This window comes from Brevibacillus centrosporus (assembly GCF_003710815.1).
Lineage (GTDB): Bacteria > Bacillota > Bacilli > Brevibacillales > Brevibacillaceae > Brevibacillus > Brevibacillus centrosporus.
Window position 1 is genome coordinate 1 of sequence record NZ_RHHP01000021.1, and the last position, 55,213, is coordinate 55,213.

Consider the following 55,213-nt stretch of genomic DNA (forward strand, 5'->3'; position numbering starts at 1 on the left):
ACTCTATAGGGTACATTTTACAGTTGGCCATTCCTTTTTCAACGTATAGGAGCGCATGACGAAGTGCCTTCGTCAATTAAATGACGGTTTCCAAAAACATTTTTAATTCTTCGGCTTCCTGCTCATTGAGATTGAAAGCAAACTCGAGATAGCCTTCTTCCTCCAGGTCGTCCTTGCCGATAATGGCAGAGCGGCCATTTTGAATGTTGATCACGAGCTTTTTGCCGTAAAAACGGTCTGTGGTGGTAATCGCCAAGTCAAAGCGAGTGGCCTCCGCCGTAAAGCTGACAAAGCGAGTCTTGGTATCTTCGGACTCGTCATACAGGTAAAACAAATCAGCCATGTGTTTCCCTCTACTTCCATAAGAGATTAGGTTTGTGTTCTACATTGTGCAAGGCACGGACGAAGCGGATCGTTTTGGTTTGGGCACGCATGACGAGTGAGTGAGTCTCGACCATGTCATCACCCAGATAGCGAACGCCTTGCAGCAGTTCCCCATCAGATACACCGGTTGCCGCAAAAATGGCATCCTCGCCTTTTACCATATCATTCAAAGTAAGCAGCTGCTCTGGATCGGCCAGCCCCATTTTGATGCAGCGTTCCCGTTCTGCATCGTTTTGCGGTTTGAGCTGTGCCTGCATGTCGCCACCCAGACATTTGATTGCCGCAGCGCTGATGACTCCCTCTGGTGCACCGCCGATGCCAAGAAACAGATCGATCCCGGTATGCGGCAAGCAAGCGGCGATGGCAGCCCCGACGTCTCCATCCCCAAAGAGCTTGACGCGGGCACCTTTGTCCCGGACAGCATCGATGATGTGCTGATGGCGCTCACGTTCCTGAACGATTACGGTCACGTCCGAAATCCGCTTGTTGTTTGCTTCAGCTACGACCTCAATCATTTTATCCACCGGATCAAAAAGGCTGATCTTGTCAGCCGCACGTTTTCCGACAGCCATTTTCAACATGTACATGTCTGGAGCGTGCAGCAGGGTACCCCGATCGCCGACAGCAATAACGGACATAGCGTTGTTATGGCCCTTGGCAACGATGGTGGTTCCCTCCAATGGATCGACAGCGATGTCTACTTCTGGCCCACCTGCGTCCGGATTTCCCAGCTTTTCTCCGATGTAGAGCATAGGGGCTTCGTCCAGCTCGCCTTCACCGATGACGACAGTTCCCCGCATGTTGATGGTGTCAAACATGGCGCGCATGGCGCTTGTTGCCGCTCCATCTGCCTCGTTCTTCTTTCCTCTTCCCATCCAGTGAGAGGAGGCGAGGGCAGCCATCTCCGTTACACGCACGATTTCCAGTGCTAGTTCGCGTTCCATTGTGTTGTGTTCCTCCCTTATGCCGGTAAAAATTCACCACACCATTGTAACATAAAGTACAAGCTGTCGCGTTCGCCCGTACAAATTTGGTATACTGTTGAAGGAAAAGAGGTGAAACCCGTGAACAATTCCTATTTGCAGGAAGGGGAATTGGTGCTTCTCGTCCTGGTGCTGACTTTTGTGTTTACGATATACTACGCAAAGCGCAAAGCAAAAAAGCGAAAGTAAGGAGAATTACTCATGTACGATGTGAATACGAAACGAATTGACCAAGTTTTAGCATATATGTCTTCGATGCTTGATTTGCTGGACAAGCTGAAGGAACGAGGAGCAGAAGCGGTTTTGGCGGACGAAGTGGCTGTAGCAGCGATGGAGCGGGCCCTGCACTTGTCCATCGAGGGAGTCGTTGACGTGGGAAATGCGTTGATTGACGGCTTTATCATGCGTGATCCAGGCAGCTATAGTGATATTGTAGAAATCTTGCGTGACGAGCAGGTCATTTCGCCAGAGCAGGCTAAGGTCCTGACGCAAGTGACCGAGTTCCGCAAGTATTTGGTCAATGAATATACAAACGTGCCTGCAGCAGAGATGTTTGCACTGGTTGCAGAGGCAAGTCCTGCGCTGCGTCAGTTTGATCCGGCTGTTCGTGCCTTTTTGGATAAAGAACTTTTTTAGAAAAATGGCATCAGCGGATTTTTTATACAAAACACTTTCATTAGTTTACTAAAGCGACCTGATCCGCTACAATAGGGAGAAAGGGCGGTGAATACGTATGACAAATGAAGGAACGTCCACCCGTGACCAAATTCTTCACATGCTCAAGGTAAAAGGCTCTTTGTCGGTTAGCGACATGGCGGTTGAGCTGGGAATTACGGAAATGGCAGTAAGACGCCATCTGAATACCCTCGAGAGGGACAACTTGATCAAGTCATCGCTTGTCCGTCAAGCGATGGGGCGTCCAACGAATGTATATTCCTTGTCGCAGGAGGCAGACGAACTGTTTCCGCGCAATTATTCTCATTTGACGTTAGACTTTTTGCAGGATCTGAAAGATATGGACGGCATCGGGAAAGTGGAAATGCTGTTTCGACGCCGGGAAAACCGTCTGGAGGAAAACTACCGCACTCATATGCAGGGAGACCTGGAGGAGCGCGTAGCGAAGCTTGCAGAGCTGCAGAACGACAAGGGCTACATGGTAGAGTGGGAAAAGGATGAGCAAGGACAGGGCTACCGGATTCAGGAGTTTAACTGTCCGATCTCGCAGGTTGCGCGTGAGTTCAATCAGGCCTGCAACTGTGAGCTTTCCTTGTTCCGGCGCGTGCTGAATGCCAACGTGGAGCAAACCTCCTGTATGGCAAAAGGCGGAGAGAAATGCGTGTTTGAAATCAAGGAAGGCCGCTGACGGTAAAATGGCCGATAGAAAATCCACTCCACGGCGAGTGGTTTTTTGTTTGAAAGAGAGGATGTAGAAAAAGGAGGCCGGGAAATCATGACAGCTTACAAAGGCTACTTGCTGGATCTGGACGGTACGATATTTCGAGGGAGAGAAGCCATCCCCGGTGCGGCAGCGTTTATTTCCTATCTGAAAGAGCAGGGCATTCCGTACCTGTATCTGACCAACAATTCTTCAGCGTCACCGGTCCATGTGGCGGAGCGGCTTTGCGGGATGGGGATTGAGGCAAAGCCTGAGGATGTTTATACCTCCAGCATGGCAGCCGCAACCTATTTACGGGAGCAGGCGCCTGCAGGTGCGAAGGTGTACATGATCGGGGAAGCCGGTCTGGAAGAGCAGCTGACAGAGGCAGGATTTATCCTGTCCGAAGAGGCACCGCAATATGTCGTAGTAGGGATTGATCGAGCCTTTACCTATGAAAAGCTGGCAATCGCGACTCGCGCGGTGCGCGCCGGTGCCGTTTTGCTTGCGACCAATGCGGATGCTGCTTTGCCAACGGACAAAGGGCTGTTCCCGGGAAACGGCTCACTCGTAGCGGCTGTATCGGTAGCATCCGCTACTGCACCGATCGTGATCGGAAAACCTCAGCCGATTATCGTGAAATACGCGTTGGAACGACTGGGCACCTGTGCCGAAGAAACATTGATCGTGGGGGACAACCTGTACACGGATATTGAAGCGGGAGAAAGCAGTGGGCTGGATAGCCTACTGGTACTCACGGGGTATTCGACGCGAGAGGAAGCAGACCGTCATCCCGCACGTCCCACCTATATCGCAAAAGACCTCGGCGAATGGCATAGAACGCTGATTCGCTAATCCTCTAATCATTCCTCCTGTTGCTTTTGGCGATGGGCGATCCGGCTGGAAGCAGCGGCAGCGATCGCCCCGACTAAATCATCCAAAAAAGTATGTACACCATTATTCTTATCGTTGAGATACGCCAGCTTACCGTGTTTCAGCTTGTCTACATAGCCAAAATTGGTAAAGCCGATGCTCCCGTACAGATTGACGATGGCAAGCGCCAGCACTTCATCCACGCCATACAGGGGCTCGTCCGTTTCGATAATCGATTGCAGCGGTGGAAGCAGCTTTTTTTGTTCGGCGAGCATATCCAGCTGAATTCCGGTTAGGAGGGCATTTTGCACCTCTCGCTTTTTCAAAACGGCTTTTACACTCTCGAGGCACATCTCCAGCGTCAGATTCGGGACGTAGTTGATCTGCAAAAAATGGACAATCTCTGCGATGTCATCCAGACTGACACCGCGTTTGGCCAACAAATCGATGACGACCTCCAGGCACGAGTTGCTATTCAGCGGATGATCACTCATACGTTTTCTCCTCCTCCTCCGTTAACCACGCGAATAGTATCTGCAAGGAAATAGGCACCTATCCCGATTCACCCACATACTATGCGCCATAAGGTTTTGCCGAAGTGATGCAAGGAGGGTGAAATCGTTGGAAGAAAAAGAGCTGCTGGAAGAAGAATACGGCTTTTCCCTGCAAGAAGCTCACGCCAAAGGCGCAAATACGGTGCTGAAAACGGATAAAGGCGTGTTTTACCTGTTTGAAGCACCTGCAGGCTACAAATACAAAAGCAAATTTATCGATCGCGTCCGCAAGCATTTGAACGAGCAGCAGCAGGACTTTGGCGTGCTCAAGCTGGTCAAGACAAAGGGCGGTCAAGGCCATATTGTCGCAGAAGATCAGCTGTACTACCTGTATCGGGGCGTACGGGAGCGGGCTCCAGAGGACATTTATTTTGCAAGCGGCGAGTCCCTGGCAAAATTTCATCTGGCTACCAGCACCTTTAAAGGTGACAAACTCTTTATTCCTTACAGCTCGCTAGGCAACTGGCCAAGCATGTGGAGAAGAAAGCTACGCCATTACAATGAATATCGCGATGAGCTAGACGAAGTGGATGGTGAGCTGACCTCCATGGATGAGCTCTTGTTGACGAGTTACACGTATGTGCACCAGCTCGGGGAAATCGCTGTTCAGTATCTACTCGCATCTGGCTACGATAAAGTGGTAAAAGAAACGGCTGCCTTTGGCAAAGTTGCCTACCAAAATTTTGATCAAGGGTATATGCTATGGAATGAGAAGGATGCGCGTCTGGTTGCCGGAGAGTGGAACTGGGTGCTCGACATGCGTGCTCGCGACATCGGTCAATGGATCAAAGCTGAAACGAAACGCAATGGATGGCAGGAAGACAAAATAGCCAGCTTCCTCGCAGGCTACAATCACGTTTCTCCCTTGCTGCCCGAAGAGTATGCGGTGATTTACGGACTCATGCTGTACCCGGGGAGATTTCTCAGATTGGTGGAGTCCTATCAGGAGCTTCCCTTTGAAGAGAAGGAGCAAGTAAACGGCGAACAGTGGCGATCGCAGCTGGAAGACGAGCTGGCGAGCATGGAAGAGGCACTCCGTCGGTATCCACATCTTGTCGCACAGCAGTATGGCGCGTCCATTCCACAAATTGATTGGTTGTGGAGGCCGGAAGATGAAGAAGCCCAAGGTGTTAGTGACGAGACAAGTAGCGAATGAAGCTGTTTCTTTGCTGGAAACCGCAGCGGATGTAGAGGTATGGAAGCAGGATGAGCCGATCCCGCGTGAGCTTTTTCTGGAAAAGGTCGAGAGCTCAGACGGGATTCTGGCCATGCTGACGGAGCGAATTGATGAGGAGCTGCTGGATCGGGCACAGCGTCTGCGCGTGGTGGCCAACATGGCAGTCGGCTATGACAACATCGACCTGGCTGCCTGCAAAAAGCGGGACATATGGGTGACAAACACACCGGATGTACTGACCGAAGCGACAGCGGATTTGGCGTTTGCTTTGATGATGGCGACCGGACGGAGGCTGATGGAAGCGAACCGTTTTCTTCTGAATGGGGAATGGAAGTCGTGGAGTCCGTCTCTTTTGGCTGGTCAAAATGTATATGGGGCGACTTTAGGGATCATTGGGATGGGCAGGATCGGGGAAGCCGTAGCTCGTCGGGCAAAAGGCTTTGGCATGCGCATCCTCTATTACAACCGGAGCCAAAAGCAGCAAGCAGAAGCAGAAACGGGCGCCGAGCTCGTCAGTCTGGAAGCGCTATTGCGCGAATCCGATTACGTCGTGCTGTTAACCCCTTTGACAGCGGAAACCCGTCTTCTGATGGGAGAAAAGCAATTTTCCTGGATGAAGCCTACGTCCGTATTCATCAATGTATCACGGGGTGGAACGGTGGATGAAACAGCCCTTTATCAGGCGTTGGTGAACAAGCAAATCTGGGCGGCAGGCCTGGATGTCTTCCAGCAGGAGCCGGTTCCTCTGGACCATCCGCTGCTCACTCTGCCCAATGTTGTCGCATTGCCGCATATCGGCAGTGCCACGGAGCAAACCCGCGCCGAAATGGCGAGGCTGGCAGCAGCGAATATCGTAGCCGTACTGGGTGGCCAAAGGCCGTTGACGCCGTTATGAGCACCATTCTTTATGTCGTAGCAGGACTTGTGCTGTTTGGAATCATCGGGATGGTAGCTGTGGCCTTCTACGTGACATGGAGGCTGACACATCCCGCACGAGGGCCGCTCGATATGCTGCCAGAGGACTTTGGCATTCAGGAAACGCAAGCGATTACCTTTCCCAGCAGGGAAACCGCCATCAATCTGGCAGGATGGTATTTTTCCGCGGAACGCAATGGGTATAAGTCGCGAAGCCGTACGCTGATTTTTGCCCATGGATACAGCCAAAACCGTCAGGAGCCGCATCTACCCGCGCTGTCTCTGGCAGCTAAGCTTCTGGCAGAGGGCTATGATGTCCTGATGTTTGATTTTCGCAATGCGGGCGAATCCAGTCCGTCTCTGACAACGATTGGGCTGCGGGAGCAAAAGGACTTGCTTGGAGCGATCGATTATGCGCGTGCGCGGTGCCCTAAGCATACTTTGGGAATCATCGGGTTTTCCATGGGGGCAGCGACTGCGCTTTTAGCAGGGGGAGCTGACGAGCGTATTTCGGTGATCGTTGCAGACTCGCCATTTTACTCGCTGCGAGAGTATTTGCAGGAAAATTTGCCGCAATGGACGGGCCTGCCTCGCTATCCCTTCAACTGGCTGATTCTGACCATTTGCCCGATCCTCTTGGGGGCAAACCCGCGGGAAGTCAAACCGTATAGGGCAGTGAAACAGGCGAAGAAGCCCATCTTTTTTATTCATGGGACGGGAGATTCCACTGTGCCCGCCGTCAATAGTGAAAAGCTTCGTGAGCTTGCGGTCCATCCCAAGTCTTCCCTCTGGCTCGTGCCGCGAGCAGGGCATGTGCGCAGCTACGCGATGGCCTCGGAGGAATACGCCAGTCGGGTGATCGGGTTTCTGGAGGATGCCATGAAGCCATGAAGAAGAGAAAGCCATGAAAAAAGCAGCTACGCCATTTCTTCCGTAGCTGCTTTCATGTCGGTACTCTGATTAGAATACTTGTTGTACTTCCTTGATGCCTGGAATTTCTTCTACCAGAGCACGCTCGATACCTGCTTTCAGGGTGATCGTAGACGAAGGGCAGCTACCGCATGCACCCATCAGACGCAGCTTCACAATACCGTCTTCTACATCAACGAGCTGTACGTCACCACCGTCGCGTTGCAGGTAAGGACGCAGTTTATCGAGAACTTCTTGCACTTGATCTAACAATTCCATCGTGTATCACTCCTTTCAGGCCTTCTTCTTTATTATAAACGCCAAGCGATGAGAAATCCATGGCTTACGTGCCCTGTTGACACTTTCCATCAGAAGGTGCAAGCGATGTGTAGCTTGCATGGACTTTTTGTATAAGCTGCATGTTATAATGAAACCGCAAGTACTTCAACATAAGGAGTAAGATTTACGTGAATGTATATGGCAACATTAAGGAATTGATTGGGAACACGCCCATCGTAGAAATTACACAGTTTGATCTTCCAGAGAAAGTCCGCTTGTTTGCCAAGCTGGAATACTTTAATCCAGGTGGCAGCGTCAAAGACCGATTGGGCATGGAGCTGATCCGCGCCGCAGAGGAAAACGGTCAGTTGAAGCCAGGTGGCACGATTATTGAACCAACGGCAGGGAATACAGGGATCGGTGTCGCATTGGCCGCTGTAGGAACAGGTTATAAAGTTATTTTTTGCGTACCTGCCAAGTTTTCCGAGGAAAAGCAGGAATTGATGCGTGCGCTCGGAGCGGAAGTCGTGAACACACCGACAGAGCAAGGAATCAAAGGGGCAATTGCCAAAGCACAAGAGCTTGCTGCATCCATCCCAGGTGCGTTTGTCCCTCAGCAGTTCGCCAACCCGGCAAACCCGGAAGCCCATTACAAGACGACAGGTCCGGAAATTTGGAAACAAATGGACGGGAATGTGAATATCTTCGTAGCGGGTGCTGGCTCTGGTGGTACATTCATGGGAGTTGCTCGCTATCTGAAGGAACAAGATTCCTCCATCAAAACGGTCATTGTCGAGCCAGAAGGTTCCATTCTGAATGGCGGAGAATCAGGACCGCATAAAACAGAAGGGATTGGCATGGAGTTCTTGCCTCCATTTATGGACACAAGCTATTTCGACGCCATCCATACCATCCTGGATGTCGAAGCTTTCGATCTGGTAAAGGAATTGGCAGCCAAAGAAGGAATGCTTGTAGGAAGCTCGGCTGGAGCAGCCATGGCAGCAGCATTGCGTGAAGCCAAGGAAGCGGCGCCAGGAACAAACATCGTCGTTCTGTTTGCAGACAGCAGTGAGCGTTATCTCAGCAAACAAATTTATCAGGGGGGTATCTAACATGCGTATCAAAACAAGATTGATCCACGGTGGTATTGAGGGAGATCCGGCAACAGGGGCCGTATCCGTTCCGATTTATCAAGTCAGCACCTATAAGCAGGAAGCCATCGGCAAACACAAAGGATACGAATACTCCCGTACAGGCAACCCAACTCGTCACGCGCTGGAAACGTACATCGCTGAGCTCGAGGGCGGCGCACGCGGTTTTGCATTTGGCTCGGGTATGGCAGCGTTGTCTACGATTCTATCCTTGTTCAATAAAGGGGATCATTTGGTTGTAGGTGACGATGTATACGGCGGTACGTATCGCGTCATTACTCGTGTATTTTCCCGTCTCGGACTAGAAGCCACGTATGTCGATACAAACGACCTCCAGGCTGTGGAGGCTGCCGTACGCCCCGAAACGAAGGCTATTATTATGGAAACTCCGACTAATCCGCTCTTAAAAGTTAATGATATTAGCGCGCTGTCCAGCATTGCCAAAGCAAAAGGATTGCTGCTGGTTGTTGATAATACCTTCATGACGCCATACTGGCAAAACCCGCTCGATCTGGGCGCAGACATCGTGTTCCACAGCGCAACGAAATACCTCGGTGGACATAGTGACGTGGTGGCAGGACTTGTGGTAGCGAAAGATGCGCAGCTTGGCGAAGATCTGCATTTCGTACAAAACGCTATTGGTGGCGTACTGGGTCCACAAGACTCGTGGCTGCTTCTGCGTGGGATGAAAACACTGGGCGTTCGTATGGAGGAGCATGAGCAAAATGCGCGTACGCTCGCCAAATGGCTGGCAGAACGCAGCGACATCGAACGTGTACTCTACCCTGGGCTTTCCAGCCATCCTGGTCATGAGCTCATTCAAAAACAGGCTCGTGGCTTCGGCGGTATGATTTCATTTGACGTAGGCAGTGCTGAACGTGCTGATCAAGTATTATCCAAAGTGAAGCTCTACACACTGGCAGAATCCTTGGGTGCAGTCGAGAGTCTGATCAGCGTGCCTGCAAGAATGACCCATGCTTCCATTCCAGTAGAGCGTCGTGCTGAGCTGGGCATAACCGAGGGCTTGATCCGTATTTCTGTCGGCATTGAGGATGTAGAAGACCTGATCGAGGATCTGGAACAAGCACTCTCTTAATTGCTGTAGAGCGTGCGTTGAGGGAGGCCGTGAGCATGAGTGTAGAAATCAAAGTGTTTGGGACGGAGCAATTGTGCGCGAGCTGCGTTAACCTTCCGTCCGCCAAAGAAACAGCTGACTGGTTGCAAGCAGCGCTCTCCCGTAAATATGGAGGCGAAAGCATTCGCATCACATATAGCGACTTTCAACAGCCTCAGACAGAGGATGACAATATCTGGGCAGGGCGGATTATTGAGGAAGATTTATGGTATCCGCTTGTCGTAATTTCCGGGGAAATTGTCGGGGAAGGCAATCCGAAGCTGAAGGACATTCATGCCAAGCTGGAAAGCATGGGCCTCAAGCCTTTGGCAACGGCAACGGAAAGCGAAGCCTAAGAAAAGATCAGAAGAGACGGTCTCAAGGGATACCTTGGACCGTCTTTTTGTTTTACCGTCGGAACGTGTACACGAGATTGGTCCCTTTGGGTGCATACACTTGGCAGATTTCATGAGAGGGCTTCTTACCAGTTCGTCATTTGTTCGTTTCTGTTTTGTAACGCTAAGTGGCCCGTTTCGTCCTATAGTTGTGAATGTAGCCACGATATAGAGGAGGAAGTTGAAATGAACAAAAAATGGATGAAGCCCGTTACATTCTTGCTGCTTGCTGGAGTGATTGGATGCTCTGGACTGGCAGCTTCTCATACAAAAATCGCGCATGCGGAAGCGAAAATAGGGGAGCCTTTCGCAGCAGCAGCAGAATTGCAGCTGGGTAAGAACGTATATGTCCTCGACCAACAGACAGCAGACGTAACAGGCGACCAGGCAGCAGATACAGTGTTTCTGGTAGGAACAAAAGAAAAACAGGACGATATCTACGCTTCCGCGATGACGCTGGTGGTTCAGGATGGGAAAACCAAAGCTTACAGCAAGGCCGATTTGGGCGATCTGGGAGGATACGAAGGGGAGCTGACACTCGTTGATTTCACAGGAGATCATGCAGCGGATGCTTTTGTTAAAACAGCGACAGGCGGTAGCGGAGGCATCTACAATCACGTTGTCGCCACGTTTGCGGGCAAGACCTCGCAGGTGCTCTTTGGAGAGGCGGAAAACGAAGGCATCCGTTATGAAGGGAAGTTCGTAGACGGCTTCAAGATCGAAGGTACCGGGACGCACCTGGACAAACCTCTTACTTTTGATGTCAGCGCCAATAAAGCGCTGTACACAGCAGCCAAGCTGTATGATCAAGCAGGCAAGCTCGTTGTGAAAGCAGACGAGGACCTGTCCGTCTATTCCTACCCGTTCAGCTCGCTTGCTCCTGTCGACATGGATGGGAATGGGACGTATGAGCTGGTAGGCGAGCAGCGTGTTGTCGGGATGAACAATGCAGATACGGTATCAAACATCCATTCCGTCTGGGGCCTCGGTAGCGATGGCAAATGGAATCCATGGGAAGTAGAGTATTCCACCTTCCTGATCAAGCATCCTGGTGAAGCGATTCAGACGTTTACCGGGCTATTCGTGTTGTCCAACACGAGAGTACAGCTAACAAATTTCACTTTGTGCGCTAAAGCTGGCCCCGCGCTTGCGGAAAGCGCCCAGCGCTATTACCAAAATCCCTTCCCTTCTTTTGAATATCAAACCCAATTATGGGCATTTTAAGACGAGAAAAAAGGGGGATTGAAACAATGTTAATCAGCAAAATTCTGCCCATTCTATTAAGTCTAAGTATCCTTCAACCCGTTGCCCCGAATCCAAAAGATCCATTAGACGTTGATTCCAATAAACCACTGGGCAATATTTCCACAATTGAATTATCAGAAACACAATTTAAAAATACATATAAGAAGGATATTTTACTTCCCCAATATGTTCCTTTTACCCCAACTCATACAGGTGGGCATTTTAATAAACTTTTACAGGAGTTAAGTATTGATTACCTAAACGAAAAAACAAATGAGCTTCTATCCATTTCTATTTATGTTCAAAACGGTGGCGATATAAAAATCCAACCGGAAATTGTCACCTTAGTCGACGGTACAAAAGCTGAATACCTTCATGCTGACAATTACATTGCTGATTTTATACGTTTCAAGAAAAATGGCTTAACCTATCTAGTGGGAATTTCCAAAAATGACAAGAAAGAAAAACGAGACGATCTACTTAAAGTCGCAAATTCCCTTCAATAACCAAACCCCGAATTTGCTTTAAATACGCCAAAAAGGAAAAGGCCCTCAATCGAGAGCCTTTCCTTTTTAATATTAGTATCGAATGAACCCAGAACCCACGCATCCTGTTTGTCCTGCGCCACCGCAGTTTGCTTTTAAAAAGTAATTACCTGTATATGGTGCCGTAAATAAAGCCCAGGCCCCACCGTTACCTGACCCAGCAGTTTTATTCGAAATTAACTTACTACTTCCGTCAAAGTAATAAACCCCGAATCCAACACCATGAATACTTCCATCGTTTAGCCATTCATAGTAAACGCTATCTCCTTTAGAGATCCATACAAAATCTCCTGTTACACTATGCTCATTTGGAAGCATGTAAAGATACTCCTCTGCTGCAAAAGCAGCTTGTACAGGGACAATTGCCAACATTAACGCAAGCGTCATAAGCACAAAATGGTTTTTTGGATTTTTAAACAATTTTCTCACCATAACCCCTCTGTTTTCCTTTATATACCAAATCTAGTACTATATTAACAGGATCCTCTACTTTTATATATAGAATATTATGACTCCTTTTGTCGAATGCTAGATTTATCAATTTTGCGGCCTGCAGCACAACCACAGGGCGACGTCCACTAAAAATGAAAAAGCCCTCCAAAATGGAGGGCCTGACAAACGGATCACAGCAGGGCGGCGTATCCTGATCTCTTTTAACCTGCCGAATGACAGGCGCGTGGGGAACCTTTCCCACCTCAGCGATCCCACTATTAGCTTACTATTTTCAACGCGTTTTCATTCCGAATCAAAACGACAGTAGGAACTATCTATCATGGATAGTTTAACACAATTTGCGTAATGAACGCAATATGGAGAGAAATGCACTGAATAGTGACTTTTACGAAATACAGAAAAAAGACCTATAAATAAGGCTTTATCCTACCTGACTGAAGGCGTTTTTCAATTTTAGCTTCAGCATTCTTCAAATCGTAGAATGAGGACACGTAGAAGTAACCATCGGGGTCAAGATTAATCGAAAGCAATATGGTATCGTTGATTTTTTTATACAATTCGATCCCTGGCTCCTTCGGATTCTGGCCAACGTAGTCAGGGTTTTCAACGATGTCAGGAACGTACTGATGGTACGCTTCAAAAATACCTGGATGCCTCTTTTGGACGTGTTTTTTCAAACCTGGATACATCCAGATTTCACGGGGGATTCCAGATTCGGGAAACACGGTCTTCCCAAGGGTACGGTTGATTTTAGCAATATCCAACATTCCGACGATTTGGCGTTGAGTTGCATCGGGATTTACGGTGTATAAGCTCATTTCGGTTCCTCCTCTCTTGCAGCAGCTGTCACTTATAGAATAGGCATGTCCGTTCCAATCGTGGCTGTGCTCTATGTTTTTTCGATCCTATGTAATAAAAGAGGAACCGATTTTTTTATAACACCGCTGGGTCCCGATAATGTGTTTTATGTAAAGCTTAACATTTCGACAGAAACAATCAACAAGATGCACAAGAGGCAACCATCAACTTGACATTTGTGTAATTTTTTGTAATAAATTGGTATATTCTAGCAATTAGGGGGGTTACTCTTGAAATTCGGAAAATTGTTTCTAGTATTCGCTATGTTATTGTCTTTTGCTTCATTTCTTCCTCATGATTCATTCGCTGCGACTACAAAATATTGTGACGATCAACAAAACGATAATGATTGTTCTGCTAAACCAGAATATTCTTCGTATTGGACTAAATTAGGTCCGGCTTCAAACTATTGGAGAGCAGGTTATACAACTGGTTACGCTATGTTTAATAGCAGTAGTAACATTTCGAAATCCAATTATGCTTGGGTTTTTTTAAAAATGGATTCCCCTGGTAACTACTATCCAGCCGTATGGCTCAATAGTTCAAAATTCGTTGACCTTGTTTACTATGAATGGAATGGAAATCAAACAGTTCTAGACCAAGAATATGCAACTGCAGGATGGAACTATCTGGAGGATTTGTCGTCTTATACAAATACAGGTACGTATTTAAGCATGGATCGTTCTAGTTACTATGGAGGCATGGGAGCAGACGGAGCGCAATTACAGAAAGAATTTTAATCAAGGGAGGACACATTAAAGATGAAAAAGGTTACTGCGATCGCAGCTACTGTTTTAACTGTAGCTGCTGCAACAACTTTCCTTTTCTATGGCACTATGGATTCAAATGCTAAACCGAAGAACACCAGCATCAAGGCTCAGCTTAAAACTGATAATCTGGATGATAACCAATTGATTAAAAGTAAAATGTTAAACGCAATTCATCTTTATAAAGATGTTCAGGGGAGTTTTAAGCATGTGACTCCGAACAGAAATATCCTAGTGGAATTTCAGGTTCAGGAAGGTGAAAACCCCTATAGTTACGTAAAAGTAAAAGATAAGAAAAACGAAGTAACCAAAGAAATATTGTCCGATGAAGAGACAATTTTAACCCTTTATCCTCAAGAGAGTGCTTACAAAGAAATCAAGAAATCAGCGATGAAACCTGAAAAAGTAAATCAATTTGCAAGCCCAAGCGATAAAGTGAAAGATGGAAAAACAATTAAGAAATTAAGACCAGATCCTGCTTCAACATTCGATGCTCAAATTGTTACTTATCCTCAACAAATAGCTTTTTGGTTGGATGACAATGAGCAAAACTATGAAGTCACTGGTAATGAGTCCTTTTTAGACCGTGAAGCAACTGTTATTGAAGGTAAACTCTTGGATGACCTTTCCCAAAAGTTCAGAGCTGAAAACTTCAAAATGTGGGTAGATACCGAAACCGGTGTACTACTCAAGTTGATAACAACTACAGAAAATGGTGAAGAAACAAGCCTTATTGAAGTACAAGAAATTGAGTTTGACAAAGGTATCAAGAAGAAAAAGGACGTCAGCGGTAATAAAAGTTACAAAAAGCTATAAAAGGGGTCCCGCCAACATTTTAACGAAAATATACGCTAAGCCCTCAATTATGTGCGGCTTGGCGTTTTTTCTTACTCTAAGCTGGTCCGGGACTGTCACCCGGACCCTTTCATTCAATGTCCTGTTCTTTAAGCGGACGCAATGAATTAAGAGAAGTATTCTGCCTTAAATTGAACTTGTATTCTCCTAAGAAATTGATATGCTCCCATCCAAGTGGTGAAATATGCTTTAGTAGATCTTCCTGAAGCTTACCTTGCTTTTTGCGATGTTCTGATGCTTGCTGGAGATAGACGGTATTCCAAACGCTAATAGCATTAATGATGATGTTCAATGCGCTGGCTCGCTGGAGCTGATCCTGTAGAGCGCGTTCTCGCAGTTCTCCATGTTTGCCGAAAAAGATCGCCCTGGCCAATGCATTCATGGCTTCCCCTTTGTTCAATCCCCGATGGATTCTTCGCCGTAGCGCTTCACTTGAAAGATAATCCAGGATGAAGATTGTTTTTTCGATTCTACCCATTTCCCGGAGTGCGGTAGCCAAGCTATTTTGTCTTGCATAGGAGCCGATTTTCCCCATAATGAGTGATGCCGAAACCGTTCCTTCCCGGATGGAGTGAGCCAGTCGGAGAACATCGTCATAGTTTTCCTGAATGATTTTTGTGTTGATCTGACCTCGCAGCAGCTTCTCCAGTTTAGGGAAGTCGGCAGGCTTCCCAATTGTGTACAGTTTGGAGTCAGCCAAGTCGCGTAAGCGCGGTGCAAAGCGAAATCCGAGCAAATGTGTTAAACCAAAGACTTGATCGGTGTAACCGGCTGTATCGGTATAATGCTCCTCAATGGTCAGATCCGTTTCATGATGCAGCAATCCATCAATGACATGTACGGCATCCCGAGCGTTCGTATTGATGACTTTCGTGTAGAACGTAGAAAATTGATCGCTCACGAACCGATAAATCGTAGCGCCTTTCCCGGTACCGTAGTGAGGATTCGAATCTGCATGAAGCGCCGAAACACCGATCTGGACGCGCATTCCATCGGATGATGAGGTGGTACCGTCTCCCCAGTATGAGGGCAGCGCCAGCTTATGATGGAAATTAACAAGAACGGCCTGCGCTTTATTCATCGCGTCTTCGTAAAGCCGCCATTGCGCTGCATTAGCCATCTGCCGATATGAAATGCTCGGCGTGGCTTCAGCCATTTTCGTAAGTCCAATGTTCGTTCCCATTGCCATAATGGTAGCCATAATAATTGTCGTTTCTTCCTCGTTCGGAGTGCGGTTACTGGAGGCGTGAATAAACTGTTCATGAAAATTCGTCCAGTTGGCTACTTCCATGAGCAGATCCGTTAGTTTGATTCGTGGAAGAAGCTCGTAAAGGGAAAGACTGAAATTCCGAGATTCGTCCGGAACATCTTTCTCCAATCTTTCAATGTGCAATTTCCCGTTCTCCAAATTCACGCCGTCCAGTTCGTCGATATGTTCGGAAACCCAGTGTAATCTTTGAAGAAGCGATTCAGTCCGTTCTTCAAGATAATTTTTTGCCGAAAGGCTGACGGCAAGCTTTGTAGCATTTGGATCGATGCCATTCCAGTCTTCTTTCGGCACAAGATATTCCTCGAAATCTTTATGCTGACGGCTCCCGACAATGGAAACGTCACCAGAACGAACGTAATTGCGCAGTTCTGTCAGAACGGCCATTTCGTAATAATGCCGGTTGATCGTTCCGTCATCATCGTAGACGTGCTTTTGCCAACGGTTTGAAACGAAATTTAGCGGTGCGCCTTCCGGAACTTTTCGCTTCCCGGTTTCATTCATATCCCGGATGATATCAACCGCCTTCATTAACGGTTCCGCCGACTTAGTTGAGTGAAATTCCAACGATTTTAACAGCGTTGGCGTATACTTCCGGAGCGCATAGAATTTCTTTTCCAATAAGTCTAAATAGTCATAATCTGGCCGCGCCAGCCACTTGGCTTCCTCCACGGATTCGATGAGCTGATCCCACGGCATAACGGCTTCAAGCGCAACAAATGGGTCAACACCTTCACTACGAGCTTTGATCAGAGCCGCCCCAAGATCGGCAAAGTGAACAACCTTTTCGTTGATCGATTTACCGTTTTGCTTTTGAAGTTCTTCTTGGGCTTTTCTCCCTTTCGAGAGCAGTATCATGATCTGCCGGTCATGAATCTCGAAAGCCAGGTCTGTCAAATCCTGAATCAGCTCCAGTAGGTACGCTACTAAAATCGCGTACTTTTTTGGATCATCAAAGCGACGGAAGGAGTGAGGTTCATAGCGTGAACCAATTTTAGAAAGTTGCCGCAGCCGGTTCGGATGAATGCCTCTTGTATCGACTTGTAGCTGCAAGTCACGTATGTATTCGAGTTTTTCAATAACCTTCAAAAAAGAATCCGGAGAGCTGGTACCGGGAATTTCCCTTAACCATGCCAAGTAGGTTTTGCTGCTTTCCGGCATTGTGGTCAAGATTCGATCCAGCTTAGCAATCTGTATTTCTGTAAGCGAGCTACTGAGCAGCCTGAATATTTTTTCTTCTGTTCGTTTGCGAGTCTCCCAAACTGCTCTTTCAATCGTGGCCATTGAAGGCAGTATGATTTTACGCTTGCGTAACTCTTCGAGTCGAGTTGAATCAAGTGTAGAGGATTACCGTTCGCCATTGCATGGTTAAAAAGATGCTTGCACAGGGAACGATACTCACTCAAGGTAAACGTCTGGAAGCCATATTCCTTCCTGATTTCCTCCAAATGCTCGTATTTCGTGGCTTCTCGTTCGCCGTAAGATGCAAAAGACTCCACATCGGCGTTGATTTGTTTAGCGATATAACAAAGGACTTGAATTGGTACTTCTTTTACGTCAGAGAGCGTCCAGCCGAGATAGCGAAGCACGCACAGCTGCACGGCAAAGCCGAGTCGATTATAATCTCTTCGCCGCTGCTGAATGATTTCAAGGTCATGCTGGGTAAATGTGAAATAGGTGCCCAATTCCCATTCGCCGAGATTAGGCGGTATTTGCAAATATTGCAGCCGTTCCTCCGGAGTTAGCAATTCCCTTACTCTCGCGTACATCGTTCTCATCCCCTCATTGCCATGCTATTTTTTCGACTTCAGATTGCAGATCCGCGCGAGTCGCCTTGACGTAAATCATCGTTGTATCCAGACTATCGTGTCCCATAATTTGCGCCAAGCGGTGCAATGGCGTGTTCTCTGCCATCACGTACCCGAACCGGTGCCGTAGATCGTGTGCGCTCAGTCCTTCGAGCCGCGCCACTTTCATGTATTTTTGAATCAAATGGCGTAAAGCTCGTTCGGTTAATCGATCGCCAGTTTTCTCCGAAGGAAACAGATAAGGACTATCCGGAGGAAGAACTGTCAGATATTTTTCCAAAGCAGATCTGCACGTTGCGTTCAAAGGTACTTCACGCTGTTTATTTCGTTTTCCGGACCGCACCGTAAGTTGACCGCTGCGTTTTCCGATTTGAATATCGCCGGGAGTCAAGTCGCAAACCTCCATCGTTCTGATGCCGGTATGAAGCATGACAATAAGGATCGTCTGATCCCGGAGAGAGCCGCTATGCTCGGCCGCAGCAATCAATGCAGCTTCTTCCTTGTCAGTCATCTGCCGAGGGCTTACCTTTTCTTCCGGAACCAATTTGACCGGCTTTGAAGGATCACGGCGAATCCTGGATTCCGAAGTGGCCCACTCAAAAAAACGTTTCAGAGTTATAAGTCGCCGGTTAATGGTCGCCGGTTTTAATTCCATCACTTTTTGCGCGGCTTCCCGGTATCGTGTTAATGTTGGAGTAGCCACATCTTCGATTCGAAATATAACTTCTTCCTCTTGGTGGTCGGCTGTTTCAAACCAACCAATAAAATGTTTCAGGTCGCTTGCGTATTCCTTTAGCGTTTTGGGATTCAAATCTTCGCGGGTGGTGAGAGCGTGAATGAAGTCATGAATAGTCTGCTCACCCTGTTCCGAAATCCCGGTCGTCTCTCTCATTAGCAAAGCCTCCAAATCTTGACTTACATTAGCGGACATGGTATTCTTATCTTAACTGATACATTAGCGGACATCAAGTGTGCGATCTGAAAATGCATAACGACCGCTAATCTTAATTAGCGGACATTGCTTGGAGGAGGGTTTTCATGGCCATTAGCAAACGTGAATTAATAAAGTTAATTGAACTTCTTCCAGACGAGGCTAACCAATCAGCATTTGACTATCTGAAATACCTTTCTATACGCCACCGACCAGACTGGGACGAGATTGCATTGATGGAACCAGATGATGTTCCTTTGAGCGAAGAAGAAGAACGACAATTGAAAGGCAGCGCCGAATTTATGTCATGGGAGGAAGCGATGAGTGAGCTCAACTTACCAACTGACATTAAGCCGTGATGCTGTAAAGTTTGTTGTAAAACAGGAAAGAGTAATACAAGAACGCATTAGAAAAGCGTTATCTGGACTAGCTATTCGTCCGCCAGTAGGCGATATAAAACCACTCAAGGGAAGAGGTAAGCTTATGCGCCTTCGAGTGGGTACATATAGGGTGAGTCAACCATACGGAACAAATGATTTACATATTGACTATCGATAATCGCGGTGATGTCTATTGATCAATATGATCTGAGAAAAAACGAAGCCAGTTAACCTTAGAGTAGAGAAAGCGACTTTTTCACAATTATGTGCTTAGCGTATAATATTGTTAAAATGTTAGCTGAACCCCAAGTAGTACGGAAATGTTTTCAATTCGACTCACCAACTGGGAAGGAACTACATAAATTGTTGTGGAGCAATCACCTTTGAGCTCTACAGCAGAAATTCCCCCAGTAATTTTTGGGGGGTTATTTATTTAGTAGTTCTCCAAACTAAAAAAGCAAGGAATGTGGATTCCTTGCTAAGTCACCTTTGTGTTTCGAGCTATGCAGTTATACATTATACGCAGCTAGCCGAGTTTTGGTGAAGGGTTTAAAGTGTTTCCAGTTCAATCATTCGTTTTATTAACAATTCAATCTTTTTGAAAATGGCCAATCGGGTATCCCAATCTAAACTCATGTCAAAAGTTTGGAATACGAATTGCTCCCTCATCTTCTCCAGGGAATTTATATCGTTGATGGATCGGAGCTCTTTGAGAAAATTCTTCATAACTCAAACACTCCTTTAACATTTTCATACATCATAGTCATTAGTTCGGCTAAACGAAACGCTTACATTAGCACATTCATTTTCATAATGGAATAAATAATAAATACACCTAATCGTTGTCGAAATGTGATATGCTGCAGCGTCTCAGATCATTTAGATTTGGGGTGGGAAGGTAAAGCACAACCTGAGAGATCAGGTGCAGTAACTATCGATGTTGGCAAAAAGCAATCCTGATCCCCAATTATTAATGCCGGTAATCCTTAGCGTACAGGATATACCGGCTTTTTTTGGTCCAACGGAGCTTAGCGTACAAAATCCGCGTTTTGTTGGTGGTACCCCTTAATCCAGGAATACAAAGAGAAAAACGATACATTGACCGGTCTCGTAAACGATTTTCGTTAAGGATACGAGGAAAGTAAATCCTATAAGGATCAAGTTGACCGGTTAACGCAGCAAATCGCCAAGCTCCAAGAGGAACTGAACAAAGAAAAAGAAACGATTCAAAGTATGGATGAGATCCAGAAGGAAGTCCTTCGTCAGGCCGAGGGACGCTATAAAGCTGAACTCGAGCGCACTGTCGAAAAGAAAGAGAGCTATTACATCTCCGAACCGAGTTCCAGGACAAACTCCAAAAATCAAACGAGGAATCGACGGCAAAAATTCAATCGTTGTATGAACGCATTGAACAGCTTCGCAAGGAACATGAGCAGGAATTGAAGAAACAATCCGAGGCGTATGAGAAGCAGATCGATCAAATCAAGAAACAGAAGTAACAAAAATGCCGGTATCCTTAGCGTACAGGATACCGGCATTTTTTCGGTCGATTAGGGCTTAGCGTATATTTTCGTTAAAATGTTGGCGGGACCCCTAAAAATTGTGAGCAATCCGTTGTTTAGGCGGATTGCTCAATTTATTGGTAGCCTAGTATCTTATTTTGAATCAAGCTAAAGGGGGGCCTATAATCTATTTTATGTAAACAAGCGTCCGGATGTCCAAATTCGAGCGTTTTTCGCCGTTTTCAGCGATTAGCACAAAACCAGCAACCATCATTTGTCCATGAGTGGTGGACAAAACCGGCTTTCAGGCTAAATTTTACGATCTCACTGTAGCTCCAGATTTCTCCTCTTTGCGTAAGTTGAAAGTCTGGCCATGCAACCGGCCTAGTTGATCACACAAGATGCAATGACGTGCATGCCGTAATGATACTCCTCCAGTTCATCCGTCTGAACCTTCTCTAGGGTCTCCGTGAGCGTAATAGTCTGAGGCTCGATCACCTCGTAGCGATCTCCAAGCAACGTCAACAGATACAACCAACCTGCCTCGTCTCTCCAAAGCGCACTAGTCAACACTTTAATTTGCATAAACAATCTCGCACCCTTTCTGGAATCAAAGATCAAAACATGATTAGCTCCCCCCAATTAAATGTAAAAGTTAAGGGAAGCCGGGACCAGGATCGGATAGTTGCCGCTGGACAGAAGCAGGCAAGCGATCCACGCTATAGCCGCGCTCGACAAGTTCAACCAGAGCAGAGGACATAGCAAGACGGACATAAGCGGTCAAGTGAGCGATACGAGAAAACGAATCAGCCCTCGCTCAAAGGAATCGGAGCGGGGGCTTCCTTTTGGTTTCGCGAGCACCGTTCTATCGTGGATCACAGGCTCATATACTGCATGGTGGTGCAAGCAATCCAAAAGGAGGACGAGCGGATGGAAGAGCATCTGGCCCGTTATTACGAGCTGAAAGAGATGCAGAAGCAGGTGGAGGAAGAACTAGGCAACTTGCGCAGCAAGCTGATGGAAAGCTGCAAAAACACGGATTCGTTGGAAGAAGGCGCCTATAAACTGACTATATCCTATCAGGACCGTCGGGATTATAGCGATGAGCGGTTGTTCAATTCTTTACCTGACCCATCCCTTTGGCGCTTAATGTCGAGAGCCGACAGCGGGAAAATCAACAGCTTGCTGAAGCTGGGCGTCATTCACGAAGGGGTGCTTGCGGGTACGTATGAGCTGAAAAAGGTGCCGGTGCTGCGAGTGCAAAAGCGCTGATTGCATGCCACGAAAGGAAAAAGACAAAAAAGAAAACCTGTTGGACTTTGGGTCAACAGGTTTTTTGGCGTTATCGCAGCTGCATGGAGAAGTGCTTTGGGCAGCTTCCGTATGCGGCGGATGAAAACGCGTTTTTTATCCCATATGCTTTTTGTACATCCACAGTTGACCGCTTTTGATGACGCGAGCCATTTGTCCCACGAGCGAAACTTTCCCCATGCTTGCAAAGCCTTCTTTTTTCCCGAGGGAACCGAGGAAGCCCTTGTGTTTGAGCGCAGGGAGAGAAGCCGGATACTCTTCACCCTTGATGTCTTTTTTCAGCATCAGGGCGATCTGTTCGCCTTGCAATTCAGCTGTCTGAGCGCTCGGTGCGATGATGGTGCTCGCACAGTCGCCCACTACATACACATTTGGATGGGATGGAATTTGATGATACTGATTCAATTTGGCGCGTCCAATGTTGTCTGTTTCGATCGGGAGTGAGCGCACGATTCGGTTTGCTTGGATACCAGCGGTCCATACGATGACGTCGCTCTCGACTGGTTGGTTGTGGTTGTAAACAACGCCAGGCTCGACGCCAGTCACGCTGGCCATGGAGACGAGCTGTACCTCATGCTCGATGAACCATTGGGAAGCATATTCCTGCAGCTTTTTCGGGAATGGACTGAGAATGCTTTGTCCACGGTCGATGATACGTACATTCAGGTCAGGACGGCTTTCGCGCAGCTCTGCCGCCATTTCAACACCGCTCAATCCTCCACCTACGACAGTAACCGTACCATATGGATTGACGTTATTAATCGCGGAATAAGTGCTGCGTGTTGCTCCCATGGATTGAATGGAGCACGTATACTGTTCTGCACCAGGGATATCGTGGTAACGGTCCTCACAGCCCAAACCAATTACGAGCCAGTCGTAGGAAATGGTGTCCCCGTTAGTAAAATTCACTACCTGCTCGTCCATATCCAAGTCGGATATTTCCCCATATTTGATCGTCAGGCGAGGATCATTGGGAAAAGTGACGCGCAAGTGAGATTCCGGTGTTGTCCCTGCAGCCAGAGCGTAGTACTCTGTCTTTAGACCGTGGAAAGGCATACGGTCCACGAGGGTAATAAACACGTCATCTGGTAAATCAGGGGACAGGACTCGCTCGATAATACGAAGACCCCCGTATCCTCCACCAAGGATCACAAGTCGTTTCATAGAAGGTCTAGTCCTTTCTTCTGTCCGTTTTAATACAGCACCCATTCTATTTTTAGTCTCTTTCGCTAAAAATGCAAGCAGAATCTTTTTCCCGTTTTCTCCGCTGGATTTTTACAGCAGACGCGGTACAATAAAGGACGTGACGATGTCGATTGATTGTATCGGTAGGTGAAGTAAGATGAAGCCTTTAGTAGAATTTTGTGCCAGCAACGTTTCTTCCTATACCCAATCCGTTCTGGATGCACTCGAGAACGATCCTGATCTGGATGTAGATGTTTTGGAATACGGCTGTCTGGGTTATTGCGGAGAGTGCTATATGTTGCCCTTTGCCCTTGTCAATGGAAAACTTGTGCAGGCCGAAACAGCAGATGAACTTTTGACCAAGATAAAGAACAAGATACGCGAGGATGAAGAAGACTTTCCTTATTAAGATGTCTTAATAGAAAGAAGCTGATGCCGCAGAATCGAGCATCAGCTTCTTTATTTTCATCCGATTAGTGTTCTTTGACGACGTTGTAGAAGGTATCGCGTTCCAGTGCGCGTTTGCCAGCACCTTTTACCAGCCAGACCAGCTCATCAACAGTCAGGGCTTGTTGTGTCAGTGCACCTGCAGCGTGGCTGATGCGCTCTTCAACGAGGGTACCGTGTACGTCGGACATCCCCATGGTGAGAGACAGCTGGGTCAGCTGCGTACCGATGTTGATGAAGTACGCTTTGATGTGCGGGAAGTTATCCAGCATCAAACGGCTGATCGCCATCGTTTTCAGGTCGTCAATCGCAGAGTTGCGGCGTTTGATGCCCGCGCTTGCTTTGATCGGCTGTACAGCGAGTGGGATAAATACCATGAATCCGTTGGTTTCGTCCTGCAGCTCGCGCAGACGCAGCATGTGAATGACGCGCTCCTCCAAAGTCTCGATAGAGCCATAGAGCATGGTAGAGTGTGTTTTCAGTCCAAGCTGGTGAGCCGTCCGGTGAACCTGCAGGTACATGTCGGTGCTCGCTTTTTCTGGGCTCATTTTCATACGATAGCGTTCAGTCAGGATCTCAGCACCGCCGCCAGTCAAGCTTTCCAGACCAGCGTTCATCAGCTCTTTCAAAACGCCTTCGATGGACAGGCCGGATATGCGGGAGAAGAACTCGATTTCAGCGCCTGTATACGATTTGAGCGTAACATTCGGGTACGCTTTTTTCAGCGTGCGCAGCGTGTCGATGTAGTATTCGAAAGGCATGTGCTGATTGTGCCCACCTACGATGTGGAACTCACGAATGCCTGGGTGGAAGCGTGTTTCGACGTAGTGCAGGAGCTCCTCCGTATTCATGGTGTACGCGCCGTCTTGATCCTTGTCGCGGCGGAAACCACAGAATTTGCAGTGCGCTTCACAGACGTTAGTCGGATTAATGTACATATTTTGTACAAAATACACATTGTCGCCATTCTTACGTTGATTCACCAGATTGGCAAGCTGTCCAATCGTCAGCAAATCGTGGGAATTGAAGAGGGTAACACCGTCTTCCAAGGTAAGGCGTTCGCCATGCTGTACTTTTTCAGCGATGCCTGCGAGCGATTTGTCTTGGATGGCAATGGTTTCAAGCGCCATTCCAAACACGTCCTTTCATGATTCGTAATATGGGAATTTTAAAGAGGTTCGTCCAGCTTCTCCCAATCTTGTACGTTCATGGGGAAGAGAGAAATCTCTGATGTAGGAGGATGTCTAACCCTTTGTAGCAGTAGGCGAGCCATCCGCTTCGAGTGTTGCATATCGGACAACAAGGCATCTATATTATAAACCTCTTGAAGAGAGGGAACAATAACATAAGTTCACCAAGTGTTGGCTGTAAAAATCTAACAATTATCGGCAAAATATTGCCCCGAAATAGGAGATAGTGGGAAATTTTGTTTGCGAATTCCTAGGTAATCTTGTAAAATATAGGTAGATAGCCTGATCTACTATTAGGAGGAGCTTCAAATGCGGGACGTTTTGCTCGAAAAAATCGAACTCCTTCGACAGCGTATGGTAAGTATGGGGTTAGAGTTTGGGTTGGATCATCCAGAAGTCCTAGAATACAGTATACAAATTGATCAACTACACAACGAACTGAACCAAATAGATCATAGTCTGTCTAAGGTAGGCACAAGTAAAAAACCGTATCGATTTTATCTTCTGGAAAACAAAGCATTTTTCGCATAAGAAGGGGAAACCCTTCTTTTCTTCATTAATAAGTGGGTTTCTCAGAATGGGCTCTCGAAGTGCAGGGGAACCTTGTAGAGGAAGCTCCTTTTTATGTATACTATAGATACGCAAGAATATTGCCATTGCCTGTAGAAGGAGGAAAGAGGCATGATTACATTGACAGAGCAAGCCAGCCTGAAGGTAAAAGAAATGCTGGCAGCAGAAAATAACCCGGATCTGTTCCTACGCGTGGGAGTCAGACCAGGTGGTTGCAGTGGCTTCACCTACGGCATGGGCTGGGATCAGGAAATGAAAGAAGGCGACGAGACCTTCGAGCAGCACGGCGTGAAAATTGTTGTCGATAAAGACAGCTATCTATACATTAAAGGCACCGAAATTGACTACAAGGAATCCATGATGGGCGGCGGTTTTTCCATCGTGAATCCGAATGCGGTGGCTTCCTGTGGCTGTGGGTCGTCCTTCAAGACGGCACTGGCCGAAGGAAAAGCGGAGAAGTGCGACGACTAAGGAAATAACGAAGTATAATCAAACCTTTGTGGCTTACATCAGCTGCAAAGGTTTTTTCTTTTGGAGGTTAATTTCCATCTCTTGTATCTGTCTGTCGTGTTTCCACGTATTTACATCTGGCTGGATCTGGGACGGCCGCCCGGATGGCGAATACGCATCAAGGAGTGAAAGACTGTGGAAGCACAGCAGTTACAAATACATAGAGGGTTGCGTTGGCTGTGGCTTGGTTCCATGGCAATCGGTGTTCTCAGTGACTACCTGTTCTATGGAAAGGCGTTTGGCATCTCCTATCCATTGTTTGTGTTTGGGTTGTACGCCTTGTTTTTTTTGCAAGCTAAACAGCAAAGCCAATTGACCTTTTCTCGAGATCAGCTGTTTGCATGGCTGCTCACAGTACCAATCGTTCTTCTCGCGCTGACTTTTTTCTATACGACAATACGCTATTCCGACTATTGAATTTCCTGGCTGTCCCATTTTTGTTCGTGGCGCAAACGATGCTGCTCCTCAAACGGCACAGACAGAGCTGGTACTCACTGGGCTTTGCAGGTGAGATGATGGAGACCGTGCTGCTGTATACCCTCAAGTACACCATGATTCCCTTTGCCTTTCTCCGCCACTGGCTTAAAAGCCGGATGGACCGAAGGAAATACGGAATAGCAGTGAAGATACTGGCTGGAATCGGCATCTCGCTTCCCATTCTACTAGTCGTTCTCACACTACTCACACAGGCAGACGGTGTTTTCGGACACCTTCTAGCAAAAATACCGAGCCTCTTGTTTGACTGGGATTCTGCAGAGGCGTTATACCGCCTGTTCAGGATTGGTCTGGTCGCCCTTCTGATTTTTGGTTACTTCTATGCCGTCATTGGTCCAAAGCCGCAAGAAGTAGCCGACAAGCTACTGGAGAGATCGGAAGAAAAAAGGATTGCGTGGGACGGGGTTATCCTCGTCACGATCCTGACGATCATCAACTTCATTCTGCTGGTCAGCTTCATGCATCTCGTATCGAGAGCGCAGCCCGTTATCTATAAATTCGTGCAGGCCATGCTTAGCCTGTTGACTATCTGTACGAGCTTTATGCTGTTTTCGGCTTACTTCCGGTTGTCGCTTTATGAAGAGGCCTATGGTTACACGCAGACGCGATTTTTGGCGCATGCCTTCATGATCTTTATGTTTGTGCTGTTCGTGATCGCTTTCCTGAAAATCTGGCGAAACGATTTTTCGTTGCTCAAATATTACGGGATCGCGGGAATTGCTGCATATGTCGTACTGAATTACATCCAGGTAGATGCGGTGATAGCCCAAAACAACATCCAACGCTACTACGAGACAGGGAGAATCGATGTCGCGTATTTGATGGAGCTGTCCGATGACGCGATTCCGCTCATCGCCACACTGCGAGAGGATAAAGGGATAGGGGATAGAATCCAGCACTACCTTCAGGAAAAGAGGGACCATTTGCAGAAAGAGCGCAGCTGGCAGTCCTTTACAATCGCCAGATATGTCGCGAAAACGCATTTGCAGAAGGAATAGAGAGGACATTCCAGATGCATACGCGAATAGGACAAGGATGGCGAGCATAAAAGGAAAGAGCAGCATGATCTCTCCCCAACCATCAAGCAATAGAAGGGAGCAGGACTACCGATATGACTGGAGCTGCCATCGTGCTTCTTCTCAGTATTGCGGCAGGGGGGATGGTGTTTGTTTACCATACCCTGTATGTCCAGACGACGCCTGTCCATCTCTCTCATCCACGTATGCCACCATCCATTTTTATTCACATTACTGACCTGCACGGGCGTACCCGCTTTCTGAATGGTACCTTGCATCGCTTGGTCAATCGCTGGCGGCCCGACATGATTTTCGTCACCGGAGACTTGACGCAAAACCGCGATCAGCTCGCGAACGTGATGAGGGAAATCGCAAAGCTTGTGGCGAAGGATGGAATTTTCTTCGTTCCAGGCAATTACGAGCGTGAAGAGATGCGTGGGTTTCAAAAGAGGAATTACACCGGAGCGGATTACGCGGCCAGCAAAAAGCAATGGCAGACGTGCATGAAGGTCTTGGAAAATCAGGATAGCATCGTGAGAATCGGAGACACGCGGATGCGGATATATGGCTTCGATAACTCAACCTACGGCTTTGAGCAATACCATACAGAAGTCTCGGATGAGCACGCGGATTGCACGGTGCTGCTCGCTCATTCTCCCAGCATTATTTCGTATATTCGGGCGAATGGCGTCCAAGGGGATTTGCTGCTCACAGGGCACACGCATGGGGGGCAAATCAGACTGCTCGGGAAAACGCTGGGGCCGTACAGGCACTTTCATGTTGGGATCAAGAAGGATGATCGGGTCGGATTGTTTGCGATTAGCCGAGGGCTGGGCACGTCCCGCATTCCTTTGCGTTTCTGCTGCTTTCCGGAAATCATGGTGTATTTGATCAATCATCCGCCCCGCAAAAAATAGCCCTCCTCGCTGCCGTAAATAGCTTCGAAGGCGTTCTTCTTTTTGGATGGGGAACTAGATCAAAATTTGGTGAGGAGGCTACTGCCTGTGGTGGAACGCTATGATGCCAATGAAGGAGCCGAGCGCGAACAAGGCGCGAATCGAGAAACCTTCTCTGGCTCTGACTGCCTAATAACGGTCACCAGGCGACCGACTATGAACAAAATTTGAAGCGATAACGATATGGATAGGCATTCCAATTTCTGGTATTATAAAATCTACTACATAAGGCATGGACTACACTAAGCTAACTTTTTTCCAATTTGAAGAAAAATAAAAAAGGATGGTATAAAGAATGGACTATGAAATACAAGTAGCAACCTTGGAAGATAAAGAAACACTCCGCAATCTGTTGCAATTCTACATCTATGATTTTTCAGAATTTATGGATTTGCACTTTGAAGAAAATGGTAAGTATGGTGATTATCCAATAGATGAATATTGGACAACAGACCCCAATTATCCGTATTTAATTCGGTTAAATGGAAAGATTGTTGGGGTTGCCTTGGTCAAATTGAAAAATAGGAACAGTGATGTTTATTTTTCAATTGCTGAATTTTTTATTGCTAAAAAGTATCGCAGGGTAGGATTAGGGAAACTGGTTGCTAAAGATATTTTTGATTTGCATAAGGGGCAATGGGAAGTTTATCAAATTGATAACAATAAGCCTGCTCAACACTTTTGGAAAAAGGTAATAGAGGAATATACAGACGGAAAATTTACCGAACGAATAGAAGAAGGAAGAAGAACGCAAGTATTCGCAAGTCATGACGCAAGTTTATAAAAAGTGATTGTCGGGAGTGGCCAAAACAGGGCTGATTTTTGTACTCGCGGCAATTTTAGGTTGATTTTTTGGGCACGAATTCTGTACAAGAAGCAGGAAAAATTGCGAGGCAGACCTAAAAAATCTATCAGATTCAGCTGGGCAGCGAGGGGTAAAAAGAGGAGAAGGAAGTGGGAAGAGAAGTTAGCCAATTCGTCACGATTCAGTCACGATTCGGTCACAGACTCCCAGATTTTGGACGACTTTCTTTCAGTAAAATGGAAGTGTAGAACAAGAAGAAAGAAGGGGTCATGATGACGAAGAAGTGGGGATTGCTAGTTTCCGCTGTTGCCTTTTCAGCGATGCTGTTGACAGCTTGTGGCGGCGAGAGCAAGGATCAGGCGGCGAGCGGTACACCAAGCGCTGCGGCTCCAGCTGCGACGACAGGTACGGCGATCAATATTGAAGCGAGCAACTGGAAATTCAATCAGGATACATTTGAAGTGAAAGCGGGAGAGGAATTCACCGTGAACTTCAAGTCTGCTGAAGGCTTCCACGGGATCGGCATCGAAGGCACAGATTTTGAGCTTCAAAAAGAAGGCAGCAAGACACTGAAAATCGATAAAGCTGGCGAGTACACCATTTTCTGCAACGTGATTTGCGGTCCAGACCATGGCAAAATGGTAGCCAAACTTGTCGTAAAATAAACCAGCCCACCAAACACTTTGGCCTGCTTCGCGGGTCAGAGTGTTTTCTCATTTTCCACAGGGGCATACTATCTTGCGTACCATTCAAACATCAGGAGGTGTCGCAAGAGAGATGGCAAAGCACAACAACAAGCGACCGACAGAGGCATCAGCAGGCTCCCGCAGCACGCCGCCGAAAACGGGAGAAAATACGGGCCACAACCTGCGCAAGGAAAACAAGTAGCAGGGGAAAAAAAGAAAAGCGCGGAACCAAGATCATCTCTTGATTCTGCGCTTTTTGCATGGAAGTCAAGCCCGTTTGTTGCGCATGGCATAAACCAGCTTGGGTGTGCCCGATGTACCTTCCACGAACTTGCGGTACTGCTCGGTTTCCATACCGTAGATCGCGAGCTTTCCTGCGGGATCGTAGTGAACGCCCCAGCCGTACTTTTTGGGAAGCATGGAAGCGCGCATGCAAGGATGGCTTTTCGAAAACAGCTCGGCCCAAATTCGGTCTGCGTCCTTGGCGATCGTCTCTTCGGGGTATTCCTTATGGCGGATATGTACCTCATAGATCAGATCATCTATGGTGTAGCGATAGGGATCGATAGACAAAAGCTCGTACTGCAGGACGTGAATGGACGGCTTTGCATTCGGCTTTGTGGTCGGTACGACTCCAGTCGTTACGGGACAATCCTGTGCCACTTGCACGAAAGTATCTATAATCAATCGCATCTTCATCACCTACTTACTAGCATAGCGAGAGGTGAAGTGGTATGCAAGATTTGGAAAAAGGATAATGGATTAATAGCCAGTGGATTGCAGGAATGCTGCCACAGCGACGTTGTACGCATAGGCGGACTCGATGGTTTTCGTAGTGCTTTTCAGCCATTCCTCTTTCTCGTCAGCGAGCTAAAGCCAACGTTTTTTGTCCACCGAGGTAAGAGCGGTAAGCTTCGCGATATTGCTCCTCAGCGGATGGATGGCTCGATTTCATTTTCTCCCATGCTTCTTTGGCCTCGTTTACTTTTCCATTCGAGGCTTTGACCTCTTGCTCCGCTTTCTTTTGAGCCAGTGTGTAGAGAAGTTCGGCTTTTTGTGCCACTTTTATAAAAAAACTTTGCATAACGAAATACATATTTTGCCTTTGTATGGGAATGGTAAAGGAGTAAGGCAGGAATGCTAAGACGCAGCTTCCACAGGCTCCGCTCCCAACAGCAGGGCCGAGTTCGATGGATAGGAGATGGTGGCCCTGGATAAAAATCGATATTACATCACTTTGCAAAGCGGTACGACTGTTGCAGAGATTCGGAGTGAAAAAGGCTCTTCGACGTATGACTTTGAGATTGAGGCAACCGATGTGGAAGTCGGGATGCTGCGTGATCTGATGAATAACTGCGTGCATGGGGACTTCATGATGTGGATGCACGGGCATACGCTCTGGTCTGACATGCCGGACCGCGACAACGATGAATACGATGACAACCTGCGAGCGATTTACCAAATCATTTATCAGCATGGAACGTCGAAAACAAAGCAGGATTTGGAGCAGATGGGGTTGGTCAAGCTTTTGGGCCTAAATCGAAACGAATTGCGCCCTTTTTAACGGCAGTCACGGAAAAATTACAACATTTTTCCATATTTCTTCAACAATCGTGCCACAATCGATGGACAAACTTTCGGAGGAAAGCGGAGATGGATTAGACCCGTTTTCCTCTCAGGTCGAGCGACGATTGTACAGACTGGAAAAGGAGTGGACAGCATGAAGCAATGGAAAACAGGATGGATGGCTACGGCTCTGGTCGTGGGCTTGGCAATGCCGGGAAGTGTCCTGGCGGTGCAGCAGCCGCTTGTCCAGGCAAACAATGTGACTTTGGCGCATGGTGATCATGGAAAAGGCCAGGTCAAAATGCGATACGGCATGCATATGGGTGCCCATCAAAGGATGTACATGACGCTACTGGCGGAGAAGTACACGCCAAACAGTGTAGGGGAATGGCAGTCCGTGATGAAAGAACGGGAGCGACTGCTAGAGCAGCTCCGGTCAGCTCGTGAAACTGCAAGCGAGGAAAAAAGCAAAATGAAAGACCAGCTGAGAGAGAAGGTCAAAAGCGGGGAGATTAGCAGCGAACAGATGGAGCAGCAGTACAAGGAGTGGAAGGAAAAAAATCGCGGTACCGTGCCGTCTGGTGAAAAGGAAAACAGAGAGGCGCAGCGCGAGAAATTCAAGCAGGTCCACGAGGAATTCGATGCTGCCATTGCTTCGGGTGATGCGGCAAAAATCAAAGCCGCTTTGCCCAAGCTGCTAGAGCAAATGAAGGCGAAAAACGACCGTCTCGCAAAACGGCTGGCAGAAAAACAAAAATAACGCAGCAAAAACAAGGACGTGTCACTGGTGCGCGTCCTTTTGTGCGTTTAGCCGATCTGGTGTCCACTCTTGCACAATCACCATTTCACTCGCATGGCATTGTGGACACCAGCCGGTATGCAGGCATTGATTTTTTTGGCGGTCGGGGTAGCCATTATCCATCTTTGCGTCATCGATTTCCCGATAAGGACTGTAGTCACCGTAAAAGTCGTATAGCCGTCCTGCATCATCCAAGCGATTTCCACACCGGGAGCACGCTTGCTTCAAGGCAACCAAACCATTGCAAACCGGGCAGAGATGGTCCATGAGATCCTCCTCGAAAAGAAGATTGGGCTCTTCCTACTGTGCGCGGGAAGCAGGGGGAGTATGCAAGCGTTCCAATCCCATACAGCAAAAAAGCGCGGAGGCTTACTCCCGCGCTCGTTCTAGGCAAGACCTAGGATTTAAAATTGTCCATGCTGGAGGAATGACCAGGCTGCAGCTTTGCATCTGGGAAAATGTAGCCGACAGCGTTGTTGACAGCAGTGGGCGCTTCGCCAAAACCAACAGCGATCAGCTTGACCTTGCCTGGATAGGTGGCGATGTCGCCTGCGGCATAAACGCCGGGAATGTTCGATTCCATGCGGCTGTTGACCACAATGGACCCTTTTTCCAGTGCCAAGCCCCAGTTTTTGATCGGACCGAGTGAAGAGCTAAAACCAAAGTTGACAATGACAGCATCAACCTCGATGTCCAGCTCTTGCTTGGTCGTGCAGTTGGTCAGGGTGAGACGCTCGATGGCTTCTTCGCCGTGCAGCGCGGTCACTTCGTAGGGGGTTGTGACGTTGACACTCGAGGACATCAAGATGTCAACGCTATGCTCGTGCGCTCGAAACTTGTCTCTCCGATGAATGAGGTGCACTTCTTTTGCGATGGGTTCGAGCATCAAAGACCAATCCAGGGCGGAATCGCCCCCGCCGATGACGGCAACGCGCTGGCCTTTGAAGGAGTTCAGGTCGGTAACAAAATAGTGCAGGTTTGATTTCTCGTATTTGCTGGCATCCGGATGCTCCAGCTTGCGAGGTTCGAAGGCTCCTACACCGGCTGTGATGATCACGGCCCGAGAGTAGTGCATGCCTTTATCGGTGGTAATCACAAAGATTTCGTCTGCATTTTTCGCAACATTCTCGACCTTTTCTTCCAAACATATCTTTTGCTGGAAACGAGCAATCTGATCCTTCAGATTATTGATCAGATCCTGAGCCAACACTTTGGGTATACCAGCCACATCGTATATGTGTTTTTCAGGATAAAGGGCAGCTAATTGACCGCCAAGCTGCGGCATGCTCTCAATGAGCTTTACGCTTACCTGGCGCATACCACCGTAAAAAGCTGTGAACAATCCGGCCGGGCCGCCTCCAATGATCGTGATGTCGTAGATATGCTCATCCCTTTGCAGAAAATTCAATCCCAAGCACCTCCGGAATTAATCAAAATCCAGCGCATCCATCATTATAGAAATACTTCTTTTATACGAAAATAATGTTCCTGGAGGGAAAAATAAAAAGGAGGAGCGCGTTAGAGCTAGTCCAAAGATGGAATTGGGAAAGATGGGTAAAAAAACCTTGCCAAACCAAGCATCACTGGATATGATGAGGGTAACTGTAAAGAAATTGACACATTTTTTCTAGCTTTGTGCAATTTTTCACAGGTTGGAATTGAAGGCTACCCAGAGCAACCATTCCGAGCCGACAACACATCCGAGATTGGGGCATCCTATTTCGTAACAAATCACGTGAAATTTGGCACAAACATCCTTTAGTTACCATTATCCTGATGAATGGAAGGGATATTCATGAGTACACCTAAAATCCTCATTCTCGGCGCCGGATACGGAGGCCTGCTCACCACGCTGCAGCTGCAGAAAAAGCTGAACTATAACGAAGCGGAAGTCACCTTGGTCAACAAGCACAACTACCATTACATCACGACCTGGCTCCATGAGCCTGCCGCTGGTACCGCCTCTGCTGATCATGCCCGCGTCGATTTGGATAGGATCATCAACAAAGAGAAAGTGAATTTTGTTAAAGGAACCGTAAAATCGATTCAGTCTGAGGAGCAGACCGTCACACTGGAGAGCGGCGAGATCCTCGATTATGACTACCTCGTCATCGGGCTGGGCAGTGAGCCGGAAACGTTCGGCATCGAGGGGCTGAAGGAGTACGCTTTCAGCATTCGCAGCATCAACGCGGTCCGCAACATTCGGGAGCATATTCAGTACATGTTCTCAAAATTCAAGCAGGAGCCTGACCGCACGGATTACGTCACGTTCGTAGTGGGCGGCGCTGGCTTTACCGGAATCGAGTTTTGCGGAGAGCTGGGGGATCGTCTGCCTGAGCTGTGCGAGGAATTCGACGTTGACCCGAGTAAAGTGAAGGTATATTGCATCGAAGCGGCACCGACCGCTCTGCCTGGCTTTGACCCCGAGCTGGTCAACTACGCGCTGGACGTTTTGGGCAAAAAAGGAATCGAATTCAAAATCGCCACGCCGATCAAGCAATGTACGCCAGATGGTGTTCTGCTGGCAACGGGAGAAGAGATCAAAGCGAAAACGGTCGTCTGGGCCGCTGGCGTGAGAGGAAACAGCATCGTCGAACAGGCTGGCTTTGAAGTGATGCGTGGACGCGTAAAAGTAGATGAATACTTGCGTGCGCCTGGCCATGAAAACGTATTTGTCGTAGGTGACTGCGCGCTGATCTTTAACGAGGAAGGACGCCCGTATCCGCCGACAGCCCAAATCGCGGTTCAAGAAGGCGAAACGCTCGGAGAGAACCTCGTCGCAATCATTCGAGGAGAAGTAACACACAAGTTTACCCCGCACCTGCAAGGAACGCTGGCTTCTCTTGGCAAAGGGGAAGGCATCGGTCAGGTCGGATCAAAAAAATTATTCGGCAGCACGGCAGCCATGATGAAAAAGGCAAGCGATTTGCGCTACCTGTACAAAATCGGTGGCGTCGGTCTCGCCCTGAAAAAGGTGAAGCTGTAGCATGCGTCATGCAAGTATTCAGGTCAGAGGCTTGATGACCAAAGAAGAGATGGACCGTTACAATGCCATGATGGAAGTGGGGGCTTACCTGGAGGAACAGGGGCGCCATGATCTCGCTTGGCATGTACAGCACGAGGTAGACATACTGATCCTGCCCGCCATTGAGCGCCTAAAGGAAAAAGGACGAGAGCGGGATCGGGAAAACCTTCGCTATATGATCGACAACGGACTGCTGGACGACGATGACGAGTAAGAGAGAGTGCCCTCCGGTATGCGCCGGGGGGCTTTTCCTTTGCCAGAAATGGTATACTCAAAGCACAGCATCGGACGAGAAGGGAAGCGATACACGTGCGTGAAGGAAAAGTGTGGCTGGGGGCCTGCGGGATCGTCATTCGCGGGGAAGAAGCCCTCGTTGTCAAAAAGGACTACAGTGGTTTGAAAGGGCAGTGGTCCTTTCCTGCAGGATTTGTACAAGAAGGAGAGACGGTAGACGAGGCAGCCGTTCGCGAAGTCTTGGAGGAGACAGGTGTGGAAGCCGTCGTGCGACAGGTGGCAGGGATTCGCTCTGGTGTCATTAAAGGCTCGATCAGTGATAATATGGTCGTCTTCTGGATGGACTATGTAAGCGGCGAGCCGCGTCCACAGGAGGGGGAAATCGCCGAGACTTGCTTTACGCCCATCCGTGAACTCTTGACGGATCCGCTGTCATCTACCTACTTAAAAATCATTCTACCTGGCTATGCAAAAAGAGAGAGCGGGATGCCAGGGCAGACATACGATATCGATCCAGTCTTTCAGTACACATCCTATAAAATATTCAAGTAATGGTGCGATTGAAGAAGCTAGACCGTGATGTTTCCGCTTACATCACGGTTTTTTCTGTTTTTTCACACAATAACTGAATTGTGCAGACGGCGTTTTTTCTGTTAAAGTTAGATACATCAAAATTATCAGAAAATACATGCAATTATTTCCAACGCATGTAAGATAGGAAAGGGGAGCTCACCATGAGACATAAACAAGAACAATGCCCGTACTGCAATGGACAAGGGTATTTCCAACTGCTCCTGGGCGGATCGGAAAATTGTCCGAACTGTGAAGGGTCTGGAACCCATCATCAAGAGGAACCTGTTTCTGCAGCGAATAAGTAAACGAGCATACGTACAAAAGCCGGGCGCGAGAGCGTGCCGGCTTTTTTTGCGAGTCCGCCTTGTTGTCAAATATTGACCAGTCCATCTGGTTTAGGCTACACTAAAATACGATAATAGCCATCTTTGCACCCCATTGGTGGATGTGCGGGAGAGGCAGGAGGCGTAAGATCGATGAGTTTGCTTCAGTTTGTAGTATCCATTGTTCTTTTTACCGTGCTGGGCTTTGGCATCGGATTTATTTTAAACATGATTTTGAAAACAACGTGGTTCCCCGTGGTCATTGCATTGGGGGTGCTTGTAGGTGCCCTGGTTTATCAAAAAGTAGTTCCAGGCATCTGGGATGCGGTCATTTTAGGATGTGGCATGGCAGGGACGGTAGCATCGGGATGGACGATTCACACCCTGCGTAAAAAAGGATACCGGATGTTTTAATAACAGGCTGAGGGTGCTCCCATTTGGGCGGGCATCCTTTTTTTGTGTGGGGAAAATCGGACGCAATATACTGAATTTTTCATAAACCATCCAAAATTTGTGTATACTTTCCTTCTCTTCGGGACATGACTAGAACCGAGAGGAGGTTTACCAGAAATGAATGGGAAGCTGTCAATCAGTTTCATTGCTCTGTTCATCATGGTTCTGACGGGATTTGCGAGCGATGGGTATGGCTATAACGCAGTTGGAGATCGCAGCATCCAAACTGCATTTGGAATTAGAGAAACGAAAGATGGGCAGCGGGTCGTCAAAAAACGCACGGTCTCCGCTAGCTCCCTCACTCAAGTCATTGATAAATCGGACGCACTCCTGGATCAGTTTCCGAAAGTACGCGTCGTAGCGACAGGCTATTACGCCGGATTTGAGTCGACAGGCAAGAATCCGTCTCATCCTTCTTACGGCATCACTTATTCAGGCGTGAAAGTACGAAGAGACGATTACTCAACAATTGCTGCTGACCTTCGTATCTTTCCGATTGGGACGGTGCTGTACATTCCGGGCTACGGCTATGGTGTAGTAGCGGACAAAGGTGGAGCAATCCGCGGACACAAGATTGACCTGTATTTTGAAACCAAGCAGGACGTGTTCAAGCAATGGGGCAAAAAATCAGTGGATGTCTATATCGTCAGACGAGGTGATGGCAAGCTGACAGAAGCCTTTCTCAACAGCCTGAACCAAAAAGGAATCGCCGCAATGGCGGAAGTCGTAAATTAACACAAAAAAGTGAATAGCATAAGCAAAACAAAGATGCTGCGTAGGCAGCATGAAAGAAAAAATGAAAAAACGTTCAGGCCAAAATCAGGTCTGAACGTTTTTGTGTTAGGGGTGAATCAGGCTTACGAGCTTATCCAGGCCGTCGAGAATGCGGGGGGAGGGACGGCAGTACAGTCCTTCTTCAAGCAAATGGACCTGGTGCTTGCGGATCGCCGTCATTTCCTGCCATTCGGGACGCTCGGTGATCATCGCGGGTTTGATGCGTTTGAGCTCAATCCCGCACCAGACGACACAGATATGATCTGGATCGCGCTCGGCCACCATCTCGCGTGTCGCTTTGACATTTGCTACCGGATAGTCACAGAAGACATTTATGGCGCCGGCGATTTCACTCACATCCGTAAGCCAGTTTTCCTCACCTGGCGTGTAGATTGGATTGGGCCACCACTCCCAGTAGAGCTTGGGACGGTGAGAATATTGAGACGCTCGATGTCGGATGGTTTCCACTCTTTCGTCAAAAAGAGTGGCGAGCTGATCCGCCTGCTTATGCATGTCTGTCGCTTCTCCGACCAGTCGGATGTCTGCTGCTATCTCGTTGATACGCGATGGGTTCAGGACGATGTGGGGAATGCCGCGCGACTGCAGGGCTTCCACGTTCGCTTCCATGCCGGGTACGCTCAGAGAAGCGACGACCAGATCAGGCTTCAGCGCCGCTACCCGATCCATGTCGATGGTCAGGTCCGGCCCCACCTTGGGCAAGTGCTGCCACTCCAGGGGCCAGTCCGAATGATCGTCCAGCCCCACGACCTGTTCACCAAGACCCAGATAATAGAGGATTTCCGTATTGCTCGGACAGATGGAAACAATTCGCATGCAAAGTCCCCCCTTTGGGTATGCCTTAGAAGAACGGATGCACCAAAAGCGCAATCATGATGCCCAGCCAACCGCCGATGAGCACTTCGATCGGTTGATGACCGAGGAGCTCCTTCAGCTTTTTGGCCTTTTCCTGATTCGGACGCACCTTGAGTGATTTCATGCCTTCCAGGAGATGATTAAACTCATCCACGAGCTTGTTCAGCACCACAGCCTGCATCCCGGCATGCCGGCGGACACCGGCCGCATCGAACATGACGATCACACCAAGAATGGCGGAGATAGCAAACATGTTGCTGGAAAAGCCTTCACGCAGACCCACTGCCGTGGAGAGAGCGGTTACAGCTGAAGAATGGGAACTAGGCATGCCGCCTGTGCTCAACATCAGCGACCATTGCCATGTTTTGGTAGCGAAATAATTGAGGGGAATTTTGATGAATTGGGCGATTCCTATGGCAAGCAGCGCAGCCCATAAGGGGAAGTTTTCTAAAATATCCGCCACGGAAAATCCATTCCTTTCTACGTACGCTTCTTTCGTATATTGTAACAGAAGGGCGAGGTCTCCATCCGTGAAGTTTTCGTATGGATGTAACGGAATGCCAATCTGTGATACCATTAGTAAAGCAGCTGATGAAAAAAATTTGTCAGGCAGCTCTACATACAGTGTTTTGGAAGCGTTTCACGAGGTTTTCTTTTTGCAACGGTGAAACGGAAGGTGTGAACATCCATGCGGTATCCCGGACAGTATCTGCAGTTCATTGAGAAATTCAATGAAGGTGAGTACTACGAATGCCATGATCTCCTCGAAGAGATCTGGATGGAAAACAAATCCGACAAGTTCCTGCAAGGGCTCTTGCAAATGGCAGTCGGCCTGTATCATCGGGAATACGGCAATATCAAAGGCGCTCGCTGGATGTTTGGCAACGCTCGAAAGTACCTGAACCGCTTTGGCCCTGTTCATTGGGGACTGGATGTGGCAGGTGTGGTCGGGTACATAGAAGCCTGCGAGAGTGCCTTGCCTGATGTTGACGTGATTCCTCCTGGAGAAGCCAAAGCCATGGTTTTTCCGTCCTTGCGTTTGCGTATCGACACATCGTAATTGGGCCTTCGAATATCAAGGCGTTGAAAACTACAAATGTGCACATAATTGTATCCTATCACAGGGAAAGAGGGAAGAGTATATGGAAGTGACCGTAGAAAAACGGATTGCGCTAGTTCATGTAGAGTGTGACGAACTGATTGTTCCACTGTGGAAAGGGGAAGAGCTGGCGCAGGTGTACCCTGAGCTGGAGCAAGCTTTTTCGGGCAGCTTGAGCGCTTTGCAAAAGGAAAAGGAAATCAGCGGCGATGCAAAAGCTATCGCGGTTATTCATAGCATGGGTAAACTGGCAGCGAAAAAGCTGATTGTCGTGGGCATGGGTGCACCAGAGAAGTTTGATTTTGTAGCGGCTCGCAGTGCATGGGGACGTGCTGCCAAAACCGTTTTGGGAAAAGGAAAAGAAAAAACGGTCGCGATCGATTTGCCTACGACCGACAAGCTCGCCGCAGATCGTTTGGCTCAGGCGGTGACAGAAGCGTTTGGGCTTGCTGAATATCACTATGAGGGCTATCGCCAAAAAGCCAAGCGCGAGGCTGATCCTGTCGCTGCTGTGCGGGTGATGACAGCGGAAGACGCCGAACAGTTGGTAGACGCTGGCGTTCATTTGGGTCGAGCGCTGGTGTCGGGTACGAATCTGGCCCGCACACTGGTAAACGAGCCTGCCAACTATTTGACGCCGCGAGCATTAAAGGACGCAGCCGTAGAAGTGGCAAACCGTTACGGCATGACAGTCGAAGTCCTGGAGCAGTCCAAGCTGGAGGAACTCGGCATGGGCGGGGTTTTGTCCGTTGCAAAAGGCAGCGAGCTTGAGCCGTACGTTATCGCAGTAAAATACCAGGGAAGAGAGACCTGGGATGATGTCATCGGTCTGATCGGAAAAGGGGTCACCTTTGACACAGGTGGGATCTCCATCAAGCCGGTAGCTGGTATGGAAGACATGAAATCCGACATGGGTGGAGCCGCAGCGATGATCGGTACTCTCGAAGCGCTGGGCCAAATCAAGCCGAAAGTAAACGTGCTGGCTGTCATCGGTACGGTAGAAAACATGCCATCGGGTACGGCTTTCCGTCCTGGGGATGTCATCACGACCATGAGCGGAAAAACCGTGGAAATCATTACGACGGATGCGGAAGGCCGCCTCGTACTGGCAGATTGCATCACCTACGCGAAGCAGCAAGGGGTAACCTGCCTGATCGATGCAGCTACGTTGACAGGCGGTATCGTGGTGGCATTGGGTCACTACTGCTCCGGGGCGATGACAAATGACAAAGCCCTCATGGCAGAGCTGCTGGAAGCGGCAGATGTAGCAGGCGAGCGCTTGTGGCAGCTGCCGACATTTGAAGAGTACCGGGAGTTGAACAAGAGCCGTTTTGCCGACCTGAAAAACTCGGGCGGACGCTATGGACACGGCATCATCGGCGGTGTTTTCCTGCAGGAGTTTGTAGAAGATACGCCATGGGTGCATCTGGATATCGCAGGAACGGCTTACAATGCCAATACCGGCGACATGCAGCCCCATGGAGGTACCGGTGTCATGACTCGGACCATCGTTCAATTTGTATCGAATCGCAGCCAATCCTAATTCCTAAAGGAGTGTTGAAATATGGTACAAAATCCTAGTAACGAAGTTCGCAAACAGCTGCTGGAGGAAGCCAAAACGATTGCCGTCGTCGGGCTTTCCAACAAGCCAGATCGCACCAGCTACATGATCGCAGATGCGATGCAGCACGCAGGCTACAAAATCATCCCGGTCAACCCTGTAATCGCAGGTGAAACGGTGTTGGGTGAGCGGGCCTTGGCGAGCCTGGCAGAAATAGAGGAGCCAGTCGATATCGTCAACGTCTTCCGAAAAAGCGAGGATGTCCTGCCAGTAGCAGAAGATACGAAAAAAATGAAGAGCAAACCAAAAGTATTCTGGATGCAGCAAGGGATCTCCAATGACGAGGCAGCTGCCCTGATGAGCGCGGATGGAATTGCTGTGGTCAACGACATGTGCATCAAAGTCGATCACGCACTGCTGCGTGTAGGGAAATAAGCAAGCGGCAAAAGGAACAAGAGAACCCTCGCAGGATCGCGGGGGTTTTTGTGCAGGCAAGCTGATGGGTCTTTGCCAGCAGGAAGTGTGCAAACCCTCTTGCAGACTTGTGAAGGATATGGTAAGAAGGGAAGCAGAGAACAATACTGACAGTGAGGAGTTGGGCTTATATGTTTTTCAATCAAGCGACGAATACGCAGCGAGACCGCATCCCGCCCAATCAAAAACAAACGACCGGATTCCCTGTACTACACTATGGAGAAGTGCCGGAGTACACGGATCTTTCCACACAGTGGAGCTTTCGTATTTTTGGATTGGTCGAAGAGGAAGTGACGCTTTCCTACGAGCAGATGATGGCTCTTCCAAAAGGCGGCACGACGAACGATATTCACTGCGTTACGGGCTGGAGCAAGCTCGACAACGAGTGGGAAGGGATTCCGGTAGAAGAAGTGCTGAAGCTGGTAAAAGTAAAGCCGGAAGCGAAGTACGTCATGCTGCACGCAGAGGAAGGCTGGACAGCCAATGTGCCGCTCAAGGACTTCATGACCCCTGGAAACCTGTTTGCCAACAAACATAACGGACAAGAGCTGACCCCGGATCACGGCTGGCCGCTGCGCTTTGTCATTCCCCACCTGTACTTCTGGAAGAGTGCTAAATGGGTGCGCGGAATTGAGTTTTTGGAGAAAGATAAGCAGGGCTTCTGGGAGAAGAACGGGTATAACATGTATGGAGATCCGTGGAAAGAGCAGCGTTTCGCTTGGGATTAAGGGCAGGAGAAAGAGGCGGGAAACCGCCTCTTTTTTGTTGGCAGTGCTTTTATGTCACCGAGAGCATGGCGTTCAAATCTTGCGCTACTGTAATGTCCGGGTCGAAGTTTTTCTATCGGAAACGGCAAAATCTCTGACTTTTGGACAGTCCAATTCTATACAGACACAAGATCACTGCAAAGACACTTGGTATCTCAACCATAACGCTTACTGAAATGATGACAAAGGAGAAGCCAATCGGTGACGTTTGAGCTGCAAGTAATCTAGTCTTGCTTTCCATCAATCAAGCTTTATGGCTACCTCTGATTAATCCCTCACCTGGATGGATCTTTAATAAACATCATAGGTGTTCTTTAAAACGAACAAAGGGCTGATTAGGAGTGTAGAAGATGCGAAGGAAGCTGCTAACAGTTTGCACGATGCTCTGGGAAGATTTGATTATAAGAGTAGGTACCTGATCAAAAGAATCCAGCATGTGCCTCTAAAAGAGTAGCCTTCGCTTGCAGAGAAAGGGAAGAGGGAGTTTTCTGATGACTTTTCCAAAAGTATTTTGAAGGGAATTTGGCAGGTACAGAAAAGGAGCATTCATTACGAGTGTTCCTATCCAAATGTTATTATTACCTGAATCGAAATAATAGAAGATACATGGAAAAAGGAACGTTCTGAATATCGAAGGGGCGTATCTGAAAAAGGTAGAAATCAATATTGCAGGGGACGATAACTAAATCTCTATCGGGGCAAATTCTAGAGGATCGAATGTGAAAATTGACATAAAAGGCTCAGGGCATTGTTTAGAGATAGGTGAAAGTTGCATCTTAGTGGCTGGAAGCTTCTGGTTCCAAACACGAGATTGTACAATAATTGTCGGGAGTCAAACAACATTTGAAGAAGCAAATGTCTCTGCACTTGAGCCAAAAGCAAAAGTTCAAATAGGGAAGGATTGCATGTTCTCTTATGACGTTCATATCCGAAACGGGGATTCCCATTCTATTCTGGATGTGGAATCAAACAAACGAATTAACTTGGGTCGGGATATTTATATTGGAGATCACGTCTGGCTAGGAGCGCATGTGAATGTTCTGAAAGGAGTCACGATCGGTGAAAATAGCGTTATAGGAATTCGTTCCCTGGTTACAAGTGACATACCGAGTCATTGCGTTGCTGCAGGTTTGCCGGCAAAAGCAAAGCGCAGCAACACTTATTGGACAAGGGAATTAATAGAAGGGGGGGAACGATCCGTTTCTTCTTAGACGTACGTCAAACCCGCCATACTTCTGGCGGGTTTCGCTTGTTCACTCCATTACTTTGCCATGATTGTAGTGACTGGATCAGAAGCGGTGATCCTCTCCAGAGGAATGCATCTAGCGTATGAAAAATGAGCTTTGGCTAGACCTTTCTAACATACCCCTGCCTGTATTCGCGCGGCGACATTCCAAAGCTTTTGGCGAACACCTTTGCAAAGTACTTGGTATCCGCGTACCCGATTCGCTCACATATTTCGTACTGTTTGAGCTCAGGGTTTTTCAACAGCTCGCAAGCCTTTTTCATGCGGAGCTGGGTGAGGTAATTGACAAAGGTTTCTCCGGTCACTGTCTTAAATACATTCCCGAAGTAATGAGGGGTGAGATGAATTTCTTCTGCTGTTTCCCTGAGCGAGAGGGGCTTTCCCAAATGCGTTTTCATGTAGGAAATCGCCCGCTCTACAATCGCTTCGTGATAGGTTTTGGGGCCGTCCGAAGCTGGCTCATTGAAGAGCAAGCTGTCCACGATCGAGAAAAGCTCGTCGGTGTCAATCGGCTTAGTTACGTATCCCTTGGCTTGGTATCGCAAGGCGGTACGCGCGTAGGTAAACTCCTCATACGCACTGATGAGTATGACGTTGATTTCTGGATTGCTTTCATATAGGCGCTGCAAAAGCTCCAGACCGTCCATATCCGGCATGCGAATATCGGTCAGGACGATATCGAGATGGGTCCGTTCCAGCCACTGCAAAGCTTCTGTACCGCTGCCTGCTGTTCCGACTACCTCGATGTTGCGCTCCTTCCACTCGTCCATAGAGCGTAAACTGTCAGAGACCATCCATTCGTCATCCACGATCAGTAGCTTGGTCATCGCTGGTCCTCCTCGGCAGTTTAATGGTGACACGCATGCCTTGCTCGGGAACGCTGTGCACAGAAAGTCCATACGTGGCTCCAAAATGGAGACGGATACGCGATTGAACATTATAGAGCCCCACTTTTTGCTTGAATTGAGTGAGCTCCTGCGAGTGATGCTCGAGGTTGTGGCACATTTCTTCCAGCTTGCTTTTTTCAAGTCCCACACCGTTATCCTTTACTTGCAGGTAAACGGCATCGTGTTCGAGCCACCCTTTGATTTCGATGCGTCCACTGACGTCCTGTTTGGGGATAGGGTCCAAGCCGTGCAGAATCGCGTTTTCCACGACTGGCTGGAGCACCCATTTTACGGTGTAGAGGCTCTGAATCTCTTCGTCCATTTCAATCTCGTACTCTATCGGTCTTCGAGAACGAAATTGGTGCAGCTCCAGATAGCATCTGACGTACTCTAATTCCTTCCAGATCGGGATCATCTCATCGAACGTGCTGATGGATAACCGCATCAGCTTCCCTAGAAGAACGATCATTTTGCTGATCTGCGGTTCCTTGTGCTTGCGGGCCAGACTGTTGATAGACTCTAGCGTGTTATAGAGAAAATGAGGTTTAATCTGCGACTGCAGGGCTGTTAGCTCGGCTCGCCGCTTCTGGCTTTGCTCCTCATGGACGAGCTGGATCAGTTCCTTGATTTTCCCCACCATTTGATTAAAGCCTCGCCCTAGCTGGCCGATTTCATCTTTTCGTTGTAACGTAAACAGGTGATGAAAGTCGCCTTTACCCACTTTTTTCATCAAGCTCTGCAGATGGCGGATCGGGTCGGACATCCGATGGGACAAATAAAACGAGGCTAACAGGCAAAAGACGATACTGGGAAGAAGAATCCAATAGGTGAAATTGCGAATGCGGTAGATGGGCTCGTACAGAGTGGATTCCCGGAAGTAACCGATCAGGGTCCAGTCCGTTTCCTCGTTCAAAAGCGCGACAGATCGGTAAAGGTTGCCGGATCGATCTGTGATACGCTTGACTTGATCTAAGTTTTGCATGTCTTGGGCAGGAAAAAGATCGGTATCTTGCGGGTACAATACGTCACCACTTTTACTGGTGATCAGCATGCCGGATTCGATTCCGCCATGGGCATTTTTGGAGAAGTAGCTGCTTTCAAACAGGCTGTCTAAAATACTTCTCTTAAAGTCAATGATCAGAATCCCTTTTGCTTTCAGATCCTTGCTGTATAAGCGTTGGACATAGGAAAAGACGGGCTCTTCCTCTTGGCTGGTGCTGTAAGGTCGATCATGCAAGCGGGTAATGGTAGGCTCACTAGAGAGCTGGGAGAGCTTGGGCATCCATTCAAATTGGTAGAAGCTGCTCTGGTCGCGATTGAGGGAATAGCCGTAGGAGTAGACAAACCCGTGGTCGCTGACAAGGGTTATTCCTACGTTTTCAGGCCGGATCAAGTGAATGCTGGAGAAAGCCTCATCGAGCGGGAGAAAGGAGAGCAGGTACGCGTCGTAATCCTTGTTCTTTAAGAAATCAGAGACAGAGGAGCTTAGGAAGGAGATTTCCCCCATCCGCTTTAAGTCGTTGAAATAAAAGGCAAGGGTTCTCGAATTTTGTTGCAACACGGAGGAGGCATCCTGATCCAATTTGGTGACCAGCAGCTCGGAGACATTTTTATAGGTCAGGAGCCCGGATAACGTCAAAGGAACGATAGACAACAGTAGAAAATAAACAAACAGCTTGAAAAAAATCGAGTGTACAAATGGTACGACGGACGACCTTTCTTCCTGCAAATCCACTTTTTGTCCCCCTTTTTCCCACTGTTTGTTCCGTTGTTTAAATATTACAAATCATATAAATTTTAAGTCAAGACGGGCCGTCGAAAATAACACCGAAGAAAAAGGGGGCTGATTCCATGATCAAAGGCAGACTCAAGAAATTTTTGGCCTTCGCGACACTCGCATCCATGGTCATAGCCGGATGTTCTTCTCCAACCGGATCAGGAGACTCCAATGCCGCGAGTGCGCAAAAAGAACCGACAGCAGCTAGCAAAGCAGACGGAAATTCATTAAGTCGTTTTATCCCGAACTATTACAACAATACGGAAAAACTGCAATGGGAAAGCGTAATCAAAAAGTTTGAAGAAATGAACCCCGCTGTCAAAGTTACGCTGACAAACGGGGACGTGAACACAGAGTCAGGAAAGCTAACCACGATGCTGCAATCCGGCGTGACTCCGCCTGATGCGATCTTGATGAATGCTGGCCCAGGACGCGTGCGAATCCTGTCAGAGGTGGGATTGATCAAGCAGCTCGATGATTGGTATACACAGAACAACTGGAAGGAAAAGCTTCAGCCATTTGCCTACCAGATGGCTACGGTAACCGACGGCATTTATGAATTGCCTCACACCGTAGACGCGATACAGGTTTACTACAACAAAGACATTTTCGTAAAGTATGGCATCCAAGTCCCGCAGACGGGAGAGGAATTTGTTGCAGCGATGAACACGCTGAAGGCCAACGGAGTTACACCACTCAATACGGGTGCTCGGACCGCGTTTACCGTAGGGGGCTTGTACTCGAATCTTCTGCAGGCGGCTGCAGGCAGAGATGCCGTAGAAGCTCTGCTGTACGGTGAAAAGAAATGGACCGATCCCGAGTTTGTCAAATCGGGCGAAATGCTGGCTGACTGGGCGAAGCAGGAGTATATCGGAAAAGAGTCCATGTCTCTGAATTCCTCCGATCTCCAGCTAAGCTTTTTGAACAAGAAGATGGCGATGTTTGTCTCGCCCACACACATCATTTCCACCATCGCGGAAAACAAGGCAGAAGGCAACATCGGATCGTTCAACATGCCTTCCTTTATTGGCGGGCAGAAAACGAATCCGACAGGTGGGCTCGGCTACACATGGGTAGTGCCGTCCAAGGCTGCTCATCCCGAGCTGGCAGAGAAGTGGATGACCTTTGTTCTCTCAGAGGACTATGCAAACGTGGTATTGGGTGACCCTTCCTACAACCTGATCCCGGCTTCCAAAGCAGCACTGACGGTCAAACCTGCGGGTGAACTGTTAGCCAATGCGATGAAGGAGATTGAAGTAGGGGTAGGCTACAATCCGAGTGTCTTTATCGGCAGCGAAGCCAAGGAAGCCTACTATCAAAATCTGATTGGATTAATCGGCGGATTGGTGAAACCACAGGAAGCGATGGAAGCGATCGCTGCTGGCACCAAAAAAGATCAAGCAGCCGGTTATCAACTAACCAGGAAGTAGGGAGAGGAGCAGGGGATCCTGCTCTCTCCGACTCTACTTCATGGGAATGAAGGAGGGGAAGCGATGAACTCCGTAAATCCGTCACCTGCCCAAAGTATGTACGACGTGAAACCCAGAATGCAGCTTCGCCTCTGGAGACGAAAAGCGAAACGTTTGCTGGTTGTTCTCTCTTTTCTGGCACCCGCGCTGCTTTTATACGGGATCTTTATGCTCTATCCGATGATCGACGCGATTCGTCTGAGCTTGTTCGATTGGGACGGGGCCTCGCCGACTATGAATTTCGTTGGCGTTGACAACTATATAAACCTATTAAAAGACGGAATATTCTTACAATCATTATTGCACAACCTGGTTTGGGTCGTCATCAGTCTCATTTTGGTGGTCATCCCCACACTTGTGCTGGCGGTGATGATTAGCAAAGTCAGAGTAGGCAAGCTGTTCTTTCGCTCTGGATTTTATCTGCCGTCTGTCATTTCTTTGGCGGTAGTAGGCGTGCTTTGGGCCAAAATCTACGATCCGCTCATGGGGCCGGTCAACGTGTTTTTGCAGCAAATCGGCCTCGAATCCCTCGCACGCAACTGGCTAGGGGAGGAGTGGACTGTGCTGCCTGCTCTGGTAATAGCGGGAACCTGGGCGTTTTATGGATTTTACCTGATCCTGTACCTCGCCGGTCTACAGAACATCGATCATTCGGTGTATGAGGCGGCAGAGATTGACGGAGCCGGTCCGATCCGCAAGTTTTTCAGCATTACGATCCCAAGCCTGCGCAATACCTTGAACGTCGTCATCAGCATGGTGGTCATTTATTCCTTTAAAGGATTTGCTTTGATCTGGGTGATGACCCAAGGCGGGCCGTTTTACAAGAGTGAAGTGGTGTCCACCTACGTCTACAAATCCGCCTTTAGCATGAATAAGGTGAGCTATGCCACAGCTGGCGGTGTTCTGCTGGGAATCATCGTCATTACGCTGACCATACTGTTTAACTACTTGCGGGAAAGGCGGGACTAGCGTATGCGCGGGCAACTGAGTGCGGGACGAAATTCGCAGGTTTTCCTATGGGTGCTTTTGATCGTCCTCCTGGGCATCATCGTCATGCCGATCTTTTGGGTGATCCTTGGGAGCTTCAAGACCGCTTTTGAAATTGCCAACTATCCGTTTTCCTTGCCAGCTTCTTGGAACTTGGACAATTTGATCGGCGCGTGGCAGCTGGGTAATTTCAAAACCTACTTTTTCAACAGTGCGTTCATCACCGTGGTAGGAATGATCATCGTGTTTCTGGTCGCATGTCCGGCTGGATATGTGTTTGCGCAGATGACATTCCCGGGCAACCAAATCTTGTTTTATCTGTTTATCTTGGGATTGTCGCTGCCGGTGCAGGCCATCATCATTCCGGTATTCTTCCAGCTGAAAACGATGGGGTTGGTCGATTCGCTGACCGGAATCACCTTGGTCTCGGTGGGGATGGCTCTTCCGTTCTCCGTCTTCTTGATGCGCAACACCTTCAAAGACGTTCCGAAAGAGCTGCGTGAATCCGCGTACGTAGACGGAGCGGGGGAGTGGAGGACGTATCTGAAAATCATGCTGCCGCTGGCGAAGCCGGGAATCGTGGCACTGATGGTTTTCACGTTTATGAATATTTGGAATGACTTCATGCTGCCGCTCGTTTTGCTGATCTCCGAGGATAAGTACACCATCCCGTTAGGACTGCTTTCCTTCCAGGGGAACAACGCTTCCAATTACGGACTCATTTTTGGCGGTACGCTGATCAGCATGGTCCCGAGTGTCATTGTCTACCTGATCTTCCAAAGACAGTTCGTCGAGGGCATGTCCGCGGGATCAGATAAATAACAACCACAAGATGGATAAAGGAGAGATTTTCATATGGCGACAATCACCGACTTGAACAAAGAACAGTATCTTTTGCCGCAGGAGTGGGGCGGCATTCAATGGCTCTGCGGACACGAGATAGACCCAGAGGCAGAAATGACGTTTGGCATGGTGTATATCAATGCGGGTACATCCAACCCAAGGCATGTACATCCGAACTGCGAGGAAGTGATTTTTGTCCTCTCTGGTGAATGCGACCACACGCTAGGGGATGAGGTATTCCATCTGAAGCCGGGCATGATGCTGCGTATTCCGCGGAATGTACCGCATAATGCGACGGTGACCAGCTGGGAGCCGTGCCGGATGATCATCGCCTATTCGGCGGGGGATCGCCAGACCATCGGGGAGTAATCGGGGCACTTTGCAAGCAAAGACGAAAGGTAGGTCTGAAGCGATATGAACCCAATCAAATTTAACTACGAGTATGATTCGAAAATTAAGGTGGGCTTTATCGGGTGCGGGGCTCACGCGTTTCGCAACGTATATCCAACCTTTGACTATGCTCCCGTCGATCTGGTAGCGGTCTGCGACTTGAGTGCCGAGCGTGCGGAAATCTACCGCAGGCGGTTTGGGGCAGAAAAAATGTACACCGACTACAAAGATATGATTAAGCAGGAGAAGCTGGATGCGGTCTTCGTCGTGCTGAACTTCGATAAAGAAGGACGGCCTCTGTACCCCAAAATCGTTCCCGATCTGCTGGAAGCAGGGCTGCCGGTCTGGATGGAAAAGCCGGCTGCATATACGGCGGAAGAAGTAGAGCGCATGCTGGAGGTAGAGGAGCGGACTGGGCAGTACGTGCTCGTCGCCAACAAACGCTACTTCTACCCAACCTTTGAAAAGGCCAAGCAAATCATTGAGCGGGCAGATTTTGGTCAACCCGTTTCCGTAAATGGCCGCTATCCACTGACGCTCACTCCGTATCAGGAAGAGATCGCGACGCGCACTGGCCTGCATTGGTTCCTGGACATTTGCCACCCGATGTCGGGGATTCACTACCTCATGGGTGAAGTAAAAGAGATGTGCTTTATCGAACACCAGCCAAGTGGGAACGTGCAGGCATTGTTGCAGTTCAAGTCAGGAGCGATCGGCAATCTGCAGCTCTCGTCTACGCAGGCGCCTACCAGTCCGTTGGAGCGATTTGAAATCATCGGCAACCATCAAAACGTGGTCATCGACAACGGCATGCGCCTGATCTACTACAAGGGCTCAAAAGGCAGCGGCGAATACGGCAAAGCACCTGTATACATCGGGGATGACCCGGTGGATGGACCCGTACACTGGGAGCCGGAATTTTCACTTGGCCAGGTGTATAACAAAAATCTTTTCCTGCAAGGAATGGTGCAAAGCGTCAGCTACTTTGCCAATGCCGTATTGAGCGGGCAGCGGATCGAGCGTTCTACACTGAGAGATTCGCTTCATCTCACCAGGATGTTTGACGCATTCAAACAGCGATCCGGCAAATGGATCACCATCGACTAAAACAAAGATAGGGAAGAGAGGGGAAGCTTGGATGAAATTTAGCCTGTTTACCGATATGTTGGGGTTACAAACGTTTGAGGATGCTCTGCGGGCAGCGAAAGAGTTGGGCTTTCCCACCATAGATTTGCGTGCGAGTCTGGATGGCGACACCATCGACACGATCTCACTGGAAAAAGCGAGAGAGCTGAAGGCACAGATCGACCAATCTGGCCTGCAGGTGAACAGTGTAAGCTCCTGGGCGGTAAACACGTGCTCTTTTTCCGGGCCGCCAAAGTACGACAGCCACGATGAAGGTCATCACGAGCAGATGAACCAAGTGCTGGAGAGACTGTTTGACTTGGCGGACATCTTCGAGGCTCCTCTCGTGCGCGTCTATTCTCTCCATCGTCCAGAAGGGTTTGATGAATGGACAGAAGAGAAAAAAGAAGCCGAATATCGCTACAATGCAGCCATCATGCGCCGCCATGCCGAACATGCGCAGCACCGCAATAAAATCATCGTGGTTGAAAACGAGCCGCCTACGCTGTCTAGTACGGCAACCGAGCTGGGAATCCTCGCTCGCTACGCAGATCACCCGCATTTGAAAATCAACTGGGATATTCTCAATGGCTGGCGAGCTGGCGAGTATCCGACTGTTGAAGCGTACGAGCATATAAAAGGGTACGTCTGGCAGACACATCTAAAAGGGGCGTACCGTCAGCCAAACTCGGTACATGCAAAACATCCTTTTGGGCAATTTGGAAATTTTGCGATTGCGGGACAAGACGATTACGATCACGGACCGGTCATGCAGGCCATCGCCTTGCACGATCCGCAAGCCGTGATGACGATCGACACCCATTATCCTTCGCTGGATGTGCGAGACAAAGTAGGAGAAATCGAGGTTATGCGCCGAAGCAAGCAGTTTTTTGAAGGGACTGTTGCCGGGGTGATGTCGCATGAGTAAAAAAGCGGTATTGGTAGGGGCGCTCGATACAAAAGGGGTAGAGTTTGGCTATGTGAAGGACCTGCTGGAATCACTCGGCGTGAGTACGATCGTGGTGAATACAGGAGTGCTGGATCAACCCTCGTTTTCCCCGGACATCTCCAGTGACGAGGTGGCTCTAGCAGGTGGGATGAGCATGTCCGAGCTGCGGGCTCAGCAGGATCGCGGAACTGCCGTCGCTGTCATGGCACGTGGTGTGGCTGCTGTAGTAGAACGCTTGATTGGAGAAGGCGTTGTCGGCGGGGTATTCGGGATGGGAGGAACGGCTGGTACGACGGTCGGAGCGGCAGCGATGAAAGCTGTCCCAATTGGCGTTCCCAAATTGCTGGTTTCCACTGTCGCTTCGGGCAACACACGCCCGTATGTGGGGGAAAAAGACGTGACGATGATGTATTCCGTCGTTGACATCGCAGGACTGAATTCGTTGTCACGCCGGATTTTGCGCAATGCGGCGTACGCGCTGGCTGGCATGATGGCAGAGACAGCCGATGAAACGAATCAAACGGAAGATAAGCCCATGATTGGCGCTACCATGTTTGGAGTTACTACGCCTTGCGTGACAAAGGTGCGGGAGAAGCTGGAACAAAGCGGGTATGACGTGCTGGTTTTTCACGCGACCGGTTCAGGAGGATTGGCGATGGAGGAGCTGGTGAAAGCCGGATTTATCAAAGGAGTGGCCGATGTCACCACAACAGAACTGGCTGACGAGCTGGTGGGAGGCATTTTCAGTGCCGGCCCGAAACGGTTGGAAGCAGCAGGTGTGGCAGGAATCCCCCAGGTCGTATCGGTCGGTGCTCTGGATATGGTCAACTTCGGTCCGCCTGAGACCGTTCCTGCTCAGTTTGCCGAGCGGAAATTTTATCAGCACAATCCAACGACGACGCTCATGCGTACGACCGTAGAGGAAAATCAGGAGCTGGGCCGCCTAATCGCAGAAAAGCTGAACCAAAGCCATTCCCCAACCGTATTCGTTTTCCCAAAAGGCGGCGTCTCCCTGCTGGATCGGGACTCCCAAGCTTTTGATGGCGTGGAGGAACGGCAAGCTTTGTACGACGCACTCAAAGAAAATTTGCGCGAAGACATCTCGTTTGTGGAAATGGAACAGGACATCAACGACCCGGCTGTCGCGGAAGTGATTGCGGCTCACCTTTTGACTATGCTGAAACCATCTTGGGGAGGAAATGAACATGGCTATCGCTAGAAGAGAAATTATCGGCAGGCTACGTCAGCAAGTCGCTGAGAATCGTGCGATTGTCGGCGCTGGAGCGGGTACGGGCCTGTCGGCAAAATGCGCGGAAGAAGGTGGAGCCGACCTCATTATCATCTACAACTCCGGACGTTATCGGATGGCAGGCCGTGGTTCCCTCGCCGGGCTGATGCCATATGGCGACGCCAATCAGATTGTAGTGGAAATGGGGGGAGAGGTTCTCCCAATCGTGAACAACACGCCGGTGCTCGCTGGTGTTTGCGGTACCGACCCATTCCGGCTTATGGATGTCTATCTCAAGCAGCTCAAAGACATGGGATTCTCAGGAGTACAAAACTTCCCGACAGTTGGTCTGTGCGATGGTGTCTTCCGTCAAAACCTGGAGGAGACAGGAATGGGCTACGATCTGGAAGTGGAGATGATTCGCAAGGCACATGAACTGGGGCTGCTCACCACGCCCTATGTGTTTAACGAGGAGCAGGCGATTAAAATGGCCGAGGCAGGTGCAGATGTGCTGGTTGCCCACGTCGGTTTGACCACCAAAGGGACCATCGGCGCCCATACAGCACTCACTCTCGATGAATCAGTTGACCTGGTGCAGCGCATTCACGACGCAGGCAAATCGGCTAATCCAGACATCCTGGTGATATGCCACGGAGGTCCCATCTCCGAGCCGGAGGATGCTGCGTATGTTTTGAGCAGAACCAAGGGAGTCGTAGGCTTCTTCGGTGCATCCAGCATCGAACGGCTGCCGACGGAAATCGCGATTACTCAGCAAGTGAGCAAATTCAAGCGTCTTGACGCCAAATTAACGGATTCCGCGAGAGTCTAAAGGCAGGGAGAGGGATTGAAAGAGCTATTGCTTGCCACATGCTGCGGGGCGATCGTAGGGATGGTTTTCTCTATCGTTAAATTTCCGATGCCCGCCCCAAGTTCTTTGCCTGGAGTCTTGAGTATCTTTGGGATTTATCTTGGATTTAAGCTTGTCGAGTGGATTCGGGAATTCATGTAAAAGGAGGCGGGAAACCGCTTCTTTTTCTTTTTGACGATTTCACCTGCGCCTTCTGATCATTCTCTGACATTTGGCTGTTACTCTGTTGGAAACGATCAGAGGGAGGACGATTCAAATGGATCTTGACCGACTTGCGAGGATACAGGAAGAAGAGGCATGGAAAGCTGCTTATGACGAAGAAATCGGCAAGCTGGAGATGACATTCCAAGAATTAACCCTGCTGCAATACGAATTGACGACCGAAAAAATCGAGTCTCCCAGACTGAATGAAATTCAGCAGGCGCATTATCAGATATTTACGGACCCTCGGTTTACAGAGATGCTAGGTTTTTGGGAGCAAAAAATCAGTGACTTGAAATGGAAGAGAAGGCTTGCTGTACTGAAAAACAAAGCGCTGCAGGAAGAAATCGAAAGTCATCCTGCTATCGCATCGATCAAGAATTCACTCATGTCTACGATCTTACAGAAGACCTTTGCGCTTCATGGGGAAACCTATTCGCTCTCAAATGTGCAAGCGTATCTGATGATGAATCCGGATCGTCAATTACGCGAGGATCTATTCATGGAAACGGTACGGTATGGGAAAGAGACGGCCAGTCAGTTTCGTGAGCTGGTTCTCGCGAGGAATCGTTATGCTCAGGAAAAAGGGTATTCGACTTATTTCCATTTCGTGTTCGAGCACATTTATGGACAGGATTGGGAAATGTACCGGGAACAAGGAATGCAGATGCTGCAACAGACAGACGCCATTTCCAGGGCGTGGGATTCGCGATTCAAAGAGAAGTTTGGCTGGGAGGATGTTCGATACCATGACCTACTCTTTGGAGCCTTGAACTACTACGATCTTCCTGCCGAGGCTTTTCCAAGCGAGAAAATAAACGAGGTCTTAGC

At 48.6% G+C, this 55,213-nt stretch carries 67 protein-coding genes and 1 pseudogene (1 of these 68 cut by a window edge); 49 read left to right on the forward strand and 19 right to left on the reverse strand.

All coding sequences use genetic code 11. From position 1 onward, the window contains the following. Nucleotides 1-76 precede the first annotated feature (76 nt). Both EDM55_RS17460 and glpX read right to left on the reverse strand, forming a co-directional pair. Nucleotides 77-343: a DUF3055 domain-containing protein gene (locus EDM55_RS17460; protein WP_092273018.1), complete on the reverse strand. Its 267-nt coding sequence runs from the start codon at nt 341-343 to the stop codon at nt 77-79. A gap of 10 nt (nt 344-353) precedes the next feature. Beyond that, the gene (gene glpX / locus EDM55_RS17465) at nt 354-1,328 is read right to left on the reverse strand and encodes a class II fructose-bisphosphatase (RefSeq protein ID WP_122960909.1); all 975 of its coding nucleotides are present in this window, start codon (nt 1,326-1,328) and stop codon (nt 354-356) included. A 120-nt stretch (nt 1,329-1,448) separates the two neighbouring features. On the opposite strand from glpX, the gene EDM55_RS17470 reads away from it, so the two are divergent. The 4 genes from EDM55_RS17470 (at nt 1,449) to nucF (ending at nt 3,597) form a co-directional block, all read left to right on the forward strand. Continuing rightward, nucleotides 1,449-1,556, forward strand: coding sequence for a hypothetical protein (locus EDM55_RS17470; protein ID WP_049741614.1), 108 nt, complete (start codon nt 1,449-1,451; stop codon nt 1,554-1,556). A gap of 12 nt (nt 1,557-1,568) precedes the next feature. Further along, nucleotides 1,569-2,003 (forward strand): DUF86 domain-containing protein, encoded by a 435-nt coding sequence (locus EDM55_RS17475; protein ID WP_122960910.1) that lies wholly within the window; start codon nt 1,569-1,571, stop codon nt 2,001-2,003. A 97-nt stretch (nt 2,004-2,100) separates the two neighbouring features. Beyond that, nucleotides 2,101-2,730: a helix-turn-helix transcriptional regulator gene (locus tag EDM55_RS17480; RefSeq protein WP_092273010.1), complete on the forward strand. Its 630-nt coding sequence runs from the start codon at nt 2,101-2,103 to the stop codon at nt 2,728-2,730. Nucleotides 2,731-2,817: 87 nt separating this feature from the next. Further along, the gene (gene nucF / locus EDM55_RS17485; RefSeq protein WP_122960911.1) at nt 2,818-3,597 is read left to right on the forward strand and encodes a 5' nucleotidase NucF; all 780 of its coding nucleotides are present in this window, start codon (nt 2,818-2,820) and stop codon (nt 3,595-3,597) included. Nucleotides 3,598-3,605: 8 nt separating this feature from the next. On the opposite strand, the gene EDM55_RS17490 is transcribed toward nucF, so the two are convergent. After that, nucleotides 3,606-4,109 (reverse strand): phosphatidylglycerophosphatase A family protein, encoded by a 504-nt coding sequence (locus EDM55_RS17490; protein WP_122960912.1) that lies wholly within the window; start codon nt 4,107-4,109, stop codon nt 3,606-3,608. Nucleotides 4,110-4,227: 118 nt separating this feature from the next. Between EDM55_RS17490 and EDM55_RS17495 the strand changes: the two genes are divergently transcribed. From EDM55_RS17495 to EDM55_RS17505, 3 genes are read left to right on the forward strand one after another with little or no spacing between them, the layout of a single operon-like run. Next, nucleotides 4,228-5,325 (forward strand): YutH/CotS family kinase-like spore coat protein, encoded by a 1,098-nt coding sequence (locus EDM55_RS17495; RefSeq protein WP_373863338.1) that lies wholly within the window; start codon nt 4,228-4,230, stop codon nt 5,323-5,325. Continuing rightward, nucleotides 5,282-6,241, forward strand: coding sequence for a 2-hydroxyacid dehydrogenase (locus tag EDM55_RS17500; RefSeq protein ID WP_092272998.1), 960 nt, complete (start codon nt 5,282-5,284; stop codon nt 6,239-6,241). Before EDM55_RS17495 ends, EDM55_RS17500 begins: the two co-directional genes overlap by 44 nt. Continuing rightward, complete coding sequence (locus EDM55_RS17505) at nt 6,238-7,152, forward strand: alpha/beta hydrolase (protein WP_122960914.1); 915 nt, start codon at nt 6,238-6,240, stop codon at nt 7,150-7,152. Before EDM55_RS17500 ends, EDM55_RS17505 begins: the two co-directional genes overlap by 4 nt. A gap of 69 nt (nt 7,153-7,221) precedes the next feature. Here the strand turns inward: EDM55_RS17505 and EDM55_RS17510 are convergent, their stop codons facing one another. Beyond that, nucleotides 7,222-7,449: a NifU family protein gene (locus EDM55_RS17510; protein ID WP_092272992.1), complete on the reverse strand. Its 228-nt coding sequence runs from the start codon at nt 7,447-7,449 to the stop codon at nt 7,222-7,224. Nucleotides 7,450-7,637: 188 nt separating this feature from the next. On the opposite strand from EDM55_RS17510, the gene cysK reads away from it, so the two are divergent. From cysK to EDM55_RS17535, 5 genes are all read left to right on the forward strand, one after another. Continuing rightward, nucleotides 7,638-8,561 (forward strand): cysteine synthase A, encoded by a 924-nt coding sequence (gene cysK, locus EDM55_RS17515; RefSeq protein WP_122960915.1) that lies wholly within the window; start codon nt 7,638-7,640, stop codon nt 8,559-8,561. A 1-nt stretch (nt 8,562) separates the two neighbouring features. Next, nucleotides 8,563-9,696: a bifunctional cystathionine gamma-lyase/homocysteine desulfhydrase gene (locus EDM55_RS17520; RefSeq protein WP_092272986.1), complete on the forward strand. Its 1,134-nt coding sequence runs from the start codon at nt 8,563-8,565 to the stop codon at nt 9,694-9,696. 35 nt (nt 9,697-9,731) lie between these two features. After that, nucleotides 9,732-10,070 carry a YuzD family protein gene (locus EDM55_RS17525; RefSeq protein ID WP_122960916.1) on the forward strand — a complete coding sequence of 113 codons (339 nt, stop codon included), beginning with the start codon at nt 9,732-9,734 and terminating at the stop codon, nt 10,068-10,070. Between the two features lie 225 nt (nt 10,071-10,295). Then, nucleotides 10,296-11,333 (forward strand): YybI family spore inner coat protein, encoded by a 1,038-nt coding sequence (locus EDM55_RS17530; RefSeq protein WP_246071028.1) that lies wholly within the window; start codon nt 10,296-10,298, stop codon nt 11,331-11,333. A 26-nt stretch (nt 11,334-11,359) separates the two neighbouring features. After that, complete coding sequence (locus tag EDM55_RS17535; protein ID WP_092272980.1) at nt 11,360-11,860, forward strand: hypothetical protein; 501 nt, start codon at nt 11,360-11,362, stop codon at nt 11,858-11,860. A gap of 72 nt (nt 11,861-11,932) precedes the next feature. On the opposite strand, the gene EDM55_RS17540 is transcribed toward EDM55_RS17535, so the two are convergent. Further along, entirely contained in the window at nt 11,933-12,331 is a 399-nt protein-coding gene (locus EDM55_RS17540) for a hypothetical protein (protein ID WP_092272977.1), read from the reverse strand. A 428-nt stretch (nt 12,332-12,759) separates the two neighbouring features. Beyond that, nucleotides 12,760-13,170 (reverse strand): PBECR3 domain-containing polyvalent protein, encoded by a 411-nt coding sequence (locus tag EDM55_RS17545; RefSeq protein ID WP_092272974.1) that lies wholly within the window; start codon nt 13,168-13,170, stop codon nt 12,760-12,762. Between the two features lie 270 nt (nt 13,171-13,440). Between EDM55_RS17545 and EDM55_RS17550 the strand changes: the two genes are divergently transcribed. Both EDM55_RS17550 and EDM55_RS17555 read left to right on the forward strand, forming a co-directional pair. Beyond that, nucleotides 13,441-13,950: a hypothetical protein gene (locus EDM55_RS17550; protein ID WP_122960917.1), complete on the forward strand. Its 510-nt coding sequence runs from the start codon at nt 13,441-13,443 to the stop codon at nt 13,948-13,950. Between the two features lie 21 nt (nt 13,951-13,971). Further along, nucleotides 13,972-14,793, forward strand: a complete 822-nt coding sequence (locus EDM55_RS17555) for a LolA-like protein (RefSeq protein ID WP_122960918.1) — start codon at nt 13,972-13,974, stop codon at nt 14,791-14,793. A gap of 109 nt (nt 14,794-14,902) precedes the next feature. Here EDM55_RS17555 and EDM55_RS17560 read toward each other — a convergent pair. Continuing rightward, nucleotides 14,903-17,868 (reverse strand): annotated as a pseudogene (locus EDM55_RS17560) (Tn3 family transposase). Nucleotides 17,869-17,881: 13 nt separating this feature from the next. Further along, nucleotides 17,882-18,799 carry a tyrosine-type recombinase/integrase gene (locus EDM55_RS17565; protein WP_071977829.1) on the reverse strand — a complete coding sequence of 306 codons (918 nt, stop codon included), beginning with the start codon at nt 18,797-18,799 and terminating at the stop codon, nt 17,882-17,884. Between the two features lie 146 nt (nt 18,800-18,945). Between EDM55_RS17565 and EDM55_RS17570 the strand changes: the two genes are divergently transcribed. Continuing rightward, nucleotides 18,946-19,197 carry a hypothetical protein gene (locus EDM55_RS17570; RefSeq protein ID WP_122960919.1) on the forward strand — a complete coding sequence of 84 codons (252 nt, stop codon included), beginning with the start codon at nt 18,946-18,948 and terminating at the stop codon, nt 19,195-19,197. A 1,907-nt stretch (nt 19,198-21,104) separates the two neighbouring features. On the opposite strand, the gene EDM55_RS17585 is transcribed toward EDM55_RS17570, so the two are convergent. Beyond that, the gene (locus tag EDM55_RS17585) at nt 21,105-21,305 is read right to left on the reverse strand and encodes a hypothetical protein (RefSeq protein WP_141295703.1); all 201 of its coding nucleotides are present in this window, start codon (nt 21,303-21,305) and stop codon (nt 21,105-21,107) included. 345 nt (nt 21,306-21,650) lie between these two features. Here EDM55_RS17585 and EDM55_RS17590 point away from each other — a divergent pair, with 345 nt between their 5' ends. Beyond that, complete coding sequence (locus EDM55_RS17590; protein WP_092272970.1) at nt 21,651-21,992, forward strand: hypothetical protein; 342 nt, start codon at nt 21,651-21,653, stop codon at nt 21,990-21,992. 135 nt (nt 21,993-22,127) lie between these two features. Here the strand turns inward: EDM55_RS17590 and EDM55_RS17595 are convergent, their stop codons facing one another. Further along, nucleotides 22,128-23,195, reverse strand: coding sequence for an NAD(P)/FAD-dependent oxidoreductase (locus EDM55_RS17595; RefSeq protein WP_092272967.1), 1,068 nt, complete (start codon nt 23,193-23,195; stop codon nt 22,128-22,130). A 178-nt stretch (nt 23,196-23,373) separates the two neighbouring features. Here EDM55_RS17595 and EDM55_RS17600 point away from each other — a divergent pair, with 178 nt between their 5' ends. Next, a complete protein-coding gene (locus EDM55_RS17600) occupies nt 23,374-23,625 on the forward strand; it encodes a DUF1450 domain-containing protein (protein ID WP_092272964.1) in 252 nt (83 codons plus the stop codon). A 64-nt stretch (nt 23,626-23,689) separates the two neighbouring features. On the opposite strand, the gene mqnE is transcribed toward EDM55_RS17600, so the two are convergent. After that, nucleotides 23,690-24,793 (reverse strand): aminofutalosine synthase MqnE, encoded by a 1,104-nt coding sequence (gene mqnE / locus EDM55_RS17605; protein WP_092272961.1) that lies wholly within the window; start codon nt 24,791-24,793, stop codon nt 23,690-23,692. 369 nt (nt 24,794-25,162) lie between these two features. Here mqnE and EDM55_RS17610 point away from each other — a divergent pair, with 369 nt between their 5' ends. The 9 genes from EDM55_RS17610 (at nt 25,163) to EDM55_RS30335 (ending at nt 30,093) form a co-directional block, all read left to right on the forward strand. Further along, nucleotides 25,163-25,384 carry an aspartyl-phosphate phosphatase Spo0E family protein gene (locus EDM55_RS17610; protein ID WP_092272958.1) on the forward strand — a complete coding sequence of 74 codons (222 nt, stop codon included), beginning with the start codon at nt 25,163-25,165 and terminating at the stop codon, nt 25,382-25,384. Between the two features lie 150 nt (nt 25,385-25,534). Continuing rightward, nucleotides 25,535-25,894, forward strand: a complete 360-nt coding sequence (gene erpA / locus EDM55_RS17615) for an iron-sulfur cluster insertion protein ErpA (protein ID WP_092272955.1) — start codon at nt 25,535-25,537, stop codon at nt 25,892-25,894. A 174-nt stretch (nt 25,895-26,068) separates the two neighbouring features. After that, a complete protein-coding gene (locus EDM55_RS31060; RefSeq protein WP_246071029.1) occupies nt 26,069-26,350 on the forward strand; it encodes a hypothetical protein in 282 nt (93 codons plus the stop codon). A gap of 20 nt (nt 26,351-26,370) precedes the next feature. Next, nucleotides 26,371-27,426, forward strand: coding sequence for a DUF4153 domain-containing protein (locus EDM55_RS17620; RefSeq protein WP_307723944.1), 1,056 nt, complete (start codon nt 26,371-26,373; stop codon nt 27,424-27,426). 113 nt (nt 27,427-27,539) lie between these two features. Further along, nucleotides 27,540-28,361, forward strand: a complete 822-nt coding sequence (locus EDM55_RS17625) for a metallophosphoesterase (RefSeq protein ID WP_122960921.1) — start codon at nt 27,540-27,542, stop codon at nt 28,359-28,361. A gap of 87 nt (nt 28,362-28,448) precedes the next feature. Then, nucleotides 28,449-28,571 carry a hypothetical protein gene (locus EDM55_RS31065; RefSeq protein ID WP_259676092.1) on the forward strand — a complete coding sequence of 41 codons (123 nt, stop codon included), beginning with the start codon at nt 28,449-28,451 and terminating at the stop codon, nt 28,569-28,571. A 124-nt stretch (nt 28,572-28,695) separates the two neighbouring features. Then, the gene (locus EDM55_RS17630) at nt 28,696-29,184 is read left to right on the forward strand and encodes a GNAT family N-acetyltransferase (protein ID WP_122960922.1); all 489 of its coding nucleotides are present in this window, start codon (nt 28,696-28,698) and stop codon (nt 29,182-29,184) included. 290 nt (nt 29,185-29,474) lie between these two features. Then, nucleotides 29,475-29,870: a cupredoxin domain-containing protein gene (locus EDM55_RS17635; protein ID WP_259676093.1), complete on the forward strand. Its 396-nt coding sequence runs from the start codon at nt 29,475-29,477 to the stop codon at nt 29,868-29,870. A 73-nt stretch (nt 29,871-29,943) separates the two neighbouring features. Beyond that, the gene (locus EDM55_RS30335; protein WP_170184440.1) at nt 29,944-30,093 is read left to right on the forward strand and encodes a hypothetical protein; all 150 of its coding nucleotides are present in this window, start codon (nt 29,944-29,946) and stop codon (nt 30,091-30,093) included. A gap of 65 nt (nt 30,094-30,158) precedes the next feature. Here EDM55_RS30335 and EDM55_RS17640 read toward each other — a convergent pair whose 3' ends face one another. Together EDM55_RS17640 and EDM55_RS17645 are read right to left on the reverse strand one after the other, a co-directional pair. Continuing rightward, the gene (locus EDM55_RS17640; protein WP_122960923.1) at nt 30,159-30,584 is read right to left on the reverse strand and encodes a DUF6157 family protein; all 426 of its coding nucleotides are present in this window, start codon (nt 30,582-30,584) and stop codon (nt 30,159-30,161) included. Nucleotides 30,585-30,753: 169 nt separating this feature from the next. Next, nucleotides 30,754-30,954: a hypothetical protein gene (locus EDM55_RS17645; protein WP_141295706.1), complete on the reverse strand. Its 201-nt coding sequence runs from the start codon at nt 30,952-30,954 to the stop codon at nt 30,754-30,756. 138 nt (nt 30,955-31,092) lie between these two features. On the opposite strand from EDM55_RS17645, the gene EDM55_RS17650 reads away from it, so the two are divergent. Both EDM55_RS17650 and EDM55_RS17655 read left to right on the forward strand, forming a co-directional pair. Beyond that, complete coding sequence (locus EDM55_RS17650) at nt 31,093-31,455, forward strand: hypothetical protein (protein WP_246071030.1); 363 nt, start codon at nt 31,093-31,095, stop codon at nt 31,453-31,455. Between the two features lie 156 nt (nt 31,456-31,611). Beyond that, nucleotides 31,612-32,217, forward strand: a complete 606-nt coding sequence (locus tag EDM55_RS17655; RefSeq protein WP_122960926.1) for a hypothetical protein — start codon at nt 31,612-31,614, stop codon at nt 32,215-32,217. 21 nt (nt 32,218-32,238) lie between these two features. Here the strand turns inward: EDM55_RS17655 and EDM55_RS17660 are convergent, their stop codons facing one another. Then, nucleotides 32,239-32,523: a hypothetical protein gene (locus EDM55_RS17660; RefSeq protein ID WP_092272930.1), complete on the reverse strand. Its 285-nt coding sequence runs from the start codon at nt 32,521-32,523 to the stop codon at nt 32,239-32,241. Nucleotides 32,524-32,653: 130 nt separating this feature from the next. Further along, the gene (locus tag EDM55_RS17665) at nt 32,654-33,664 is read right to left on the reverse strand and encodes an NAD(P)/FAD-dependent oxidoreductase (RefSeq protein ID WP_122960927.1); all 1,011 of its coding nucleotides are present in this window, start codon (nt 33,662-33,664) and stop codon (nt 32,654-32,656) included. Between the two features lie 387 nt (nt 33,665-34,051). On the opposite strand from EDM55_RS17665, the gene EDM55_RS17670 reads away from it, so the two are divergent. The 6 genes from EDM55_RS17670 (at nt 34,052) to EDM55_RS17690 (ending at nt 37,599) form a co-directional block, all read left to right on the forward strand. Next, on the forward strand, nt 34,052-35,242 hold the full coding sequence (locus tag EDM55_RS17670; RefSeq protein WP_122960928.1) for an NAD(P)/FAD-dependent oxidoreductase: 1,191 nt from the start codon (nt 34,052-34,054) through the stop codon (nt 35,240-35,242). A 1-nt stretch (nt 35,243) separates the two neighbouring features. After that, nucleotides 35,244-35,495: a hypothetical protein gene (locus EDM55_RS17675; protein WP_092272921.1), complete on the forward strand. Its 252-nt coding sequence runs from the start codon at nt 35,244-35,246 to the stop codon at nt 35,493-35,495. 95 nt (nt 35,496-35,590) lie between these two features. Then, complete coding sequence (locus tag EDM55_RS17680; RefSeq protein ID WP_122960929.1) at nt 35,591-36,067, forward strand: NUDIX domain-containing protein; 477 nt, start codon at nt 35,591-35,593, stop codon at nt 36,065-36,067. A 182-nt stretch (nt 36,068-36,249) separates the two neighbouring features. Next, a complete protein-coding gene (locus EDM55_RS30340) occupies nt 36,250-36,393 on the forward strand; it encodes a YuiA family protein (RefSeq protein ID WP_170184441.1) in 144 nt (47 codons plus the stop codon). A gap of 171 nt (nt 36,394-36,564) precedes the next feature. Continuing rightward, complete coding sequence (locus EDM55_RS17685) at nt 36,565-36,825, forward strand: YuiB family protein (protein ID WP_092272915.1); 261 nt, start codon at nt 36,565-36,567, stop codon at nt 36,823-36,825. Between the two features lie 156 nt (nt 36,826-36,981). After that, a complete protein-coding gene (locus EDM55_RS17690; protein WP_092272912.1) occupies nt 36,982-37,599 on the forward strand; it encodes a 3D domain-containing protein in 618 nt (205 codons plus the stop codon). Between the two features lie 105 nt (nt 37,600-37,704). Here the strand turns inward: EDM55_RS17690 and EDM55_RS17695 are convergent, their stop codons facing one another. Together EDM55_RS17695 and EDM55_RS17700 are read right to left on the reverse strand one after the other, a co-directional pair. After that, a complete protein-coding gene (locus EDM55_RS17695; RefSeq protein ID WP_092272909.1) occupies nt 37,705-38,472 on the reverse strand; it encodes a cobalamin-binding protein in 768 nt (255 codons plus the stop codon). A 25-nt stretch (nt 38,473-38,497) separates the two neighbouring features. After that, on the reverse strand, nt 38,498-38,974 hold the full coding sequence (locus tag EDM55_RS17700; protein WP_092273048.1) for a divergent PAP2 family protein: 477 nt from the start codon (nt 38,972-38,974) through the stop codon (nt 38,498-38,500). 225 nt (nt 38,975-39,199) lie between these two features. Here EDM55_RS17700 and EDM55_RS17705 point away from each other — a divergent pair, with 225 nt between their 5' ends. The 5 genes from EDM55_RS17705 to EDM55_RS17725 all read left to right on the forward strand — a co-directional run bounded on the left by EDM55_RS17705 (nt 39,200) and on the right by EDM55_RS17725 (nt 43,623). After that, nucleotides 39,200-39,571 carry a DUF309 domain-containing protein gene (locus EDM55_RS17705; RefSeq protein ID WP_092272906.1) on the forward strand — a complete coding sequence of 124 codons (372 nt, stop codon included), beginning with the start codon at nt 39,200-39,202 and terminating at the stop codon, nt 39,569-39,571. An 82-nt stretch (nt 39,572-39,653) separates the two neighbouring features. Further along, nucleotides 39,654-41,153: a leucyl aminopeptidase gene (locus EDM55_RS17710; protein WP_122960930.1), complete on the forward strand. Its 1,500-nt coding sequence runs from the start codon at nt 39,654-39,656 to the stop codon at nt 41,151-41,153. Nucleotides 41,154-41,174: 21 nt separating this feature from the next. Next, nucleotides 41,175-41,606: a CoA-binding protein gene (locus EDM55_RS17715; RefSeq protein ID WP_092272900.1), complete on the forward strand. Its 432-nt coding sequence runs from the start codon at nt 41,175-41,177 to the stop codon at nt 41,604-41,606. Nucleotides 41,607-41,776: 170 nt separating this feature from the next. Beyond that, a complete protein-coding gene (locus EDM55_RS17720; protein WP_122960931.1) occupies nt 41,777-42,373 on the forward strand; it encodes a sulfite oxidase-like oxidoreductase in 597 nt (198 codons plus the stop codon). 758 nt (nt 42,374-43,131) lie between these two features. Next, a complete protein-coding gene (locus EDM55_RS17725; protein WP_122960932.1) occupies nt 43,132-43,623 on the forward strand; it encodes an acyltransferase in 492 nt (163 codons plus the stop codon). 136 nt (nt 43,624-43,759) lie between these two features. Here EDM55_RS17725 and EDM55_RS17730 read toward each other — a convergent pair whose 3' ends face one another. Continuing rightward, nucleotides 43,760-44,485: a response regulator transcription factor gene (locus EDM55_RS17730; RefSeq protein ID WP_170184442.1), complete on the reverse strand. Its 726-nt coding sequence runs from the start codon at nt 44,483-44,485 to the stop codon at nt 43,760-43,762. Continuing rightward, nucleotides 44,460-46,280, reverse strand: a complete 1,821-nt coding sequence (locus EDM55_RS17735; protein WP_122960934.1) for a cache domain-containing sensor histidine kinase — start codon at nt 46,278-46,280, stop codon at nt 44,460-44,462. Before EDM55_RS17735 ends, EDM55_RS17730 begins: the two co-directional genes overlap by 26 nt. A gap of 116 nt (nt 46,281-46,396) precedes the next feature. Here EDM55_RS17735 and EDM55_RS17740 point away from each other — a divergent pair, with 116 nt between their 5' ends. The 10 genes from EDM55_RS17740 to EDM55_RS17785 form a co-directional block, all read left to right on the forward strand. After that, a complete protein-coding gene (locus EDM55_RS17740) occupies nt 46,397-47,752 on the forward strand; it encodes an ABC transporter substrate-binding protein (protein WP_122960935.1) in 1,356 nt (451 codons plus the stop codon). A gap of 63 nt (nt 47,753-47,815) precedes the next feature. Then, nucleotides 47,816-48,760: a carbohydrate ABC transporter permease gene (locus EDM55_RS17745; protein WP_122960936.1), complete on the forward strand. Its 945-nt coding sequence runs from the start codon at nt 47,816-47,818 to the stop codon at nt 48,758-48,760. 3 nt (nt 48,761-48,763) lie between these two features. Beyond that, on the forward strand, nt 48,764-49,600 hold the full coding sequence (locus EDM55_RS17750) for a carbohydrate ABC transporter permease (RefSeq protein WP_122960937.1): 837 nt from the start codon (nt 48,764-48,766) through the stop codon (nt 49,598-49,600). A gap of 33 nt (nt 49,601-49,633) precedes the next feature. After that, nucleotides 49,634-49,990: a cupin domain-containing protein gene (locus tag EDM55_RS17755; RefSeq protein WP_092272863.1), complete on the forward strand. Its 357-nt coding sequence runs from the start codon at nt 49,634-49,636 to the stop codon at nt 49,988-49,990. A gap of 45 nt (nt 49,991-50,035) precedes the next feature. Continuing rightward, a complete protein-coding gene (locus EDM55_RS17760; RefSeq protein WP_122960938.1) occupies nt 50,036-51,118 on the forward strand; it encodes a Gfo/Idh/MocA family oxidoreductase in 1,083 nt (360 codons plus the stop codon). Between the two features lie 31 nt (nt 51,119-51,149). Next, a complete protein-coding gene (locus EDM55_RS17765; RefSeq protein WP_122960939.1) occupies nt 51,150-52,064 on the forward strand; it encodes a sugar phosphate isomerase/epimerase family protein in 915 nt (304 codons plus the stop codon). Further along, nucleotides 52,057-53,304 carry a Tm-1-like ATP-binding domain-containing protein gene (locus EDM55_RS17770; protein ID WP_122960940.1) on the forward strand — a complete coding sequence of 416 codons (1,248 nt, stop codon included), beginning with the start codon at nt 52,057-52,059 and terminating at the stop codon, nt 53,302-53,304. The genes EDM55_RS17765 and EDM55_RS17770 overlap by 8 nt, the downstream gene beginning before the upstream one ends. After that, nucleotides 53,291-54,142: a phosphoenolpyruvate hydrolase family protein gene (locus EDM55_RS17775; RefSeq protein WP_122960941.1), complete on the forward strand. Its 852-nt coding sequence runs from the start codon at nt 53,291-53,293 to the stop codon at nt 54,140-54,142. Before EDM55_RS17770 ends, EDM55_RS17775 begins: the two co-directional genes overlap by 14 nt. 27 nt (nt 54,143-54,169) lie before the next feature. Continuing rightward, on the forward strand, nt 54,170-54,322 hold the full coding sequence (locus tag EDM55_RS17780) for a XapX domain-containing protein (protein WP_307723946.1): 153 nt from the start codon (nt 54,170-54,172) through the stop codon (nt 54,320-54,322). Between the two features lie 115 nt (nt 54,323-54,437). Further along, nucleotides 54,438-55,213, forward strand: the 5' portion of a protein-coding gene (locus EDM55_RS17785) for a hypothetical protein (RefSeq protein ID WP_122960943.1). It continues 760 nt past the right edge of the window; the window shows 776 of its 1,536 coding nt (coding positions 1-776); its start codon is at nt 54,438-54,440; its stop codon lies off the right edge, out of view.

Bases quoted from the DNA above. Each gene is read 5' to 3' on its own strand.
- EDM55_RS17460 (WP_092273018.1), bottom strand. From the start codon at position 343: ATGGCTGATTTGTTTTACCTGTATGACGAGTCCGAAGATACCAAGACT.
- glpX (WP_122960909.1), bottom strand. From the start codon at position 1,328: ATGGAACGCGAACTAGCACTGGAAATCGTGCGTGTAACGGAGATGGCT.
- EDM55_RS17475 (WP_122960910.1), top strand. From the start codon at position 1,569: ATGTACGATGTGAATACGAAACGAATTGACCAAGTTTTAGCATATATG.
- EDM55_RS17480 (WP_092273010.1), top strand. From the start codon at position 2,101: ATGACAAATGAAGGAACGTCCACCCGTGACCAAATTCTTCACATGCTC.
- nucF (WP_122960911.1), top strand. From the start codon at position 2,818: ATGACAGCTTACAAAGGCTACTTGCTGGATCTGGACGGTACGATATTT.
- EDM55_RS17490 (WP_122960912.1), bottom strand. From the start codon at position 4,109: ATGAGTGATCATCCGCTGAATAGCAACTCGTGCCTGGAGGTCGTCATC.
- EDM55_RS17500 (WP_092272998.1), top strand. From the start codon at position 5,282: ATGAAGAAGCCCAAGGTGTTAGTGACGAGACAAGTAGCGAATGAAGCT.
- EDM55_RS17505 (WP_122960914.1), top strand. From the start codon at position 6,238: ATGAGCACCATTCTTTATGTCGTAGCAGGACTTGTGCTGTTTGGAATC.
- EDM55_RS17510 (WP_092272992.1), bottom strand. From the start codon at position 7,449: ATGGAATTGTTAGATCAAGTGCAAGAAGTTCTCGATAAACTGCGTCCT.
- EDM55_RS17520 (WP_092272986.1), top strand. From the start codon at position 8,563: ATGCGTATCAAAACAAGATTGATCCACGGTGGTATTGAGGGAGATCCG.
- EDM55_RS17525 (WP_122960916.1), top strand. From the start codon at position 9,732: ATGAGTGTAGAAATCAAAGTGTTTGGGACGGAGCAATTGTGCGCGAGC.
- EDM55_RS17530 (WP_246071028.1), top strand. From the start codon at position 10,296: ATGAACAAAAAATGGATGAAGCCCGTTACATTCTTGCTGCTTGCTGGA.
- EDM55_RS17535 (WP_092272980.1), top strand. From the start codon at position 11,360: ATGTTAATCAGCAAAATTCTGCCCATTCTATTAAGTCTAAGTATCCTT.
- EDM55_RS17540 (WP_092272977.1), bottom strand. From the start codon at position 12,331: ATGGTGAGAAAATTGTTTAAAAATCCAAAAAACCATTTTGTGCTTATG.
- EDM55_RS17545 (WP_092272974.1), bottom strand. From the start codon at position 13,170: ATGAGCTTATACACCGTAAATCCCGATGCAACTCAACGCCAAATCGTC.
- EDM55_RS17555 (WP_122960918.1), top strand. From the start codon at position 13,972: ATGAAAAAGGTTACTGCGATCGCAGCTACTGTTTTAACTGTAGCTGCT.
- EDM55_RS17565 (WP_071977829.1), bottom strand. From the start codon at position 18,799: ATGAGAGAGACGACCGGGATTTCGGAACAGGGTGAGCAGACTATTCAT.
- EDM55_RS17570 (WP_122960919.1), top strand. From the start codon at position 18,946: ATGGCCATTAGCAAACGTGAATTAATAAAGTTAATTGAACTTCTTCCA.
- EDM55_RS17585 (WP_141295703.1), bottom strand. From the start codon at position 21,305: ATGCAAATTAAAGTGTTGACTAGTGCGCTTTGGAGAGACGAGGCAGGT.
- EDM55_RS17590 (WP_092272970.1), top strand. From the start codon at position 21,651: ATGGAAGAGCATCTGGCCCGTTATTACGAGCTGAAAGAGATGCAGAAG.
- EDM55_RS17595 (WP_092272967.1), bottom strand. From the start codon at position 23,195: ATGAAACGACTTGTGATCCTTGGTGGAGGATACGGGGGTCTTCGTATT.
- EDM55_RS17600 (WP_092272964.1), top strand. From the start codon at position 23,374: ATGAAGCCTTTAGTAGAATTTTGTGCCAGCAACGTTTCTTCCTATACC.
- mqnE (WP_092272961.1), bottom strand. From the start codon at position 24,793: ATGGCGCTTGAAACCATTGCCATCCAAGACAAATCGCTCGCAGGCATC.
- EDM55_RS17610 (WP_092272958.1), top strand. From the start codon at position 25,163: ATGCGGGACGTTTTGCTCGAAAAAATCGAACTCCTTCGACAGCGTATG.
- erpA (WP_092272955.1), top strand. From the start codon at position 25,535: ATGATTACATTGACAGAGCAAGCCAGCCTGAAGGTAAAAGAAATGCTG.
- EDM55_RS17625 (WP_122960921.1), top strand. From the start codon at position 27,540: ATGACTGGAGCTGCCATCGTGCTTCTTCTCAGTATTGCGGCAGGGGGG.
- EDM55_RS17630 (WP_122960922.1), top strand. From the start codon at position 28,696: ATGGACTATGAAATACAAGTAGCAACCTTGGAAGATAAAGAAACACTC.
- EDM55_RS17635 (WP_259676093.1), top strand. From the start codon at position 29,475: ATGATGACGAAGAAGTGGGGATTGCTAGTTTCCGCTGTTGCCTTTTCA.
- EDM55_RS17640 (WP_122960923.1), bottom strand. From the start codon at position 30,584: ATGCGATTGATTATAGATACTTTCGTGCAAGTGGCACAGGATTGTCCC.
- EDM55_RS17650 (WP_246071030.1), top strand. From the start codon at position 31,093: ATGGTGGCCCTGGATAAAAATCGATATTACATCACTTTGCAAAGCGGT.
- EDM55_RS17655 (WP_122960926.1), top strand. From the start codon at position 31,612: ATGAAGCAATGGAAAACAGGATGGATGGCTACGGCTCTGGTCGTGGGC.
- EDM55_RS17660 (WP_092272930.1), bottom strand. From the start codon at position 32,523: ATGGACCATCTCTGCCCGGTTTGCAATGGTTTGGTTGCCTTGAAGCAA.
- EDM55_RS17670 (WP_122960928.1), top strand. From the start codon at position 34,052: ATGAGTACACCTAAAATCCTCATTCTCGGCGCCGGATACGGAGGCCTG.
- EDM55_RS17675 (WP_092272921.1), top strand. From the start codon at position 35,244: ATGCGTCATGCAAGTATTCAGGTCAGAGGCTTGATGACCAAAGAAGAG.
- EDM55_RS30340 (WP_170184441.1), top strand. From the start codon at position 36,250: ATGAGACATAAACAAGAACAATGCCCGTACTGCAATGGACAAGGGTAT.
- EDM55_RS17685 (WP_092272915.1), top strand. From the start codon at position 36,565: ATGAGTTTGCTTCAGTTTGTAGTATCCATTGTTCTTTTTACCGTGCTG.
- EDM55_RS17690 (WP_092272912.1), top strand. From the start codon at position 36,982: ATGAATGGGAAGCTGTCAATCAGTTTCATTGCTCTGTTCATCATGGTT.
- EDM55_RS17695 (WP_092272909.1), bottom strand. From the start codon at position 38,472: ATGCGAATTGTTTCCATCTGTCCGAGCAATACGGAAATCCTCTATTAT.
- EDM55_RS17705 (WP_092272906.1), top strand. From the start codon at position 39,200: ATGCGGTATCCCGGACAGTATCTGCAGTTCATTGAGAAATTCAATGAA.
- EDM55_RS17710 (WP_122960930.1), top strand. From the start codon at position 39,654: ATGGAAGTGACCGTAGAAAAACGGATTGCGCTAGTTCATGTAGAGTGT.
- EDM55_RS17715 (WP_092272900.1), top strand. From the start codon at position 41,175: ATGGTACAAAATCCTAGTAACGAAGTTCGCAAACAGCTGCTGGAGGAA.
- EDM55_RS17720 (WP_122960931.1), top strand. From the start codon at position 41,777: ATGTTTTTCAATCAAGCGACGAATACGCAGCGAGACCGCATCCCGCCC.
- EDM55_RS17730 (WP_170184442.1), bottom strand. From the start codon at position 44,485: ATGACCAAGCTACTGATCGTGGATGACGAATGGATGGTCTCTGACAGT.
- EDM55_RS17740 (WP_122960935.1), top strand. From the start codon at position 46,397: ATGATCAAAGGCAGACTCAAGAAATTTTTGGCCTTCGCGACACTCGCA.
- EDM55_RS17745 (WP_122960936.1), top strand. From the start codon at position 47,816: ATGAACTCCGTAAATCCGTCACCTGCCCAAAGTATGTACGACGTGAAA.
- EDM55_RS17750 (WP_122960937.1), top strand. From the start codon at position 48,764: ATGCGCGGGCAACTGAGTGCGGGACGAAATTCGCAGGTTTTCCTATGG.
- EDM55_RS17755 (WP_092272863.1), top strand. From the start codon at position 49,634: ATGGCGACAATCACCGACTTGAACAAAGAACAGTATCTTTTGCCGCAG.
- EDM55_RS17760 (WP_122960938.1), top strand. From the start codon at position 50,036: ATGAACCCAATCAAATTTAACTACGAGTATGATTCGAAAATTAAGGTG.
- EDM55_RS17765 (WP_122960939.1), top strand. From the start codon at position 51,150: ATGAAATTTAGCCTGTTTACCGATATGTTGGGGTTACAAACGTTTGAG.
- EDM55_RS17770 (WP_122960940.1), top strand. From the start codon at position 52,057: ATGAGTAAAAAAGCGGTATTGGTAGGGGCGCTCGATACAAAAGGGGTA.
- EDM55_RS17775 (WP_122960941.1), top strand. From the start codon at position 53,291: ATGGCTATCGCTAGAAGAGAAATTATCGGCAGGCTACGTCAGCAAGTC.